The sequence below is a fragment of the Arenibacter sp. F26102 genome, assembly GCF_023015865.1.
Taxonomy (GTDB): Bacteria; Bacteroidota; Bacteroidia; order Flavobacteriales; family Flavobacteriaceae; genus Arenibacter.
This window is the reverse complement of the sequence record NZ_JALKBC010000008.1, coordinates 115,343-173,013: the sequence shown is the minus strand read 5'-3', so window position 1 is coordinate 173,013 and position 57,671 is coordinate 115,343. Positions and strand designations below refer to the sequence as shown.

Sequence of the window (57,671 nt, the reverse complement as noted above, 5' to 3'; positions counted from 1 at the left end):
GAGATTGGGGATATTGGGCTTAAATGCATTTGAATTTAACAACTGATTTATAAAAACAATTTCATCATCCATTAATTGAAAATGTAATTTCCACTGTTGAACTTTCCAATGTAATTGGGCTACTTGATTCTCTTTGTCCATAATTTTGGTTACTTAATTTACATATAACTGGATGTTGAATAAAGTTAGTAACTTCTTAATTCCCTCACAATGAGATTTGTCATCTCTGTTTTAGATTAAAATTCCCCGTACTTCGTTCAGTTTGGGGATGTGTACCTTCCAACCATAAACATCCTTTATTTTAACACTAAACGCATCCAGGGAAGTAGGTTCGCCATGGATAAGGAATACAGTTTCCGGAATGTTATCCACATCCTTCATCCAATCCAGTAACTCGCTCTGGTCGGCATGGGCCGAAAGGCTTTCCAAATGATGTATTTTAGCCTTAACCGGATGGTATTTTCCGAATAATTTAAGCTCATGGGCACCTTCCAATAGTTGTCGCCCACGGGTACCTTCAGCCTGGAAGCCAACCAACAAAACCGATGTTGATGCCACATCGATCAGCTGTTTTAGATAGGTGAGTACCCTGCCACCGGTAACCATGCCGCTACTGGCAATTACAATTTTAGGTCTGGGGTCGTCAATTGTCTTCCAGGTGTCGGCATAGGATGTTATAATATTAAAATGATTGCACATGGCATGGTACTCGTTCATGGGTAGCTTATGCCAATGTGGAAATTGTTCAAAAATAGATAGCACATTATTGCCCATAGGACTATCTATAAAAACGGGAATATTGGGTATTTTGTTTTTTTTGTACATCTGCCAAAGGAGATACATTAAAGATTGCAAACGCTCCACAGCGAAGGATGGGATTATTAGATTACCCCTTTCATGAATGGTTGTTTTAATAAGACCACTAAGTATGCTTTCCACATCTTCCTTGGGATGTAATTTATTGCCATAGGTGCTTTCTACAAATAGATAATCGGCGTACTTTGGACGCATTGGAGCGTCTAGTAGATCATCATGCAGTCTGCCAATGTCGCCTGAAAAAACAAATAACTTCCCATAAATTTCCAATTCAATAAAGGTAGCGCCAATGATGTGGCCATTATATCTGTATTTGAAGCGAATGTGTTCCGATAGGGTTATCCATTCATCCTTCTCCTTGGATTGAAACAAATCCAAAGTGCGCTCGGCTTCTTTTATCGTATAAAAAGGCAATGCTGGGTTATGCTTGCTATATCCTTCCTTATTGGCTTGCTCGGCTTCTTCTTCATGTATCTTGGCACTGTCCAAAAGTATAATCCTGGTTACGGCCAATGTAGGTGCAGTTCCTATAATTTTTCCTTTAAACCCTTCCTTTAATAATCTTGGTAAGTATCCTGTATGGTCCAGATGTCCGTGGGTCAATAGGACCATATCTATTTTAGAGGCATCTATGGGCAGGGTAGACCAATTAAGTTGTCTAAGTTCTTTTAGACCCTGGAACATTCCGCAGTCGATCATAAGATTCAATTCAGGGGTTTCCAGATAAAATTTGGAGCCAGTTACGGTTCCGGAAGCACCGAGGAAATGTATTTTGATACTGTTCAAGTTCTAATTATTACAGAGTTGTTTTATTTCTTCCAAGATTTTCACTTTTCTAGTATTGGAAATTCCCAAGTGATCCAAAAAGAATTTATCCGTCAAAAGTTGCCTGCAAAGCACAATATCCCTACTCAGTAAAAACTGTTTTTCTCTATTGCTTAGGAGGGTGGACACAGTTATCGGGTAAAGCCCCAAACGATCTATGCGGTCCTTTAATCCATCATTAAAAGGAAAGTCCCAACTTAAAAGATACAACCCCGCGCATTTGCCATAGGCAATTGCATCTTTGGTAAAACGTGTATTGGTTACTACCCAACCTTTATCCAGTTGCCTATTGTCTTTTTTCTTGGTGGCCCAATACGCTTTTACATCGTTATATCTGGAGTGTATATATAAGGGGATTTTAACGTTGCAGTTACGCCCCTCTTCGGAATGGAATTTACATTCAATAACGGTGACGGTTCCATTTTTTTCGGCTACTACATCAATTTCATGCGTAACACAGATGCCGTTCATAATTTCATCCACTCGGGTAAGGTAACCTGAATATTCCAGGATGGCAGCCACAAAACGTTCGAATGGAAATCCAGTGGGACCCAATTCGTATAGGGCTTTTTTTAATTTGTATTTTGAGGCAAATACCGATTTATTTTTTTTCAAAAGGGCAAAGGCTCTATTATAAATTTCGTTGGTAGAGATACCCTCATAAAGTTCATTCTTGACTTGGCCAACAATGTGTTCTACCAAATTGTGGTCGGCACCACTTTTTTTAAGGGAATTGCGAAGTTTATCCAAAGAAAATTTTGCTCGTTCTCCAGAGGTCTTTAGGATTTCAATGTCCAATTCTTTTTCCATATCATTGCTTTAGATGTATATCCAATTCCGGTATTTTAAGAAGTTGCAAGGTGGTGGAGGCTAGATTCACCTTCCCATCTGTGGCCATAAGGGCTAGCACTATTTGCTCGAACAACTCATGTTTTGTAATCCGCCGTAATTTGTAATCGGTTATATATCTTAAATTTATAGCTATCCAGTTGTCTGTAGGACTAATGGCCAAGGTAGGGGCTATTTTGGCATTTTCTATATAATAGTGTTCCACCATTTCCTCCCATTTTGCCAAGGATTTCTCGGTATAGTCAGAAAGGAATTCCGTGGCCTTTTCCAGTACTATTTTTTTTGCCAGAGCAACATCTGAATCATAGGTTACGAGTATATTGAGTTCATCCCAAACAAAGGGGAAGTCCATGGAGTAGTTCTTAATAGGACCTTTGAATACAAAGGCATTACTGATCTTGACTATCCTACCCGAGTAATTGTCACTGCTGACCCATTCACCAATTTCCATTAAAGTAGTATATATACTATCAATGTCAATTACATCTCCTTTTATACCATTGATCTCTATACGGTCTCCTGGTTTATAGACCCTTACAAAAAAGATATAAAAAGATCCGGCTATACTCAATATCAACTCCTGCAAGGTAAATGTTATTCCTGCTGTGAATAGGCCAATGATAATGGTGTAATCCTTAATGTTTTCTACAGTAAAGGCCATTAGGATCAATAGCGCTATTAGTATATAACCAATGACTTCTACTCCTTTTTGCGCCTTATATCTAACGGAGACGTTCTCTATTCTTTTCTTTAGGATCTTCCGTAAAAAACCAATTGACAGCACAATGGCCAGTATCCACAATAAAAGTTTTGCAATCCGTAATACTACGGGGTCGTTAATAAAGTCCAAGGGACTGTTCATGGGCAATTGATTTTAATAGGACCGGTAAACCAAATATTGTTTTACCGGTCTTCCAATTAAAAATTATCGAACTATTTTTTCTGTCCGAAAAAGTCCCTAACCAAGGCTTTGGTCTGGTTCTCGGTCATGCTGTCGGCTTTGGTGACCGCTTTTAATTTATTTGCTAAGCCTTTATGGTTTTCCAACAGTTCTTTTCTAAACTTTTCATTGGTATCCGCCGGTCCAAATAGTGCAATGGCATCTGCATCACCTACAGCATCTACGAGTTTTTTGAAATACGTTTTTAGTTGAGCTTTTTCCCTTTCCAAATAGGTGCGTTCATGCTTAACATCCTGGGTCGCACCAGTTTTGACCCTAGGTCCCGATGTTCCTTTACGATTAAAAAATTCTACTTCCGAAAAAATGGTTTCCATGTTTTCGTCTTTGTTATCCAAACGGATGATATGGGCTTTTTCCTTATCCATCCATATTCCAATATTTTTCATCTGTTTATATTTATTTGTTATTAAGAGGTCAGATGCAATTATTCACAACCTTCTCTTTTGGTTTTATACTTTGTTCATGAATCTTGGAATTCGCCATTATACTTCTGGGTTAATATTGAGAACTAATGTGGCTCATTTCATAATTCAATGCTCTAGGATTCGTTTAAAGCCAAAATAGGAACTTTGGCATCATAGCCAATCTCCTTGACCAATGGCCTTGAAAATATGCTATTAAAGAGGAAATGCTTTTTGTTGATAAACGCAATCATGTCACTCTTTCTACTTTCTACAAAAGAAGTTATTCCTCGGGCTACGTTTTTATCAGTAAGGGTGTGGAAGCTATGGTCTACATTTTCCAGAATGTCGTCCAAGAGCTGTTTGTTGGCCTCTTGGCTCTCGTCCAAGGAAGTTTCCTTTTTAAAATGCAAAACGCTTATAGATGTTTGGTGCATCAAAGCAATCTCTATCAAATAATTTAATTCCTTACGCCTAAAGGTGGATTTATAATTGGTGGGGAAGACAATTTCCTTGGGAACCGAAAACCGTAGATCCTCAGGAATGGCCATTACTGGGCATTCCCTTATTTTCTCCATGGCATTCACAGTATTACTTCCAAAAATAATCCCTTTGGCACCAGTAGCTCCTTGGGTGCCCATGACCACAAGTTCTATATCTTTACTTGCTATGGTCTGTTTAATGGCCTCCGAAAGAAAATTGAAAGAAGAAATGGTGTGATAGCTATGTTTGGGATTATCGTGGTGAAGCTCCAGCATGTCCAATAGTTTGGCAAAACCTTCTTCCGATTTAGCTTTTGCTGCTTCAAATTCCGGGCTGCCAGGCTCTGGCATTATCAAGGTATTGGTAGTGTAATGATCCAACCGGAAAACGTTTAAAAAGTAGAATTCGCAGTTGAGCTTTGCATATAGATCCAAGGCATAGCGCGCGGCATTCAGTGCGTTCTTGGAGAAATCGGTAGGAATTAATATTCTTTTGTCCATAACAATTCTTCTTTAGATTGATGTACTAAATATAATGGGCTATAGTCACAGTTACTATGACAATCGTCATGCCAACGGTGGAAGGATTAAAAATGGAATATCGGAATACATACTTAGATCTTTCACTATAGGCTCTCGGGTAAGTTTTTCAAAAAGGCTCCTTTTTTCGTGCACCATGGCGTACATATCCACTTTCAGTTTTTCCAAAAAAACGTCTATAACCTTAGCCTTGTCGTCAAAGTTCCTTATCCATTGAAAAGAATGTCCTAGGGAGCTTAGAGCTTCTTCCAATTGCTTTCTGTTCGCTTCTTGGGTCGTGTTCAAAATATGTTGTTCATGTACGTGCACAACCCTAATGGAGGCCTTGGATAAAGAGGAAATGTACAAAAGAGGGGCAAGTGTTTTTTGATCACAATTCTTTCTCAGGTCGGTAACAAAGGCTATTTCCTTTGGTGGGTGAAAATCCATTTCACCCGGTATGGCCAACAATGGGCATTCTTTTATGTTATTGGCTACCTTTATGGAATTGCTCCCAAAGAATATGTCGGCAGTCTCTGTCAGCCCTTTATTCCCCATGGTTATTAAATCAATACTAAGTTCTTTGACCTTTTGCTCTATAATATCGACCAAATCACCTTTTAGGGAAATAGTATTGAAGGTGTGAAGCGGATTCTCGTTATCCAAGACTATTTTGTGCTTAATATGGGTGATTTTTTCCTGGGATTCAGTTTCCAATTGTTTCAAATATTTTTTAATCCCCAAGACCGGAAGTGTTTTGCCTGAAGAAATGGTGAGCTCGGAATAGGTGTTCAGAATGTGAAATGTACAGGACTGGGAGGCCAAAAGTTTTGTTGCATAGAAAAGGGCGCAATACGCATTATTGGAAAAATCTGTCGCTACAAGTATATTTTTCATTCTCCGTTATTTTAATTGTGGAATAACCATAAAAGGGATATTGACATGAAAACCTATTTTTTTAATTACAGGCTCAATAAATAGACGCTCAAAAAAGGTATGTTTGTTCTGAATCATGACCAAGAGGTTAATTTTTTCCTTGGCTTGGAAGGCATTGATGGCATTTATAATGTCATTGCTGGGCACATCGTGAAACAGCGCCCTTTTTTCTAAAATCTTTTCCAGTCCCTTTTTTTGTTTTTCTTGATCTTTAGTAAGCTTATATCCTGTGGATACATGCAGTACATTAATTTGGGATCCATGCTCCTCAGCGATATCTAAAAGAGGTGCTAGTAATTCTTTATTGTACCCTATTTCAAAATCTGTTGGAAATAATATTTCCAAGGGATTTTCGTACTCAAAATTTGGGGGTATAACTAGAACAGGGCAATTGGCTTTTTTTATAATGTGTACAGTATTCGTCCCAAAAAGGATTTCCTTAGCTCCTGTGGCACCTTTGGTCCCCATAACCACCAAATCTATACCTTCGGATTCAACTGTTTCCATAACCTCGTTCAAGAGGGTGTTAAATGAGGTTTGTACAGTAAAACTGTGCTTGGAATTATTGTGTTCCTTTTGAAGTCGATTTTTTAGTTTTTCCAGTTGTGTCATGGATGTTTCCTGCATTACATCGCCCAGACCTATAAGTCCCGGACTACCAACTAAATATTCCGCATTATACACTGGAGGCATATAGGTATGAATCAGGAAAAACCTGCAATTTATATTTTTGAAAAGGCTCAAAGCGTAACCTATGGCCTGAAAGGAATAGTCTGAAAAATCGGTAGGAAGCAAAATTCGTTTCATGATATTTTATAACTTTAGTGCCGTAAAACTAGATCAGAATAATTTTGAAAACCATGATATCGGTCAGTTCAGTATCTTCATTGTTTTGGTAATTTTACTTGGCAAAAAAAATAATTATGAAGAGTAGTTTTAGTAATATCATTAATTCAGATACCCCAGTTTTAGTTGATTTTCATGCCGATTGGTGCGGACCTTGTAAAATGCTGGCACCTATTTTGAAGGAGGTTAAGGACGAAATGGGCAACGCACTGAAAATTGTTAAGATAGATGTAGATAAGAATCAATCCTTGGCAAGTACTTATCAAGTTAAGGGAGTGCCTACCATGTTGCTGTTTAAAAATGGAAAACAGGTTTGGAGGCAGTCTGGAGTGCTACAAAAGAACGATATAATAAGTGTTGTTCGCCAGCATATTTAATTTTAAGTATCCCTGTATTATTTTTATTCGTGTACTATTAGAAATGGAATCTTGGTATGGTAACTTATCTTTTCTACCATTGGTTTAAAGAGGATGCGCTCTAGAAAGTTTAAGTTCTTGGCCACCATCACCAACATGTCCAGGTCCCTACTTTCTACAAAGGCTTGAACAGCATCATCCAGTTTTTTTTCTGTTAGAACATAAAAGGAGTGTTCGTTTTCCCTGAAATAGTTTTTTAAAAATTCCTTGTTATTCAGCTGCATTTCGTTAAGGTTTTCTCCTTTTTTGGCTACATAAAGGAACCGTAATGCGGAATTGTGCATTAAGGCAAGTTCCTTAATTTGGTCAAGAACCTTTATTTCATAGCTTAATTGGTAATCTGTAGGAAATCCTATTTCCCTTGGGGAAGTGTACTCGGCATCCTCGGGAACAGCCAGAACGGCACATCTTACTTTGGTGAGCACGTTACCTGTGTTGCTTCCCAAGGAAACAGCTTTTAGGCCGGTAGCTCCTTTAGTCCCCATAATGATCAGGTCGATATTTTTATCCTTGACCTCCTGCTTTATGTGATCGGTAAAAAATCCGTAGAGAGCTGTTGTTTTAAAGGTATGTTTGGTGTTAAGCGGCAAGCGTTCAACATCTTTAAGTAAATGTTCCAATTTTTCATTGCTTTCCTTTAAAATGGTTTCCTCAAGTAATTCTGGTGAAACATACATGGCAGCTTCTCCGCCGGAATTGTAGGAAATGGGATTGATATGAATTATATGAAAAGTGCATCTGGTTTTATGGTACAATGCAGTTCCATATTTAATGGCGTTCCAAGCATTGTCAGAAAAGTCCGTGGGTATCAATATATTCTTCATGACAGTTTATTGTTGGTTCAGTTCAATTAGTTAAAAGTAATCTCTCTGGGACTGTTCCCAAATGACAAATATCATATCGTCCTCAATTAGGGTATAATGCTATTCCGGGTCTAGGGTTCAATCAGGGGAAATATCAAAAAAGGTACTTCTGTGCTAAAGGCGACCCTCTTGATCACGTTTTCTTTTGTGAGTTTTTCAAAAAAACTATGCCAATAATTAACCATGGCGATCATACCTATGTTTTTATTGTCACGAGCATAGCTATTAATGGCACCGGAAATATTTGCATGTCCATTAACCTCTTCAAAACTGTATTTAATTCCATGAAACATTTCCGTTAAAAGATCTCTGGCTGTTTTTTGATGGGCCAGTAATTTTTTGCCCGTATCTATATGGACAATGACAATCTTGGAGTGCCATAATTTGGCCAAATTTATAAGTGGTACCAGTTCTACCTCACTGTAAATATGTTCAAAATTTGTGGCAAAGGCTATTTCATCCGGAATGTCAAAGTCATAATTTTCAGGTACGGCAATAATAGGGCAGAAGTCGATTTTTTGTATAACCTTTACTGTGTTACTACCCATAAAAACTTCTTTCAGTGCTGATGACCCTTTGGTTCCCATAAAAATGTAGTCAATTCCCTTATCTATTGAGGTTCTTCCAATGGCATTTACCAAAGAATCGGCTACACTTAATTCCTCGAAAGTGTGTAATTTATTTTTGTTGACCGACTCCAATTCGCTAACCAATGTTTTTACGTCTCTTTCCGATTCGTCCTTTATTGCCCTGAACAGGCGTGTATCTTTAGCTTTTCCCATGTTGCTGCTCAAGTTGGATGGGCCTACCTCGAACGCATGCAGAATATGGAAAACACATTCCACTTTTTCAAAGAGGTAAATGGCATAATCTATGGCGTTACGGGCATTGGCCAAAAAGTCTGTGGGTAACAGTATATGTTTTGCTTTCATCTTTAAATCTTTTAAAATAACATATGGTCTATTTTCGTAGGGATTGCTCGGGAAGAAACAATACCGGTACCTTGGAATGGAATGCTAATTTTTTAATAACAGGCTCTCCGATAATTCTTTCCCAAAAGCTGTGCTGGTACCTTAACACGGTTAGCAAGTCCGCACGGATTTCCGATATATACTGTTCCACACTTTGCTCTACGTTGGCTTCAAAAGCTATCTCGTGTAAGGAATAATCCGAACCCTCTAGCCGCTCTTCCAAAATTCCCATATTAGTTTTTTGGACATTGCTTAGTTTAAATTCAACTCCTACGTGTATTACCTTTATAGTAGCTTTCCAAAGTTTGGCCATTTCTGTCATAGGCAATAGCTCCAACTTTTTATACATTCTGGTATAATCCGTTGGAAAAACCACTGTCTTTAATTTTTGGAAGTTATAGTCTTTGGGAACCACCAAAACAGAATTATTTTTTAGTTGCTTTAGGACTTTTACCGTATTACTTCCCAAAAAGATTTCCTTGGCTCCAGTAGCGCCTTGGGTACCCATGACGATAAGGTCTACCTCCTCGGCGGTTGTCAATTCCTTAATGGATTTTTCCAAAGTGTCCGACTTGGAAATGGTTTCAAAGCTATGGTTGGCGTTGTTGTGGTTTTTATTGAGGTACTCCAATATCTTGTCCAGTTCCTGGGTCGAATACTTTTCCAAAGAATCATAAATGACTCCTAATCGTTGTTGACTTTTTTTTCCTAATATATTCATGGCTTTTGGTTCGTAGGCATGTAAAATGAGAAATTTACACTTTACGGAGGCATAGAGTTTTACAGCTGTAAATATGGCATTCCATGCATTATCGGAAAAATCGGTGGGCAACAGGATCTTTTTCATGTTTTGGACTTTTTAGGGAGGTCTTTCCAGGTCTCTGGTATTACCAAAAAGGGAATCCTGGAATGGTATCCTATGGAGTCCACCGTAGATTTGGTGATCAATCTTTCCAAAAATGAATGCTTCCGATTCATTATAGCCAAAAGTCCTATTCTATGTTTCTCCACATATTCATGTATGGCATTTGGCATTAATTCACCCTTGACCTGCTCAAAGGAATGGTCCGCGGTTTTAAGGAACACATCCAATGTTTTTTTATGAGCAATTTGTTCTTCACTCAATACATACTCTTCCTTGACATTTAGGACGATCAATTTGGCTTTTAACATCTTGGACATATTTGTGAGAAAGCCTAATGCTTCTTTGTCATAAGGCCTGATATAATCCGTGGGGAAAACAATGGTTTTGATTTCCTTATAGGTATAACCGCTTGGGATGGCCAATACTGGTATTTTTGCTTTTTTGATGACATGGACGGTACGGGTTCCTATAAATATTTCTTTGGCACCTGTAGCTCCTTGGGTTCCCATGGCAATCATGTCTATATGCTCTCGTTCGGTAACTTCTTGAATCTCATCGGTCAGAATATTAAAGGAGGACAGGGTCTTATACCGGTGATTTTTATTGGCATAATTATTTTTGATATCCGCTAGTGTTTTTTCCAAACCCGCTTGTGCCAGCTCAACGTCCTTATCGGGAATGGCACTATTTACGGGACCACCCATCATATAATCTACCCTATAAAAAGTTGGGGTATAGGTATGCAATATATAGAACAGACACTTTTCATTTTTGAAATAGTTGAGGGTATAGTCTATAGCGTTCCATGCATTTTCGGAAAAATCGGTGGGCAATAATATTTTTTTCATCCTTTCATCTTTTAAGTTTATCGGGGTAAATTTTGCATTACCAAAAAAGGAAGTTTCAGCCGTAGCCCAATTTCGTCTACTGTAGATCTGTAAAGCATGTCTTCTAGGAATGAATGACGTGAGTTTACCATGACCAATAGGTTGATGTTATTTTTTTTGATGTATTCCATAATCACCTCCGCTTTTTTCTTAGTGGGTCGTATTTCGAAAAACAGGAATGCGCTGGACAGAGCCTCCTTAAGAAAGCGCTGGTTATCTACCTGTCTATGGCTTAAATCCTCAAAGTCTGAAATGTAAAGGCAATGTATCTCTGATTTATATTCGGACGCCAAGGTGTCCAAAAGCTTCAATTCCCGACGCTTGTAGGGCAGCATGTAGTCTGTGGGAAACAGTATTTTCTTTGGTTGTTGGTACTTGTAATCAAGGGGAATAGCCAGTACAGGACATTGCACATATTTGAAAACCTGTACCGTATGGCTGCCGAAAGTAATTTTTTTGTCGGCCGTTTGTCCCTTTGTTCCCATAATCACAATGTCCACATTTAGTTCGTTAACACAATCGTTAACTGCATCTACCAGGGTTTCGAATGCCGAAAGTGTTTTGTAGGTGTGTTTCGGATTATGCTCTCTAAGGATGAGTTTTTGGGTTAGATCTTCTAAGGATTTATCCGTATTATTTTTAATGGCTTCCTTTTGCTGTTCAAAAGAGGTTTCGCCATTGGTCTTAAACGGGCCATAGACATCGTCGGCATAGGCATGTAGGAAGTAAAAATTGGTTCGTTCGCATTTATACAGATTCAAGGCATAATCAATAGCATGCATTGCACTGCTGGAAAAATCGGTAGGAATCAAAACGGTTTTCATAGGTTTTCTTTTGTATACCTACCAAATTTATTGGTTGCGGCATATAAAACCTATGATATTTATCAGTAGCTATTGGTCAAGATGTATACGTAGCTTGCTCGTGCAATACCAGCAACGGTACTCTGGTTTGGAAACTAATTTTTTTAATGGTATTGTCAAGAAACAGTTGTTGTAGAAAATTGAGGTTCTTGGCTACCATGATTACCATATCTATTTTTTTATGGATTACGAATCTCTCGATGGCATTTTTTGCCCTATTGTCCTCTAAGTTGTGAATACTATACGATTTGTCATGAAGTTCCAGTAAATAGTCCTGTAAATAAACCATGTTCTCATTTTGGGCCAGATTAAATTTCACATTGGGTTTGGTGACATTTACCACCTTTAAGTTGGCCTTGGAGGTACGGAGCATTTTTGAAATGGCTTCCAATATGGAGTGCGAATAGAAAATATTATAATCTGTAGGAAAGGCAATTTTCTTTGGTAAGGATGGTTCTGCCTTTTCAGGTATAACCAATAGATTGCAGTGTACTTTGGTCATGACATTTCCGGTATTGCTACCTAAAATGGTTTCTTTTAAACCTGAAGACCCTTTGGTTCCCATGACAATAAGATCTACCTTTTTATCCAATACGGTCTTGCGAATAATATCTACAAGGTTTCCATAATCTTGAAGTGCAATAAAATGATGATTTTTGCTGTCGGTAATGTTTTGGATACGGGCAAAGATGTCAGTTAGATTATCCTTGAGGGATTCATTGTCAGTTTTGGAAGGCATTATGAACGAATTGCTCTGCACACCGGATTGGCTTAAACGGCCTACATGGAGTACATAAAAATTACAGGGAACGCTCTTGAACAGCTCAATGGCATATTCAATTGCGGTCCAAGAATTATTGGAAAAGTCCGTGGGGAACAGTATATTTTTCATTCATTCGATTATCAACGATGCCACAAAATTACGGTTATGGCCAAAGTTGTAATATGATATTGGTCATCTTGAGTAAAAAAGATACTTCAAGGATTCAAAAATTATTCTAATTGATAAACTGCAAGGCCTTTAATTCCTTGATTCGTATATTTCTGCCCTCAATGTCGATCAAACCTTCCTTTTTAAACCCGGAGAGTGTACGTATTAGGCTTTCCGTAGCAATACCGGCTACACTGGCAAGATCATTTCGGGAAATTTTGATGGGATCCTCAGTTTTATTGTTCATGATTTCCGCAAATTGCAATAAGGTTTGAGCCGTTTTCTTACGAACCGAACTATAGGCCATTTGTAGCAATTGCTGTTTAATATCCTTTATATTTCCAGTAAGAAGTTCCATTAGTTCCATGGATATGTTGTGATTCTTTTCCAACACCTGCTTTAAATTTTCTTTGGAAATACCAGCCAGTTCCACATTTTCAATGGCCGTTGCCGATTCCTGATACGGAACATTATCTAGAAAAGAAGTAAATCCCAAAAAGTCGTCCGCCCTGTAAAGCGAGGTGATCAATTCCTTCCCATCCTCGTCCATGGTATGGCATTTTACCACTCCTTTTAAAATAAGGTATATTTTATGGCTATATGAACCTTCTTGATATATGGTGCCACCCTGCGCAATATTTACAGGTTCACCGTTATCGTCAAAAAAGTTCTTCAACTCGTTTAAAGTGCGTATTTGGTTGTCAGAGGCCAGTGGATTTAATGCGCCCTCTTGCGACATCCTCCCCAGAAGCTCCACTTTCGCCAAACGGCTTTCAATGGCGCTTATTAAATCCTCTTCTTCAAAAGGTTTGGTAAGGTAGTCGTCCGCACCCAGATCCATTCCTTTTCGTATTTCTTTGTGTTCCGTTTTGGCAGACAGAAATATAAAGGGAATTAGCCTAGTCTTTTCATCGGAGGACAGATCTTTTAAGACCCCATAACCATCCAACTCTGGCATCATAATATCACAGACAATGATATCCGGTATTATTTCCTTGGCCATTTTAATGCCAACTTTTCCGTTAGGTGCCGTTGTCACGGAATAACCTGAAAGTTCCAATAGCTCTTCGGTGTTCTCGCGTAAGGCCCTATCGTCCTCGATCAATAAAATAGTCTTCATTGTTCTCTTAATTTATGTTTTCCAGGGGGATAACTATTGTAAAAATAGATCCTTTGTTTTCTTCACTGCTAAATTCAATAGTGGAGCCAAGATTCTCCAAATGTTGTTTGGCAATGTTAAGGCCAATGCCAGTACCTTGGTTCAACAAGGCATTTTCTGCCCTAAAATAACGATTGAAAATATATTTTTGTTCTTTGATAGGAATCCCAATACCACGATCAACGACCTGTATTAGTATATTACCGGCTCCATTGCTCACCACCAGATCAATGGTCGTGTCCTCTGGGGAATATTTAATGGCGTTGTGAATTAGGTTGGACAAGGCGAGTTCCAAGGTTCTTTCATCAAATCTGATGAAAATATCATCTATATTCTCGGGGTATGTGATTTGCTGTCCCGATTTAAGCAGCATATTGGCCCCGTAAACCACTTCGTTTATAACTTTGCTTAGAGGGAAGTCCTCGATGTTATAATTTACCTTACCGGAATCCAAACGCTCTACCGAAAGAAAATCGGTTAGAATGGTATCCAAGTACCGCACTTTGTTCTTTATAGTATCTACATGTTTGTCCCGTTTTTCCTGTTGGTGGCCCTCAGTGTATTTGGCCAATAAAGTTATAGAGGTCAGAATACTGCTCAAAGGGGTCTTAAATTCATGGGAAACCAAGGACAGAAAACGTGTTTTTAATTCGTTCAGTTCTTTCTCCTTGGCGAGGGCTTCCGTGAGTTGTTTGGTACGTTCCTGAACCTTTTTCTCTAGTTTTTCCGTGTAATTTTTTCGTTCTGTTATATCGAGTATTATGGCAACAAAAACCTGCTCTTCTCCAAGAATTGATAGTTGAATATGCACCTCTACGGGATAAATAGATCCGTCCTTTCTTTTGTGGTCGGTTTCAAACTTAACCTTATCCCTTTCTCCCCTCAACAAGGGGTCTATAAGTAGCTTAAATTGCGGTGCATCCATATGGGGTTTAATGTCCAATGGAGTCAGGGCCTTAAATTCCTCTAGGTCATAGCCCATATTCCGCTGAGCTTCCTTGTTGACATTTAAAAAATGTAATGAGATAGCATGGAACACGTAGATTTCATTCAGTGATTCATCAAATATCCTGGCCCAATGGCTAAGTTCCTTTTCCTTGATCTTACGTTCCGTAATATCAATAACAAGGGCCATAACATAGGTCTCGTCATATAGTTTAAATGGATTAAGCCCTGCTTCGACCGGAAATTCATCTCCATTTTTACGAACTCCATGTAGGTCCCTTCCCTGGCCCATTTGCCGTCGTTCGCTTTTTTCAATAAAGTGTTCCACGTTTTGACCGTGGTTATGATGGTACCTTCGCGGTATCAGGGTCTCCAAGGGTTTTCCCAGAAGTTCACCCTTTTTGTAACCAAACATTCGGCCCGCCGAGGAATTGGTAGCGACTATTAGCTGTTCAGTATTAACAACTATAATCCCTTCGGATACACCTTCAGAAAGAAGATTGAATATTTCACTGTTTTTTTGAAAGGACTGCATTATCCAAAGATAAAATTTTAAAACTGATTATTGTCATAGAAAATAACTACGTCATTCTCTATTTTTAAATTATTCACTTCAATCATTTAAAAATGGAAAATATAAAGAAAGTTGGTAAGAAGTTCTATGAGAATTTAGGAAAGTTGTTCTACGCTGTAGCAATGGCAGACACACGTATACATAGGCAGGAAATTGACAAGTTAAGGGCCTTTATTCGAAAATATTGGTTGGAGGTTGATGAATTGGAGGATGAATACGGTACCGATGCCGCCTTTCAGATAGAATCGGTGTTCGATTGGTTAGTGGACAATGAAAGGGATGGGGATGAATGCTTCGAGGAATTTAGGGAGTTTTATAAGGACAATGCCAGCATATTTAGCCCATTCATTAAGGTGTTGATTATGGATACGGCTAACGCCATTTCCAATAGTTTTGCTGGAAAAAATAAAGCGGAATTGGTACTGTTGGGAAAATTGGAAATATTACTAAAGTAACAATACTGGGTTACTGGAAGGCAATTCCCATATATAATCAGATCTTAAGCGTCATCACAGGTAACTTGGCATGGTTGGCAATATCCTCGCCGATACTTCCGAGTAGGAAATGTGCAAGACCTTTTCTGCCATGTGTAGGTAGGGCCAATAAATCAAATTTTTCCGTCTTGGTGAAATTTAGCAAACCGTTTTCCACAGTATAATCGTTGTAAATTTCCACTTTATAGTTGGTCTCCTGGGCCTTCGACATAAAATCTGCTATACGTTTCTCGGCTTCCGGGGTACTTAAGAAATCCTCAAAAGGGGTGTTGATGTATACCAATTTAAGTTTGGCGGAAAATTTTTGAGCCATGGACTTAACCTTTCTATAGGGCAAAACCATATCCTCCGTAAAACTGCATCCAAAAAGGATGTTCTTAATTCTAAAATCTGAATTTTGCTGCTTAATAATCAAAACGGGGACTTCGGAAGTACGCACTACCTTTTCTGCATTGGAACCTATAAAAATCTCGTTGAAACCTGTGCTACCGTGGGAGCCCATTACAATTAAATCTATATTTTGTTCCTTGGCTACATGATTAAGTTCACTAAATACCTTATAGTTCTGCACTATTTTATGTATCACAATACCCTTTAAATAAGGCTTGTCCAAGAAACTTTTAAATCTTTGCTTGGCTAGTCCCATAAAGTATTTGGCCTCCTCATACTCTAAAAATTCCTCCTCGGCAATAACCGCCTCCGAAATTCCAATCATATGAATAACTGTAATATCGGCCTTCTGCTGCCTTGCAATGCCTGCAGCAACCTCCAACGCATAGGCGGAATGTTTGGAAAAATCTACAGGGACCAATATGTGCTTCATCTTAGTGTACTTTAAAGATTGCTGTAGTTTAAGGCGGCTTACCAAGGCTATTGCTGTCTACTACTACTACTACTACTACTACTACTACTACTACGACTACTACTACGACTACTACTACTACTACTACTACTACTACTACTACCACTACTACTACTACTACTACTTTATAGGCCTTGGGTTCCTGACACTTCCTTGCTCTTGCACTACGGAGTAGTAGTATCAAAATTAAAGAGTTTCAGTATCAACTGACATGATATTGGTCATTAGCTATGTTTTTAATACAGGGCGATCTAAATAACTTATAATTGTTGGGAAGCCTTCTCTCGTCTAACTAATACTTTACAACCTTCTTCAAACTGGAACACCGTAAAAACATAAGGATTAGGATTATTTATTTGTGGGCTACTGACATTGGTCATTTTGTACTGGTATTCTGTAAACTACTTTAGTGGAAACTAAAATTCGAAGTCATGAAAATATATTTTATTACGGCATGTGCAATGCTAATGCTTTTCAATATTATGTCTTCCCAATCAGTCAAAAATATTGATGAAATTGCTCCCTTTAGTGAAGGCTTGGCGGCTGTTCGACAAGGAGATCAATGGGGATTTATTAATGAAGAGGGGACTATGGTCATCAATTTTCGGAACGATATCTATTGGAACAAGGATGCCGATACTTCAAAAGATGATATTTCTGGGGTCCGATGGCCAATGTTCAAAGAGGGCAGGTGTTTGATTACCAAAAATGTAGAGGAGGATGTTCCCGTTTTTGGATTTATCGATACAAAAGGAAATGTAGTCATTGAACCTGAACTATTAAATGTGTATCCCTTTAAGGATGGCTATACCACAGCTGTTCTATTTGAGAAGGCCATGAAAGGCAAAAACGAATTCAATCTGAATATTTACGAATTTAAATTTCACGATGTTATGCTGGACACTTCTGGGGAAATCATTGAATTTTTCAATAGAAGGTACAATATCCAAATGACCAAAAAAAGATATCAGAGGCCTACAATAGGGGTAAAGAGATTGTCCGACGGTCTTGTTGCGGTACATACTCAGGATCAAGGTTGGGAAATAAGAAATATAACTTTAAACAAGTGATAATGTCAGGATTAAAAGATAAAGTAGCCGTAATTACTGGAGGTGCAGGTGGAATAGGACTGGCCACAGCCAAGCTCTTTTTGCAAGAGGGTGCCAAGGTGGTCATCGTGGACATAAGTAAGGAGGTTCTGGAAAAGGCAAGCTACGGGTTAGATCATAAGAACCTGTCATATTGTGTGGCCGATGTTTCAAAAGTTAAGGACACGGAGAAGTTTGTGGAAAATTGCCTAGAGGTTCATGGAAAGATCGACATATTCTTTGCAAATGCTGGGATCGAAGGTACTTCAAAGCCAATAACGGATTATCCGGACGAGATTTTCGATAAGGTTATAGGTGTAAACCTAAAAGGGGTTTGGTTGGGATGTAAATATGTGATCCCAAAAATGAAGGATGGAGGTAGTGTAATAATCACCTCGTCGGTTGCGGGTTTAAAGGGTTTTGCCGGACTAGGAGCCTATGTGGCCAGCAAACATGCCGTGGTTGGTTTAATGAGGGTAGCAGCCCAAGAAAATGCAAAGCGTAAAATTCGCGTAAATACTATTCATCCTGGCCCGGTTAACAATAATATGATGCGGCGTATAGAAGTGGATATGTCGCCCAGCAGTCCCGATGAGGTTATGAAAGGATTTGAGGCGGCCGTACCTTTGGGGCGTTATGCGGAATCCAGCGAAATTGCTGAGATGGCTCTTTTTCTGGCCTCGGACCAGAGCAAATATATTACCGGAACTATCCATGTGGTAGATGGTGGAATGTTATGTTCATAAGTTTGGAAAATTGGAAACTACAGCTAACATAAAGAAATATTTGGAAGGTGGAGATCTTAGATCAATAGGAAGGGTAAAGTTTCTGATACCTTTAATTCGGAATCAGCAAGACTTCGATCTTCTATTTCGTTTTCTTCATTCCAAGGATCGGATAATACTTATGAGGGCGGCAGATGCCGTGGAAAAAATTACCATTGGGAGGCCCCAATATCTTCAAAGTCATAAAAGTGAGATATTGGATTTTTTCCAAAGCGCTGAGGACAAGGAATTTAAATGGCATTTGTCCCAAATGGTGCCAAGGCTTTCACTTACAGAGCAAGAGTTGGAAATTGTGTTGTCCAAACTAAATCAATGGGCGGGCAACCCTACCGAAAGTAGAATTGTAAGAGTGAACGCATTACAGGCCATTTCTGAAATTGTAGAGGAAAACCCTGAATTGGAAAAGGATTTTAAAGACCTTATTGGGAAATTACAAAAGGAGGAAATAGCCTCGATCAATGCCCGAATACGAAAATTAAGTATTAAGTGATATGGAAAAGGCAGAGAATCTCCTACTTCTCTTCATGATAGACCATCTCGTTGGATTACAGTTATAAAATTGTAAGGCTATTCATGTAGATCTCTCTAATGACCAATTAATCAACAGCCCTAACCTTGCCGGACATATAATGATTTAAACTTGTGCCACTTTATATTTAAAAGGGCAATATAACCACTTATGACAATTGTCATTGTCAAAGTCGCACTGTGCGAATATCTTCGACAAAATATTGCTTATGAAGGGTTTTTTAAGGTTGGGAAAAATTGCAGGAATCCAATTGGAGGTACATTGGACCTTTGCTTTATTGTTGATTTGGGCCGGGTTCGTTGAATTTCAGAATAGCGCTGATTTTACAAGGGTAGCGGTAAATCAGGGTTTTATTTTGGTGTTGATGGCTTGTGTGGTGCTACATGAACTGGGCCATGCCCTTACAGCCAGAAAATTTAATATTAAGACACAAAGGATTATTCTTTTACCTATAGGGGGCGTAGCAACCTTGGACAAAATGCCTGAAAAACCTGGGCAGGAACTTCTTGTGGCCCTTGCCGGACCTGCCGTAAATGTTGTAATTGCCCTACTATTGTCTTTAGTGATACCGCTAAAGAGCTATTTTAATTTTGATAATGTGGTGGTAGAGGAGATGCTTTATGCACCCAACTTGCAGAATTTCCTTTTCTATTTGTTTATAGCGAATGTTATGCTCGTGCTTTTCAACCTTATTCCAGCGTTTCCTATGGATGGAGGTCGTGTTCTTAGGGCTTTATTGGCTTTTAGGCTAAGTAGGGTAGAAGCCACCAATATAGCCGCTGCTATTGGCCAATCCTTAGCTGTAGTATTTTTTATTTTGGGCTTTTTTGTAAATCCTTTTTTGATATTGATTGCCTTTTTTATCTTTTTTGGCGCGTATGGCGAAAACAGAATGGTAAAACAGAATTCGTTGCTAAAGGGGCATGTGGTAAAGGAGGCTACCTTAACCAATATTACAGTGTTGCGTCCGGATAATAATGTACAAGAGGTTATAGAAATCCTATTGTCAAGTACGGAAAAGGATTTTGTAGTGGCGCTGGACAAGGAAATAAAGGGAATAGTTACCCAAAAGGATGTCATTAAACACGCCAAGACCCCTTCCATTTTAGTTAAGGATATTATGGATAAGAACTTCACCGTAATTGATGAATCTGCAGAAATAACCAAGGTATTGGAACTTGTTGGCAAGGAAAAGAAGAGTTTTTTTCCGGTGACAAGTAATGAAAAATTGATCGGCGCAATTGACATGGTGAATATTAGTGAATTTATTTTGTTGAAAACCGAATCTTCAAATTAGGGATTCTTCTTTTCAAGAAATATTTATGATTTAAAGGGTGTTTTACCACCGAAGCAACTTTATTATAATCCGAAGGAAGAAGTAACTACCTAAAGAAGAATATGTTCCAAATGCCAACTTAAAAACTATGTTCCAAAGGAATACAGGCTTCTACTATTTACTGGTTTCGAAAAACTAACACATGGCTGGCAAAGAAAAAATTAGTACTCGACAACCTCTAATAAACAATCAGGTATATGGCTTTATACCTACGGATATTGATGGGGTGGACGATTTAGCGGAACTCGCTCTTGATCTGCGTTGGTCATGGAACCATGCGGTAGATGAATTGTGGTACCAATTAGATCCGGATCTTTGGATGGAAACCCATAATCCATGGGTGGTTTTGCAGAACGTGTCCCGGGACCAACTCATATTTCAAATGGGAAATGCGGCTTTCCTGAGCAAGCTGGACGAAATGATGAAGCTTAAGGAGAAATCCCGCAATGACCCAGCTTGGTTCCAAAGAAAATATCCCATCTCAGACCTAAAATGTGTAGCTTATTTTAGTATGGAATTCATGCTAAGCGAAGCATTGCCCATTTATGTAGGAGGTCTTGGCAATGTTGCGGGGGACCAATTAAAATCGGCCAGTGATCTAGGGGTGCCCGTTATTGCGGTAGGGCTACTTTATCAACAGGGATATTTTAGACAGTTGATCGATCAATTTGGTACCCAACAGGCACTTTTTCCCTATAATGATCCAGGGCAATTACCCATTTCACCCCTGCGGTTACCAAATGGGGAATGGTTGCGGATCAATATATCCTTGTCCGGTTATACGGTTTGGTTGCGCACATGGCAGGTACAAGTTGGCCGTGTAAAACTTTACCTGTTGGATAGTAATGATCCGGTTAATATGCCACTGCACAGGGGAATTACCAGTGCGGTTTACGGTGGCGGTACGGATCTTCGAATTCAGCAGGAAATTATTCTGGGCATAGGGGGATGGAAATTGCTCCGCGCAATGAATATTGCACCCGATGTGTGCCACATGAACGAAGGTCACTCCGCATTTCTTGTACTGGAGCGGGCGGCCGATTTTATGAGGGAGAATGGCGTTTCCTTTGAGGAAGCCCTGGCGGTTACCCGTGCAGGAAATTTGTTCACCACCCATACAGCGGTGGCGGCAGGATTTGATAATTTCAGTCCGTCATTAATGTGGCAGTTTTTTGGAAACTATGCCAAAGAGGAATTGCAAATAGATTTTAGCGATCTGTTGGCATTGGGAAGGGATGATCCCCATAATTCAGACCAGTATTTCAATATGGCCTATTTGGCCATTCATGGCAGTAGTGCGGTAAATGGGGTAAGCAGACTTCATGGGGATGTAAGCCGAAATCTATTTGGAAATTTGTTTCAAAGATGGCCTTCAGATGAAGTGCCGGTAGGCCATGTTACCAATGGAGTTCATATGCCAAGTTGGGATTCGGTATACGCCGATAAAATCTGGACACAAGCCTGTGGAAAGGAGCGGTGGAGAGGTCATTTGGAATCGGTTGAGCAAGATATTTTTACAGTATCCGACCATGATTTATGGCAATTTAGGAACGATTCCAGATATCATATGATAAATTTTATCCGCGAAAGATTCCAAGGGCAGACCGAGGATGCCGGTCAGTCCCCAGAAATAGTGGAAATGGCCAAGCATATTTTTAACAAGGAAACCTTGACGCTGGGTTTTGCAAGGAGATTTGTTCCCTATAAAAGACCAAACCTGCTATTATACGATGAGGAAAGATTTATTCGTATCCTTACAAATCCTCAGCGACCGGTACAATTGGTGATTGCCGGCAAATCTCCTCCATATGATGAGTCCGGAAAGGCATTGATAAGACAATGGGTACAATTTATTAAACAGCATAACTTACATAAGCATGTAGTTTTCTTAAGCGATTATGATATGTTGTTAACGGAACATCTTGTTCAAGGGGTAGATGTTTGGATAAATACACCTAGGCGTCCTTGGGAGGCCTGTGGTACCAGTGGTATGAAAGTTTTGGTAAATGGTGGAATCAATTTATCGGAGTTGGACGGTTGGTGGGCGGAGGCCTTTACTCCGGAAGTTGGTTGGGCATTGGGTGATGGTCGCGAACATGGCGGGGATCCTTTCTGGGATGCTGACCAGGCCATTGAACTTTACGAATTGTTGGAACAAAAAGTTGTACCGGAATTTTATAATCGCAATAAAGATGGGATACCAGAACAATGGGTAGCAAAAATGCGAAATAGTATGTCTATCTTAACTCCAAAGTTTTCAGCTAATCGTGCCGTAAGGGAATATACTGAAAAGTACTACCTCCCTGCTGCGGACAATTACCAAAAAAGAGCAAGTCAAAAAGGAATTGCCGGCAGGCAGATGATAAATACATTTCACGATCTTAGGAAAAAATGGTGGCAAATGCGCTTTGGGCAAATTCAAATTGAAAATATAGAAGGAGGGTATCAATTTAAAATAATGGTCTGGTTAAACCACATAAGCCATGACACCATTTCTGTTGAGCTTTTCGCCGAGGGCCTTAATGGCAGCCCAAATGAAATTATAAAAATGGAGATTGGTGGCCTTGCAGAGAATGGGCAAGATCATGAATGCTCTGCATGTATAAGTACCACTAGACCTGCCATTCATTACACAGCCCGAATAGTTCCCTGTTATGCCAATATATCCGTACCCTTGGAAAACAACTTAATTCTATGGCAGCGATAATGTATTGAAGAACAAAAAGACAATATAGGGCAGCGGGTACTGAAAATTTAATGGAGTTTGTAAAGCAAATTCTGTATCTTGAAACTAAATGACCAATAGATGATCATACACAGCTTAGGTGAAGGAAATTCACTACTCAATAAATTTGTCGCGGAAATCAGGGATGCTAAAATTCAGAAAGATAGCATGCGTTTTAGGCGGAATATAGAACGTATTGGGGAAATTCTGGGATACGAGTTAAGTAAGGCCCTAAACTATAGGAGTCAAAAAGTGCATACCCCTTTGGGAACCAAAGAAATGTCATTGCCCAGTGATGATTTGGTGTTGTGTTCGGTTTTACGAGCCGGACTCCCCTTGCATCAGGGCCTTTTAAATTATTTCGACAATGCTGAAAATGCATTTATTTCTGCCTTTAGACATCATCGTGGAGATGAGGATGCTTTTGAAGTTATAGTGAAATACTTTGCTGCCCCATCTCTGGAAAATAAAACCTTGGTGCTAACAGATCCAATGCTGGCCACTGGAAAAACTTTGGAAAATGTTTTAAAGGCCTTAAAGGACCACGGTAAACCCAAACAAATCCATATTGTTTCTGTTATTGGATCCCAATCCGGCATAGATCACATACGGGAAGTCTTTCCCGAAAATACGCAATTGTGGATTGCTGCGATCGATTTAGAATTAAACAATAAAGGCTATATAATACCCGGTATTGGCGATGCAGGGGATTTGGCATTTGGGGAGAAACTGTAGCCATTTTTGTTGCTATGATTTTCCCGATTTTCCCTATTTTTTTCCAGCACGTTTTATTCCTTTCACAAATTCATACCAGAGTACGGACAACATTCCGGCCAGCACGGAAATTCCAAGTTGATTCCCATTTAAAGTTTCAAATTGAAAAAATTGGGTAAAAGGCGGTACAAAGAGCAATAGTGCAGCCAAAACCAAAGTAATACCTATAATTATTGGTACCAGGTTATTCTTGTATTTTAAGGTGGTCCAAATGGAATAATAAAAGGAGCGGTTAACCAAGGTCAGAAAAATATTGGCGGATATCAAAACCATAAATACCATAGTCCTGGTGATAGCTTCGTTATGATCTAGAAAAACAGCGTATTGATATACCGATAACGATCCCACGGTAATGGCCAATCCTTGTAAGATGCTGGTAAACAATTCTCTAAATTTAAAAAATGTAGTGGTGAATGGCCTAGGCTTTTTGATCATCGTATTTTTCTCCATGGGCTCGTTTTCATAAATTATGGAGCAGGTGGGCCCCATGATCAATTCCAGTAGAATAACATGCGAAGGTGAAAAAATAGAAGGATAGGCCCAGCCCAACGCCAAGGGAATAAATACGGTTAATATAATAGGGATATGAATGGATATGATATATTGGATGGCCTTCTTTAAATTGCCATAAATCTTTCTGCCCATGGCAATGGCATCGACCATTTTGGACAGGTCGTCGTCTACCAGGATCAAGGAGGCGGCTTGCTTGGCAATTTCAGTCCCTTTCTTGCCCATGGCTATACCAATATGCGAGGCCTTAAGTGCCGGACCGTCATTTACCCCGTCGCCCGTCATGGCTACTACTTCGTTGTTCGCCTTAATGGCGTTAACTATTCTTAATTTGGCTTCAGGGTACATACGCGTAAAGACTTGCGTTGCCATCACTTTTTGTTGCAATTCTTCATCGTTCAATTGCATTAGTTCGTCCCCCGTCATGTTCTTTTCATATCCAGGAAAATTTATTTGTTTGCAAATAGCCATGGAAGTTGTGGGATTATCCCCTGTAACCAATTTCACCTTGATTCCTGCCAGATCAAAATCTTTTAGGACCTGGGATATGTTTTCCTTAGGAGGATCATAAAAGGCTACTATACCCAGGAACGAAAATTCAAAATCCTGTTGTCTTTTGGGATAATCGTATCCTTTAAAATTGGCTTGTCCCACACCTAGCATACGGTAACCTTCCCGACCTAAATTGGTCAGGATTTCCTTGATCTTATTTTTTTGGGTATCCGTTAATTGGGAAACCGCCATAATGGCCTCTGGGGCTCCTTTGGAGGCAATAATGCGCTCGCCAACACTGTTTTCGAAAAGATGTGTCATCATTGGGGGTTTTCCTCCTAGGGGATACTCGTGAACCATTTTGTGCTGGGGTCTCAGGTCCACTGAAACCATGTTGCCATAAGCCTCGTGTAGTGACTTTTCCATGGGGTCGAAAGGTATAGGTTCACTCGCCCACATTGCCATTGTTAGTAGATGTTCAAGGGAGGTATTAAGTGGGCCTTCGGCCGCAACAGTCTCTCCTGTTTCAAGGCTATAAAGTTTAGCCAGTTCCATTCTGTTTTGGGTAATGGTACCGGTTTTATCGGCACAAATTACGGTAGCACTTCCCAGAGATTCTACCGTTTTCATATGTTTTACCACAATGCCCATTTTCATCAATCTGTAGGCACCTAGGGCCATAAAAGTGGTAAAGGCCACTGGAATCTCTTCAGGTAATATGCTCATGGCCAAGGTAAGGGCTTTAAGCAGACTGTCTAAAACTTCCTTGGACTGAAAATAATTTATACCCCAAACCAATAGAAAAATAATGCCACCCCAAATGGACATGTTTTTTACGAAACTGGAAATCTGTCTTTCCAGGGGTGTCTTTTCGTCCTGTATGCCTTCAAGGCTTTTTCCAATTTTACCCAGTCGGGTTTCGTTGCCGATCTCGGTGACGGTTGCAATGGCCAATCCGCTTGCTACCGTGGTGCCACCAAGTATGTTATTGTCCAATTTTGTAGCATCCTTAAAAACGGAAAGCGATTCTCCGGTGAGAATGGATTCATTTACCGAAAAATCGTTTGAATGTACAATGGTACCATCTGCCGGAATAGTATTGCCTTCCTCGACCATTAGACTGTCGCCGACAACCAATTCCTCACTGGGGATTTCCATGACTACACCATTCCGTATGACCTGACTATTGGGTTGGGTAAGATTTTTTAATTTTTCCAGGGCCATTCTACTTTTGGAATCCTGATAAAGGGAGATAGAGGCTACCAATATAATCGCGGAGGCCATAAATATTCCGTCCCCGTTATTACCTGTAATAAAGTATATAGAGGAGGCTACAATTAATAAGATAACCATAGGCTCCTGGGCAATACTTTTTAAAGCATCCAAAAAGCTATTGTCCTTTTTGTAGCTCAGGCTATTTTTGCCGTGCTTTTTTCTGGATTGTTTTACGGCTTCATCGGAAAGACCGTGAATGCCAAAATCGGTTGGATTGATCATAGGATCTTGAATAAAAAATGTACCGAGCCCTGTCTTAAAATTGAACCGCACTTGCTATCCCGAAAATAGACAGGGAAAAAATTATTTTAATGCGATTATTGGATATAGTAAAATTAAATGTAAAGAAATTTAATGGGACTGACCTAAATCATTTTGTACTAGGCTAGTTGGATGTACTTTAGAAGCATAATAAATATAACCCTTAAAAATAAAATATTATGACACTAGTAAAATTTAAGAGAAGGCCATTTGGCAATTTAATGACCCAGGATTTTTTTGACATGGACGATTTTTTTGATAATCGCAGATGGGTCAGAGATATGTTGCCAGATCGTTTCTGGAATGGTAAGAGAATAGAGCCAGCATTGAACATTAAAGAAACCGATGACCATTTTGAGATAGAGCTTGCCGCTCCCGGATTTCAAAAGAAGGATTTTGAGGTTACCATTGATGATGGATGTTTAAATATTGCTGCAGAGAAGTCCGAGTCCAAAGAAGATAAGGACGAGAACTATACCCGTAGGGAATTTAGTTATAATTCCTTTGAACGTTCCCTACAGTTGCCGGATACTGTTAAGCAGGAAGCCATTAAGGCGGCATACAAGGATGGTATTTTGAGCTTTAATTTAACCAAAAAAGAAGAGGCTAAAAAAACACCTCCCAAGAAAATACTTATAGGATAGCAATTTGTTGGTTATTTGTTAGCAATGCCTTCCCGTTAAAACCCAAAATATGTCCATGTGGGTGGTTGCGACGGGAAGGCATATTTTTTGTTATTTAATTATTATCCTTATGCTGCAAAATGCATTTTTTACTCCTGTGCAGGATATTAGTGCCCATTTGGGCAGTGATTTGGAACGGGGTTTGGATAAGGAGTGTATTCCAGAACGTTTGCAGAAATATGGCCCTAATCAAATTCCAGAGCAAGGCACAAAGAAAAGATGGACCATTTTCTTGCAACAGCTCATGGATCCCATAATCTACATTCTTTTTGTAGCAGCAATTCTTGCCTTTATTTTCAGCGATAAACTGGAGAGTGCCGCTATTTTATTCGTAATACTTATTTCCGTTGCCATTGGATATTTTATGGAACTGCAGGCCGTTAAATCTTTGGAGGCCCTGGTAAAAATGGGGCAGGCAAGTACCCATGTAATAAGATCTGGACAAAGAACACATATCAAGGCGGCCGATATTGTACCTGGTGACCTTATTGTTTTAAGCCCTGGAGATGTTGTGCCGGCCGATGCACGCCTGACCCATGTTGATAACCTTCTGGTGAAAGAATCCGTATTAACGGGGGAGAGTCTAGCGGTAGCAAAGGTAACGGAACCACTACCAATGAATACACCGATTACCGATCAGATCAATATGGTCTTTAGGGGTACGGTGATTAGTTCTGGATTTGGGAAGGCCATAGTTACAGCATCCGGAAAGCATACCCAATTGGGGACCATTCAGCAAATGGGTGTGGATGCCGAAAAGGAGCGCACCCCTTTGGAGAAGAAATTAAACCAATTAAGCAATTGGCTTATTGGGTTAACGCTCGGTATTGCGGGATTAATTATAGTCATAGGCTATTTCAGGGGCAACGATCTTTTTTTTATGATCGAAACGGGAGTGGCTTTGGCAGTTGCCGCTATTCCCGAGGGTCTTCCAATAGTAGCTACCATTGCCTTGGCAAGGGGCATGATAAGGTTGACCAAAAAACAGGTCATCATAAAAAAAATGGAAGCCGTACAAACATTGGGTGCAACAGATATCATTTTTACGGATAAAACGGGTACCCTGACCGAAGATCGGATGATGGTATCTGCAGTGATATTTGGTGAAACATATTTGGATAATCCCTATCAAAAGGAAAAATCCCATTATACCTCCTTAAAGAATAAGCCTGTTTTTGATAAAATGATGATGGCTGGGATACTTTGCAACAATGTGGATCCCACAGCCATTAATGAACAGGCCGATTCCATTGAATTGGCATTGATACACTTTGCTATACATTTGGGCTATGATCCAAAAGCTTTAAAACAAGATAATCCGGAAAATCTGGAGTTGCCATTTGATTCTGAAATAAAGTTAATGGCAACGGCCCATAAAAAGCAAGGAGGCTATACGGTATATGCAAAGGGGGCATTTGAAAGTTTGGTAGACCTATGTAATTTTGATTTGTATGGGGAAGGAATAGGACTTGATGAGCATAAACTATTGTGGAAACAAAAGGTAGATACTCTTGCTGCCCAGGGTTTACGCACCCTAGCTTTTGCATATAAGGAAGAAGAAAAAGCACCATCAAAAGACAATATTTTAAACGGACTTACTTTTCTGGGAACTATAGGATTTCTTGATCCTGCCAGGAAGGATGTGAAAGCAGTGATCGATATTTACAAGAAGGCGGGTATAAAGGTGATTATGGTTACCGGTGATCATCCCGGTACCTCAAAGAAAATAGCTCAGGATGTTGGGATTTTGGAGGTTAATGATATTCCTGATAAAATATGGCATGGCAAGGACCTCAATAAAAGTTTGGATGGGGCGGATGGAAATGATTTGTCCTTGTTAAAAGCCTCGGTCTTTGCCAGGGTTGGTCCGGAGCAGAAGTTGAATTTAATAGGCTATTATCAGAGACATGGCCATATAGTTGGAATGATCGGCGACGGCATCAACGATGTCCCTGCATTAAAAAAAGCGGACATCGGCGTGGCCATGGGCATTAGGGGCGCGGAGGCTGCCCGTGAAGTGGCCGACGTTATTTTAAAAAATGATAAGTTTACGGCCATGGAATTGGGAATCAGGCAGGGCAGGGTAATATTTCAGAATATTCGCCAATTTGTAGTTTACTTGTTGAGCTGTAATTTAGCAGAAATACTTACGGTAGGTTTTGCCGCCTTGTTAAATTTGCCGGCTCCCTTATTGCCCCTACAGATTTTGTTCCTGAATTTGATAACCGATATTTTTCCTGCTTTGGCCTTGGGATTTGGAAAGGGAGAGAAGGATATTATGGAACAGCCTCCCAAAAGACCAAAGGGCCCTATATTGGACCGTAATGATTGGAATTTTGTAGTAGTGTACGGACTAAGCATAAGCATAGCTGTTGTGGGTATTGTAGCCTATGCCGACAGGATTCTAAAATTGTCCCCTGAAACCATTAATAATATGGCTTTCTATACCTTGGTATTTGCCCAATTGCTAAACGTATTTAATATACCCAAGCAAAAGGAATCCTTTTTTGTAAATGAGATAACAACAAATTTATGGGTTTGGGGGGCAATTGCATTGTCTTTGGCCTTAACTTTGGGTGCCAACCTTAGCACTCATTTGGCAGCGGCATTTTCGTTACGCATGCTTTCATTGGAACAACTGGGATATTCCATTCTATTTGCTTTTGGGGCGCTGTTACTGGCACAATTCTTTAAGCGGGCAAGGATTTTATATTTTCGTTCTTGACCCAATATTGGAATTCCGAAAATTTTTGGTTTATAGTTGGATCGGGAAAAGGGTTCGCCATGTCCCGGCAGGGGGAATTGAAAATTCAGAAAGGATATAAGGGTATGTCATTATTTCCATAAGCTTATAAGGCGGATTATAGGGGGGCTTTTCAGTCTGCGTATATAATTAATAGTAATCTTTTCTGTTTTACATAATAGGACATAAAAAATAAAAGGTAAGCTTTGCGTTCCAATACTATAGGTTCAAAGTTTACATTGAAAAACCATTCATAGCTTCCAATTCTGCAGCAGATAACAATTCTGAGGCCAAGGGACTTTTGCTCAGTACTTTTAGGGTTGCGGTATAGCCCAATTCAAAAATGATGTCCAAATTTTTTAGGGTAAACATACTATATCGATCCATATTCATTGGGCGTATCAGTAAATCACAATCGTTAAATTTACGGGTCGTTTCATTGGCCACCATCACATGATAAGCTCTTTCCAAGACCTTGTCCACACGATTAAGTTCTTGGATGCTTACCTTGTTGAACGGATTTACATAAACTCCTACAAGGCTATCACAGTAAGGTCTTATAAGGTCCACAGGAAAATTGTTTAATGTACCACCATCTACATAATAGCCATTTTTAATCTGTACTGGGGCAAAAAGACCGGGAACCGCTGCGGATGCCAATACTGGTCTTATAAGCTCACCGCGACTAAATACCTTTAAAGTACCATCAAGAAGGTTGGTAGCGGTAATATAAAGTGGTTTTTCCAATGATTCAAAGGTGTCATATGGCAAGTAGGCTTTAAATTGATCGTAGAATTTTTCTGTATCCAAAAATCCTGGTTTACCCTTGGCATAATTGTTTATACTGAAAATCTGTGTTGTCTTAAAGAAATCCAACATTTCCTCCCAGGTGCAGCCAGCGGCATACAAGGCTCCTACTATGGCCCCTGCACTTGTCCCAGCAATATGGGACGGGAAAATACCATATTCCTCCATAGCCTTTATGGCCCCAATATGGGCAACACCGCGAATACCGCCTCCAGATAGGACCAAGCCCGTTGTCATAAGTCTTTAATTTTAAATTTTATTCAAAATTATTCCATATAAACAAATACGCACATGACCATTATCAGGTTTAAAGAATCTATTGAATTCATATGTTGTATTATGACGGATGTCATTTCTTACAGCTTAGGATACCAATACATTTGTGGAACTTGGTAGGAACAGACTAAAAAAGTTTACAATAGTGTTGGTTTACTAGAACCAATAACGCTCAACTGGTCTTTCCTTTTCTGTTTGGTGAAGACATTTTTTAGTAAAATTCCACAAATCGACAATGAACGAAAAAATAACAAATACCGATCTTTTTCAAGTCATTTTTGATGCTTCGTTAGCAGGATTGTTCGTGGTTAATGAGCTCGGTTTTATTTTAATAGCAAACCAAACCGCTGAAAATCTTTTCGATTATAGTGCTGGGGAATTGGCGAACATGAATATTCATATGATCGTTCCCGATTGGAAGAAAAATGCAGAGGCTGCCCAATCAAAGAAAAATAGAGCAGAACCAATTCAGTTTTTTGGCCTCAAAAAAAATGGAATTAGCTTTCCATTGGATATTAGGTGTGCCCCAACAGTCTTAAAAGGTCAAAATTTATTTGCACTCTATTGTAAACCAGCGGACACCCCTGTTTTTGAAAGTGATAGAAGGTTTCGGAATTTGGTGTCCAATGTAGCGGGAATAGTGTATAGTTGTAAGGCTCACAGCCCCTATTATATGGAGTTTATCAGCGAGACATGTAAGGCTATAAGTGGTTATTCACCCCAACAATTTTATGAAGACCCTGCACTTAGTTGGGAAAATTTAATTCACAATGAAGATCTGCCAAAAGTTCTGGAGGAGCTTGGCAGGGCAGTTAAGGAAAAAAGAGCATATCAGCTTTCCTATAGGATAATTACCTCCCTAAAGGCAATAAAATGGATATGGGAGCAGGGTTCCTTTGTAACTGATGACCAAAATGTTCCTTTTAGAAGGGAAGGATTTATGCATGATGTAACGGACTTAAAGACAGTGGAAAATGCCCTGGTAAAGGAAAAAAAATTGCTTCGCCAATATATGGATACTTCTCCTTCTATGTTTCTGGTCATCAATAAGGACCATACCGTTGAACTTGTTAATAAAAGGACCTGTGAAATATTGGGAATTGAACAAGATGCTATTTTGCACAAAGACTGGTTTACGGAATTTATACCTAAAAGGAACAAAAAGCAATTGATCGAACTGTTTGAGTCTATTTTTGAGGATAAATTAAATCTGCCCAATTTTTACGAAAACCATGTTGTTGCCAAAGGTGGGCAAGAGCGCTTAATTCAATGGAACAATGCTGCCTTGAGGAATGGTAATAATGAAATTGTTGGGGTCGTAAGTTCTGGATTGGATATAACCGATACCAAGTTGATACAGAATACCTTGAATATTAGAAATAGGGCCTTGGAAGCTGCAGGCAACGGAATCGTTATTGTGGATGCCCAAGACCCAGAACTACCTATTATTTATTGTAATCAGTCCTTTACCCATATAACTGGTTACGAAGGGAGTGAGGTTATAGGGAAAAACTGTAGGTTTTTACAGAATAATGATCGCGATCAACCTGAAATTAGGGACTTGGCAAAAGCCATTCAACAGGGAAGGCCCTGTAGGGTGGTGCTGCGAAATTATCGTAAAGATGGCACCCTTTTTTGGAATGACCTGTCCATTACCCCGCTATATGATGAAGATCGAAAACTGACACATATTATTGGGGTCCTGAACGACGTGACCGAAATACAGCAGAACAAGAGGAAATTGGAGGAATATGCCCTACAATTAGAACATAAAGTGGAAGAACAGACCAAGGAAGTACAATCAGCCGTTCAGCAGCTGGTAACTACTAGTTTGAACCTGGAAGATCAGGTAGTGGAAACTAATAGGGCGGAAAGAAAGGCCAAACTTAGTCAGGCATTGTTTACGGCTATAGCTCATAATTTCCCCAATGGAGTAATAATGATCTTTAATACAGATTATGAACTAGTATATGTGGAAGGAGAGGAAATGGACCGTATTGATATTATGAAGTCCCATTTTGAAGGGATTCCAATATATGACATCCCTATTTTTTCAAAACAGCAGCTAAAAAAGATAAAGTCGGATATAGAAAAGACATTGGAGGGGGCAAATATTTCCTTCGAAATAGAATTTAAAGATCAATACTATGCAGTTAATTCCACACCCCTCTATTCCGATGAAAAAGAAATTAAGTGGGCCTTGTTTGTCTATAACAATGTTACCGAACAAAAAGAAGTTCAGTATAAATTGGAAAAGACGCTGTTAGTGGAAAAGGAGCTAAATGAGTTGAAATCACGTTTTATCTCAATTGCCTCCCATGAGTTTCGAACTCCGCTGAGCGCCATACTTTCATCTGCCATCCTAATTGGAAAACAGAATGAACCGGGAAAGGAGGATAGGAGGATGAAACATGTAACCAGGATAACGACAAATGTAAGGGACCTTGTTGTTATTCTAAACGATTTTCTATCCCTTAGTAAGCTGGAGGAGGGTATGGTACAGGTAAAACCACAGATTTTTGATTTAATACAATTTGTAAAAATATTGATTGATGAGATGGAACCAAACAAAAAAGAGGGTCAGAACATCTTTTTAGAGCATTCCAAGCCTGCAATAACCGTTTTTCTGGATCCTAAATTATTGAGCCATATCTTAATCAACCTGCTCACTAATGCAATAAAGTATTCTGAACAGCAACAAATGATCAACATTAAAATTTCAATAAAGGACAAAAGCTTATTCATTGATATTAAGGATAAAGGCATGGGCATACCCAAGGAGGAGCACAAAAATCTATTTAACCGTTTCTTTAGGGCTGAAAATGCCACCAACATACAAGGAACAGGGCTTGGGCTTCATATTGTAAAACAGTATACGGAACTATTGGGTGGCAGCATTAGTTTTAAAAGTAAAATGGGAGAAGGAAGCACGTTTAGCATAAAACTCCCTGTAAATATAAACGAGTATGAAAAAAATTCTGTTAATTGAGGACAACAAGGATGTAAGGGAAAATACGGCCGATATATTGGAATTGTCCAACTATGAGGTGGTTACGGCCGAGAATGGGAAAATAGGGGTCGAACTTGCCGAAAAGTTTAGGCCAGACATAATTATATGTGATATTATGATGCCGGAACTGGACGGTTATGGGGTATTGGAACTAGTGGGTAAAAACAGTGCAACTTCTAGTATACCCTTTATATTTTTGACTGCAAAAACCGATAGGGCAGAGGTGAGATTGGGAATGAATTTGGGGGCAGACGATTATTTGACAAAACCCTTTGAGGAAAAAGAACTGTTGGAAGCCATTGCCTCACGTCTACGAAAGAGCGACTTTCTTAAAAAGGAGATAGTCAAAAATATGGAAGGGCTCAATAAATTTATGGACGAGGCGTCACAATACAGCGATCTTAAAAGTCTTTCCAAGAACTATTCCCTTAAAAAGTATAATAAAAGGGATATCATCTTTTGGGAAGGTGACAATGCCCATTCCTTATTTTTTATAGAACAGGGCAGTGTCAAGACCTATAAAGGCACTGAAACTGGAAAGGAATTTGTGACGGGAATTTTTGGACCGGGAGATTTTATCGGGCAACTTTCCCTGTTAAATTCCAAAATAGCATATGTTGAAAGTGCTATGGTTTTGGAGGACTCCGAATTGTGCACCATACCTAGGGATGATTTTACGAAATTGCTTTATGGCAACTCGGTGGTTTCTCAAAAATTCATTGGAATGATTTCCAATAATCTCATGCACATGCAGGAACAATTAGTGGATATGGCTTTTGCTTCGGTAAGGCAGAGGGCTGCGAAGGCCCTTTTGGAGCTTTATGATAAGAATGTTATATTGGATAAACCAAATGGTGGATTAGGAATCCCCAGAGAGGATTTTGCCGGAATGATCGGTACGGCCACGGAAACGGCCATCCGCACTTTGTCAGATTTTAAGGATGAAGGTTTAATTACCACGGATCATGGAAGAAGGATTATTATTTTAGACGTAGAGGGACTGAGAACTGTGGCAGATTTTTAATATTGGTTTTAATGTAGATCAAGATAAGATTAAGGCTATTGTCTCCTGTTAAAAATTCCCTTGAGCTTCTTTATGGCAAAAGCCAATAAGATTTGTTGTATGCTACCCTTAAGGCTTCCCGCCAATTGCAGAGGTCGGAGATTTGCCTTGGCCTGATTGAGGTTCAATTTTAGGCTTTCTATTTCAATTTTACGTTGTAATTTTAAGGCCATTAGTCTTTCATCAATCTCCTTAAAAGAGTTGTAGTGCTTGCCCATAGTTTCAATCAAAATAATGTTTGGAAAATTTGCGAAGTAAAGGAGCATTGATCTTATCCCTGAGAAAATAACAGATGATAGCAATAAGGATATAACCTATACCTGTAAACAAAAATCCAAGGTATGCGCTTTCCAAAACTACGTTCAGGGCATTGGATGCCGCCCACGATAATAAAAACAAGGCCAATAGGGCCAAGGCGCCTACTAATAGAGTTATTGCAAAAGTGGTTACAAGCTCCATAAGAACTTTAAAAATCTTTAGCTTGGCATACTCCTCGCTATTTTCTAGATAAGACCTTACATCGGCTTCTGCCTCTGTAAGGTCTTTCTTAAGTTCAGTCAAGGCCATGCTACCTTATTTTTGAAATTGTGCGTTTTTCTTTTTAAGGTCCTCCAATTTGCGCTCCAAGGTAGCAATAATGTCATCTGCCTTATAGCTCATTGTGGATATGGCTTCATCCAATTTACGGTCAAAAGCATCCTTTTTCTCGTTTGCGGTTTTGGTAAGTTCCTCTTTGGCATGGGAGATTCTATCGGTTAAGTCTTGGGTAGTTTCCCCAACCTTACGCTTTATTTTGTGCCTAGTTTCTATGCCTTTGTCTGGAGCATATAAAATCCCAATTCCTGCCCCTATAGCAGCCCCTGTCAATAAAGCCAAAAGAATATTTCCGTCGTTGTTTGTCATGATTTTTATTTTTAGTTTTAGATTTCTGTGAATGTATTTTTATACATCCCAAAGTTAACGCTATCAAATTCCTTTTGAAATGATTTAAATCATATCCTAAATTCTATTAGATTCTTAACTTGGAATTGGACTAATACCAACCCGACCATTTCATAATTATTGAATAAATGAAATCTAAGGTTAACATATCGGTGAGGAGGTTTTTTGCAATAATGGAATTTCAGAATTTACGAATGTTGAAAAAGGCTATCGAGGTAATTCAGGCCAACGTGGATAAACCCCAGATGTCTATATTGGGTAAACTTGATAACAACAATATTTCCCTGGATGAAATAAAGACCAATTTGGAACAAGAGTTAAAAGAATTTTGGAATGGGGTTTTGAAATCCAAGGTACCTTTTGGGATATTCCCCAATGCACAATTAGGAACTCTCTTTATTGCGGGCAACTTGGCCTCACAATTCTTATTGGATATATCGGGTATACCGCTGGGTTCTATGTCCGCTGGCCCATATGGAATTTTAAGGGGATTGGGATTATCGGAGTATAAGGTGAACTTTCATCTAAAATTGCTAAAAGAAGGGCATTTTCTTCTTTTGGTGCGCGACAGTTCCATGAAGTTGGAGCTAATAGAAGAAGAATTGGAGAAATTAAGCTAAGTAATCAGCTGAACTCCGAGGATTTTTATCTAGTTTTTTAGTCCAGATCCGCTAGGGAGAAATGATATTAATCATTTGTTTTGAAGTAGGAGGTTGGCATTTTTGAAGTACAGTAATATTGGATAATTTATAAGCTATGGAAGATTCTGTAAATATTTATCAAAGTCAAAGGGAGTTTCATCTGTTTGTGGCCAATTCCTTTTTTGATTTAAAACGGCTAAAGAAAGAAGGAAACCTCAAGGCATTCAATCAGGTTTTATTAAAAACGATGCCAGAGGTCAGGCGATATGTCCAAAAAAATTTGAACCGAGCCTTGGTAATGCGTAAGATCGATAGGAACAAGTATAAGGCGGACGATTTAATTGACCAACTTTTTATAGAGGTATATGACCATTTGGACGAGATTAAGAATGAAAATGAGTTGCATCCCTGGATGTTCAAAAGAATAGACAAATTGTTGGATGATATACTGGTAGAAGAAGAATTCGATTCAATTTTCTTTGATAATATAGAGACCTACTCCAAACCCGAATGGGATGCGATGCAGGAAGAATATTCTACAGATGGCGATGGTGATCTTGTTATGACCGAAGAACTGGACGATATTTCCTATGCGAAGAACGACTATGTTCTAAACCAAATTTTTATTGGGGATGACGATGAAAAAGTGATACTCCAATTGGATAAAGAATTGGGAGCGGAGAACATTAGAAAACATGCTGAAATGGTGCTATGTCATATGCCCATGCACATGCGACGGGTATATGAACTATTTACAGAACATCAGTTTGAGGTGGCGGAAATTGCCAAAATACAAAATAGTACCATTAAAGAGGTGGAAACTCTATTGGAGGCTGCCAGAAAGGGTTTGCGTACTAGTTTTTTAAAAAGATATATAGGTTAAATAGGGTATAATTTAAAATGTAAGCTAATGAAGGCCGAATCATCAGGTTCAAAAAAGTCAAAAATGTTGGGTGAAGCATTGGGTGCACTACACCACGAAAGTAGGGAATGGATGAATATCGTTGCATTTTGGAAGGATGAGTCCAAATTTTTCACTGATTTGCTGGATAGGGAACAAATAAATGCTTCTGAATACGGACAGATGCTCCAATATCTGGACAAGATCCATGAAACCCTATTTGATTATTTGGCCGAAGATATTGTAGCGCATGAAAAGCAGTTGGCCCATTTACTTAGTGCAGAGAAAGGGGTATCCGATCAGGACTACCGAGAAAAACATGCTATCCTAAGGGAACAAATGGGTTTGTTTGCCAACGACTTTAGGGAATTTAAAAAAATGGTATTTGGGTACGCCAAGAAATTGTGATTATATCTTTTGCAGGTGTAGCTCAGTTAAGTACTGGACAAAAAACAATGTCTCAACTGCGTTGGACCAACTTTAAAAGGTATAACAGTTTTTATCAACTGCTGTGGTGACACGGATCAAATACGAATTTAATTATGGAAATTTCTATTTTTACTTCAGAAGACAAGACTATGGATAGTATTGCCAATTTTTTGGATTTCTATTATAGTCTTCGTTTAAAGCACTTGGCAAGCGATCTACTGGAACAAGGTTTATCTCCAGAACAAATCACGGAAGCGGTAGTCAAGGCCATGACCGTTGGGAGATCTTCGGGTTTGGAAATTGATCAACACTTTAGGCCTGTTTTCACAGGGATAAAAAAGCAGGTGGTTAGTGACTGTAAGTTGTCACATCTGGCATATGGTTTGGTACTAATGAACGCGGATGCCGGTCTCCAGGTTGTAGGGAATTTTCAGTTGAGTGTACTGCAACAATATTTAGGAGAACATGGCGCCTTTTAAAATTCTATTTCCAAGGCTATAGGGCAGTGGTCCGATCCAAAATATTCCGATAGAATTTCAACAGATTTTATACGTTCTACCAGGGACTTGCTCACCAAAAAATAATCTATACGCCAACCGGTGTTTCTTTCCCTCGATTTAAATCGATAACTCCAATAGGTATAGGCAACTACATCCGGATGAAAAAGTCTAAATGAATCTACAAAACCGGCTTTGACAAAATTATCCATTCCATCTATTTCAATTTGGGTGTATCCTGCCGTTTTGTTATAGTTGCTCTTATCGTTCTTAAGGTCAATTGGTCTATGAGCCACATTAAAATCTCCACAGGCAATTACGGGTTTTGTCTTTTCAAGATTTTTGAGGTATTTTAGAAAATCGGCATCCCACTGCTTACGGTAGTCCAGACGTTCCAATTGTTGGCCTGAATTGGGCACATATACATTCACCAAAAAGAAATTTTCGTACTCTGCACATTGTATTCGGCCTTCTTCATCATGCTCGGAAACATTCATGTCCATGGTAATGCCAAGTGGTGCTATTTTGCTCAAAAGTGCGGTGCCGGAATAACCCTTTTTATCGGCCGAATTATAGTTTTTGTTATAATGCTCCAATGTTGAAAGTGTCTTCTCAACCTCGTTGTCCTGAGCCTTGGTTTCTTGAAGGCAAAGAATATCAGGGGCCATTTTTTCCAGAGTTTCAAAAAAGTCTTTTTTTGCAATGGCCCTAATGCCGTTGACGTTCCATGAAATTATTTTCATCGCTTCAATTTTAATTTGAAAATAGGCTGTTAAACCGTGATAGGAATAAAGATAACAATTAGGTCCTGTTTAAAAAAAATGACGAGTGAAAGTTTGGTGCAATCCGTTATCAACCCTACAATGGAATACAAAATGTTCATTGCTGCAGGGGGGCAGGTGTAAAATAAAATTGGAAGACTTAGTATTCTTTATTCCTGTAAATGGATATCAATATAACTAATCCAATAACTGCGGAAAGTAAAAAACCTATGGCACCCAATAACGGTATTCCGCTAATCTTCGGAGGCATATCTGCCATTACCAAAAGAGCAGAACCAATAGATAGGGCAGCAATAATAACAGCATAGACCAAACGGTTAAAAGCAGTCTTTAATGTTTTTCTAAAGTCGTTGAGACCTTTGTGCTCATGCACTATGACCAATTTTCCGTCCTTGATCTTATCCACAATTTCATTAATGTCTGCCGGTAATTTGTCCAACAAAGCATTGTAATCCTGAAATCGATTTACATTCTTTTGAAAAAGTCGTTTTAGGCCAAAGCGTTTGCGGGTAATTTTGGCCATATATGGTTTTAGATTATCCGTAATGTTGAATTCAGGATCTAATTTTAGTCCTACACCTTCAATAATGACCAAAGCCCTAATAAGAATATACAAGTAGTGGGGTATGGTAATCTTGTTCTCGTAAAGAACATTTTTAAATTGTTCCAATGTGATTCCCAACTTAATGTTTCGAATAGATGTATTACTAATGCCTTCCACTAATTCATATAAATCATATTCCAGTTTTTTTTCATCCGGGATATCGGTCTTTAAGGCAATTTTCTTAAGAATTGGAATTATTTTCTTTACATCTTTTTTTAAAAAACAAAGGAGAAGTTCCATTAAGGATTCCTTGTCATTGGGCATTATGGTTCCCATCATCCCAAAATCTATGAAACAGATTTTTTGGACCTCCGGGAGAACAAATATATTTCCCGGATGCGGATCGGCATGAAAAAAGCCATGTTCCAAAACCTGTTCCAAATACAGGTCCACCCCAACTTTTGCCACTGCCCTGGAATCAATATTTTGTTCTCTTAACTTTTCAAGTTCTGAAACCTTAATTGCGTCAACCCAGTCCATACATAAAATCTGGTCGGTGCTCAGTTCGCGATATCCCTTGGGAACATATATGGCATCGTTACCCTCAAAATTTTTGGCAAAATGTTCCAAATTATCCATTTCCCTTAAAAAGCTAAGCTCTTCGGTGATGCTTTTTTCAAAGGATTCCACCAACTTCAGGGGCTGAATGGCCTTTATATGGGCACTATATTTTTCCAAGGCCATGGCCACTTCTTTCATAATGGAAATATCGGAGGCAATTACTTCCGATATGTTTGGTCGCTGTATTTTTAACACAACCCAATTGCCATTAAGCAGCTGCGCCTTATGAACCTGAGCCAAAGAGGCGGCTGCAAGTGCGGTGGGTTCAATGGATAGGAAATATTGGGAACAATCAATATCCAGTTCTGCAGATATAATTTTTTCCACTTCAAAGTTCGGCATGGATGGCGCTTGATCTTGCAACTTTTCAAGCTCCTTAATTAAACCTGGTGGTAACATATCGTCACGGTTGCTCAAAATCTGCCCCAATTTTACATAGGAGGGACCTAGTTCTTCCAGCACCATTCGGATTCGCTCAAACGTAGATATTGATAATAGCTTTTCTGTCTCCGGATGTTTGGCGAGGTAATTTTTAGGGATGAACTTTTTGGCTTTGCTACTGGCCATAACGTCCTCAAAACCATATTTCGTAAGTACCCCAAATAGCGTGTTGTATCTTTTGAGGTTTTGTTTCTTGGGAAGTTTTATTCCGAACATATAAATTATAGATATTTGGTCAAAAATCGGAAGAAGTCTTTTTTTAGATCGGCATAGATCTGTTCTTGTATCTCCATTTTTTTCCTAAACTCCATGTGTTTTTTTACCATTGTGGTGTCTATGGCATCCTGTCCCGTTAGATTTTGTCCGGCTATCCGGGTTTCATGTATTTCAATAGCTTCCAACATATCCTCTATTACTCCTCCGTGTAGGATAAATTCATTTTGAAAGTGTTCCAGTTGCTTCAGCACCTCTTTTTTGGTCCATCTAGTGACCAATTCACTAAGCCTAATATTGAAAAATATCAATTCATCCTTCCAAAAAAAGAGCTCGCGTCTCCAAGTTTCGTGTTCAAAATGTAAGTTGGAATTATAAATGATTTCTTTTTCCATGATAATTTATATGTTAAATAATGAGGTCGGTTCCAAATTTATTTAAACCTAATGACCCCTGAAATGATATATGTCATTTGAGGACGTATACATATCCCTTTACTTTGAAGTGTTAAATTGAATATTTGTAAAATCAACCATAAAAAGAGCTTCCGAATCCATACAAACTTGGCTGTTGGCTCCTTATTTAATGTCTAACTTAAATTTATAATTATGAAGAAAAATATGGGTAATGTAGACCGAATCTTCCGGTTTGTTGTCGCTGCGGCTTTGATTGCGCTTTATTATAACGGTACTATCTCAGGAGCCCTCGGCATTGTCCTAGTGATATTGGCGATTGTCTTTTTTCTTACCAGTTTTATGGGCTTTTGTCCTTTGTACCTTCCGTTTGGAATTAAGACATGTAAAGCAAAAAAGGAATAAAGGTTAGCCTTTTCACTGGCGTATTTCACGTATTTTATACTAATGATCAATAATGGTGGAAAATTGGATTTATCCAATAATCAACGAAAAACCTATGGTATCCATTTTATTGATTTTGAGATAGATTGTAGGCCTGTTTGGCTATCTCCAGCTCTTCGTTGGTAGGTATGACCAATATTTTTACCTCTGCCTTGGCGTTACTAATTTCCCGGATGTCGGATGACTTTATATCATTTTTACTGGCATCCAGGACTATGCCATAATAGTCCATTTCTGAACATACAAGTTTCCTAAGTGTACTGGAATTCTCCCCGATACCCGCGGTAAAGACCAGGGCATCCAAACCGTTCATAGCGGCAGCATAGGCGCCGATATATTTCTTTATGCGGTAAGCGTTCATTTCCAAAGCTAGAATACATTCCTGATTTCCTGATGCTGCTTTGGCTTCAATATCCCTTAAATCGCTATGACCTGTAAGTCCGAGCATGCCACTTTTTTTGGTGAGTAGTGTTTTTACCTTTTCCAAACTATATCCCAAACTATTTACCAAATAGAAAATCAGTGCATGGTCTATATCTCCACTTCTAGAGCCCATGATAAGTCCGTTGGAAGGGGTGAAACCCATTGAATGATCAACACTTTTTCCATCCCTCACCGCGGTCATACTGCAACCATGGCCCAAGTGTATGGTAATTATTTTGGATGTATTCAATTGTAGATAGGAAATGGCCCTTTCGGACACATATTTATGACTGGTGCCATGAAAACCATAGGCCTGGATACGGCGATCGGTATAAAGTTCATTGGGCACGGCATATTTTTTTGCCATAACAGGCATTGTATGGTGAAAAGCGGTATCAAAAACAGCAATTTGTTTGGCAGAGGGAAAAACCTCTTCGGCCAATACTATTCCTTCCAGGTTATGTGGATTGTGCAATGGGGCAAGGACGGACAGTTCTTGGATTTTATCTTTTACTTCCTGTGTAATCAAGGTTGTTTTTGAAAAGGTATTTCCACCATGTACCACCCGGTGGCCTACAATTCCAATATCGTTGACATTTTTAATAACCCCATTCCTGGGGTCCATCAATAGCTTGGCCATTTTTAGGAACCCTACATTGTGATTGGATATTTCCTCTATTTCCTCAGAATCCACAGTATCGGTTTTATAGTTCACTGTGGAGTTTTTTGAGCCAATACGTTCTATCACCCCCTTACAGATCAATAGCTCCGAAGGCATTTGAATCAATTGATATTTTATGGAAGAACTGCCAGCGTTGATGATCAGTATGTTCATAGTATTAAATTTATCTATTTAAGTTAAAGGCCTTGTGCCTGTATGGCAGTAATTACTACAGTATTAAATATGTCGTCTACGGTACAGCCACGGCTTAGATCGTTTACCGGCTTGTTCAGGCCTTGCAACATTGGACCAATGGCCAAGGCACCAGTTTCCCTTTGCACGGCCTTATAGGTGTTGTTTCCTGTATTGAGGTCCGGAAAAATAAAAACACTGGCCTGACCGGCCACCTCAGAATCCGGAAGTTTACTTCTGCCCACATTTATATCCACTGCAGCATCGTACTGAATGGGCCCTTCCACTTTTAGATCGGGCCGTTTCATTTTTATAATTTCCGTAGCCTTGCGCACTCTATCCACGTCTTCACCTACCCCGGAGGCTCCAGAGGAATAGGATAGCATGGCAATCTTGGGTTCAATGCCAAAAGCGGTACTGGTAGCTGCCGAGGAAATGGCAATTTCAGCCAATTGTTCTGCTGTGGGATTTGGATTTATGGCACAATCCCCAAATATGGTAACTCGATTGGGGAGACACATAAAGAACACCGATGAAACTATGGAGACCTCTGGTCTAGTTTTTATAAATTGCAATGCCGGCCTTATGGTATGCTGGGTAGTATGAATGGCTCCGGAGACCATACCATCGGCATGGCCTTTGTAGACCATCATGGTTCCAAAATAGGAGACATCCTCCATAAGGTCTTTCGCCATTGCGAGATTAACATTTTTATTCTTGCGCAGCTCGTACAGGGTGTTGGCGTAATCCAAAAAATTAGGGGACGATTTAGGGTCTATAATATTGATGCTGCTGGATTTCAAATTAATATCCAGCTCCGTAATTTTTGTCTTTATTTGCTCAGGGTCACCCAACAAGGTAATTATAACTGCATTGGTATCTATTAGCTTTTTAGTGGCCAATAGGATACGTTCGTCCGCACCCTCTGGGAGAACAATATGTTTTTTGGCTGATTTTGCCCGTTTTAAAAGATTGTACTGGAACATCCGAGGAGTAATCCCCTCGGCCTTAAAGGTAATAAGGCGTTCCGCCAATTCATTGATTGGGACATATTTTTCGAATTCTTGTATAGAGGTTGTTATTTTCTCCTTGTTTTCTGCATATATTCTGGGTTTTATGGTACCTATATGGTTGGTTACCGAAAAAGTACCGTCTGCAACCGAAATTATGGGTATGATATCGGACAGACCCTCAATAAGTTTAATGATAGAATCCTCTGGCAACAGACCACCCGTTAGTATTATCCCTGAAAGATTGGGATAATTTGTAGAGATGTTGGCCTGTAATGCACCTAAAATAATATCTGCACGATCCCCCGGTGTAATTACCAAGCTATCTTCTTTTAAATGGGTGAGATAATTACGGAGTTGCATGGCTCCCACACTAAATTTGCCGGCTTGGTTGTTTATGAAATCCGCACCAAACAATATTTTGCCCGAAAGCTTTTGTGAAATTTCCTTTACAGTAGGATTTCCCAAAATGGGGTTCAGGGGAATAGCCCCTACCAACACTTTTTCGGGTAGTTTTTTCTTGAGTCCGGAAACCACAAGATCAACGTTCTCCGGCTGCACTTTATTGGCTACCGCTAACAGTACTTCCACACCTTTTTCCTTAAAGGAATCATAGGCCATGTATATATTTCCGACTAATTCTTGTAGGGGCTTGCCCTTTCCGTTAGCTATGATGACCGCGGGAATACCCAAGTTCTTAGCTATAAGTACGTTAATGTCCCATTCTATGATGGCGCCTTCCCCAGAAAAATCGGTTCCTTCCACCAAAACAATATCGAACCGATCTTCAATAGCCTTATATTTATTGATGATTTTACCTATTATTTCATCATCCCTGTCCATATTTTTAAGTTGTACCACCTGACTACGGGTGTAGGCAAAGGAATCCTCAAATTTTTGGTCCACCTCAAAATGCTTAAGTATGGTATCGATATGGTCGTCGATATTGTTCTTTTCAAAGTCATCTATAATTGGCCTGAAATAACCCACTTTGGCAGTTTTTCCCAATAAAAGTTGCATAAGGCCCAAGGATACGATCGATTTTCCACTATTGGGTTCCGTGGTGGCTATATATATGGCTTTACTCATAAATCAATTGGATTTCTTAAACTTTATTTTAAACAAGCATTATTACAAATGCGAAGATCGGCCTAAGAAAGATTACCTTATATGATAGATGTCATTTATTGATTCAACTTAAGGCTCTAATTTTATTGCTCAAACATTATCCCTCTTTCAAATTTGCTGTTGGATTAAACCATATAATTAGGGATAGGTTTAATAGCAATAATAATTGACCAGCAAGTTTAGTCCATAATATTTCAATACAACTCAAAAATGAAAACACTGCTTTATGCCACGGATTATTCAGAAAACTCAGTCTCTGCTTTGAAATTTGCACATGCCTTGAGTCAAAAACTCGGCGCACGTTTGGTTATTACCCATATATTTGAATTTCCCAGTATTTTAGGGGCCGAAGCACTTGATAATCCCCTTCCTCATATACAGGAAGTAGCTTTTAAAACCAACCGTTCCAAATTGGAGAAATTATGTAAGGAACATCTTGGCGACAATTGGGAAAAGCCTAATATAAGATTGGAGGCAGCAGAAAACAGTTCTGTCATAAAAGGGATAATTTCCAAGGCAGAAGAATGGCATGCCCAAATGATTGTGGTTGGTACTAAGGGAGGAAGCGGTTTGGAGGAATTAATTTTGGGCAGTACCACCAAGAAGCTGATTGAAAAGGCACCATGTCCTGTTTTGGCTATACCTAAGGATGTAGATCGTATTAATATCCGTACCATAGTCTATGCCACAGATTTTGAGGAGGAAGATATACATGCCATCCAAAAACTAACTGAAATTGCCAAACCATTAAAGGCTAAGATAAAGGTGGTGCATATTTCCACAAATGACGAATATGGGGGCGACTTGTCGATGGAGTGGTTTAAAGAATTACTCCAAAATAAGGTAGATTATCCAGAGATTGAATTTGAGCTATTGTTTTCAGCGGATGTTTTTGATACACTGAGAGTATATTTAGGAGTAGTAAATGCGGATATTGTGGTAATGTTGGAAAGGGAAAAGAAGGGGTTTCTTAAAAAATGGTTCCATAAGGACCTAGTTAAGAAAATGGAGGACTACGGTAGGGTAAGCTTAATGAGTTTTAATGAGAAAAACCATCAGACCCTACATTTTTAAACTATTCCCAATTCTGCGTCTTAAATCCCAAATCAATATTTGGCAGATTCAAAAGTGTAATAAATCCTAATCCCAGCGAAGTGCCATAGCACCGTAATAAGCTGCACCAAGGAGTGGTGTTTTTTCGTTGAGGATTACTTTTACCGGCACCATTTCCAAGAGAAAATTTAAACGCCCGGATTGGATAAAATTGCTGTAAAAAACTTCCCGTTTAACCCCTTTAATAATCTTTGGTAAGATGCCCCCGCCTATATATATTCCACCGGTAGCCTTAAATTTTAGAGCGAGTTGTGCTGCTTCTATAGCCAAGAATCGTATGAAAAGGTCCAAAGTTTCTACACAAACAGAATCTTTTGCTTCCAAGGCTATCTTGGTAATGGTGGCGGAAGGATTTTCCTCCGACATTTGATCACTAAGCCATTGAGGCTCCTTTATGCCACTAATTGCCCGTAAGAACATATATAGATCTAATATTCCCGGACCGGATAATAATCTCTCCCAACTCACATGCCCATATTTTTGTTGGAAGTATTGCAAAATCTTTATGTCCAATTCATTCCGTGGGCTAAAATCGCAATGACCACCCTCACAAGCGAACGGATGGTAGTGGAATCCATCCCAGAACATTCCCGCCTCCCCAAGTCCAGTGCCTGGCGATATTAGAGCTGCATTACCTGGTATTTTGGGACCAGATTTTAGTGTTTCAAAATCCTTTTCTTCGAGTGCCGCAAGTCCATAGGCATTAGCCTCCATATCATTGATCAAGGAAACGGAACTAATATGCAGCTCTCTACTAATTTCTTCGCTTTCTATGTCCCAGGAAAAATTAGTTCCAGATACCTTGCCTTGGGTTACAGGACCGGCAAGCCCTAAACAAACCCCATTTATCCTTGGCAATTCTTTGGTATGAAAGGCAGCCACTATCTCCATAAAGGATTTATATTTTTTCGTGGGATACGACTTTTCCTTTAATGGAAGCAGATTGCCGGCCTGCACTTTAAAAAGTGCCAAATTTGTTTTTGTACCGCCAACATCAGCTGCCAAAATTATCCCTTTGTTATGGGGTGCATTGGTGTTCATGAATGCCAACGGAATCTCCCCTTCATGGAGGGCAGGTAGGGCGAATTTTTGAATATTTTCCATGGTAGGAATCTTTTATGCAATAGCTTTGTTCTTGTCCATATTTATCGACTTTTTGCTGGTTTACTTTTGTGTCTTTAGGACCCATTGGTACAAATTATCCGCATCGTTCTTATTGCATAGTTGAGTACCTTCATGCATGGTAGCTGCAGTACCACAGGCTACACCATATTTTACCATCTCACTATAGGTTTTGCCCTGAAGCAGACTCACGATCATACCTGCCACCATACTATCACCCGCTCCAATGGTACTTTTTTGTAGAACAGTGGGTGCGGGAATATGCTCCATTAGGTTTTTAGTAGCCAATAGGGCTCCTTTTGCACCCAAAGAGACTACTAGTATCTCACAATCATGCTCATTCAAAAACTTTTTGGCCAATGGTTCCAGTTCCATAGCGGATATGGATTCTACCCCGCATAAGGAACTTAGCTCGCCCAAATTGGGTTTAAGCATAAAAACTTTGGATTTAGTGGCCTTTACCAAAGCCTCACCGGAAGTGTCCAATACAAACCTTGACTTTTTATTTTTGGCCACTTCGGCTACCTGAACGTAAAAATCATCGGGAATTCCAGGCGGCAATTTACCGCTGGCCACCAAATAGTCACCTTCTTCCAAATTTTTTTCCAATTGATCAAGTAGGGTTTCCCATTCTTCTTTTTCTACATTTGGTCCAGGAACCCCAAAGCGGTATTGTAAATTGGTAATGGTATCGGTAACAGCAAGATTATCGCGTGTCCATCCCCTAATGGGAATCGCTAATTGGTCAATACCTGCCTTGTCCAAAAGTTGTTTTAAATGTTCTCCGGTAGGACCGCCTGCGAGATATATACAGAGTGAATCCATTCCCAATTTTTTAACGGCACGGGATACATCAATGCCACCTCCTCCCGCATCGTAAGTTGGCGCAGTACAACGAAGTTTCGTGTTAGGGCTAATGCCAGCTACTGTAACGCTTTTGTCCAATACGGGATTTAATGTAAGAGTTACTATTTTTTTACGCATGTTAGTCGGAGTTAATAATTGTTCATGATTCAATTAATTTGGATTTTGCAATAAATGACCTTCACTAATTTTGGGGGGTATCCTTGGTTCCAAATCAGTGGGTACATGAAATACCATTCTAAATGATATGTTTTCCTTTTTTTCATTGGACTCAAATGGACGTTTTTATTATTGGAAAGTCCTTTTTCAATATAATCCGGATTCTTAATCGTTGTTTGAACAAGATTGGATTACGGCACACGATAAGGTGTTGCAATTGTAATAACAAAGGAAGTAATTATGAAGGTGATCTAATATGATATTGGTCATTACCTTATAGTAATATCCATTCTATTGCTGCATGGATTGTAAGGTTCAAGGCATGTGTTTGTTTAATAATAAATAGTCATTGAATGAGGTATGTTTCAATTTATCGCACTGTCTTGGGAGACAGATCAATCAATTTTCAAGGGAGGTCCTACAACCTGCATTTCATTGTCTGCAAATAGTTGCGAGATCTCTTTGGTATTTGGTTCATGATCCAATGCTGCCATGGTAACAAAAATATTCTCCATTTTGCCTGCGGGCTGAAAAATTACTAGCATTTTACCTTTTTCAGATACTTGGGTCCACGCGTGCGGAACTTTCCTAGGTAGATATATGCTATCGCCAATTGTGAGATTATAGGTTTCGCCTCCGACCTTAAAATAATATGCACCTTCAAGGACATAAAATATTTCGTCCTGCCGTAGGTGTATATGCAAAGGAGTGCCTTTCCCTTGGGAAAGTGAAGTTTGTTCAAATATAGCTAGGTCATTATCGTTGTCACTACCGGATATTTTTACATCCATTATATTGGAATTTACGCCCTTTAGTTTTATGTGGCCATGTATTCTACCTTCTCCTGCATTAATTTTAAAGCCCTTGGTCTTTCTTTTTATTACTTTCTCCATTGATGAAAATGATATTAAAGGAAGCGTAGCGAGTGCAGATAGGGCTGCAATGAAACTGTTTCTTTGCATGTGTTATAGATTAAAGATTGGAAGGGGAAGTGGAACATTCCTTATTGTTCCTATATCTAAATTACGGAATAAGCGGATCCAGTCAGTGAAATTGTCGGAATAAAAATGAAAAATATTTTTGTGCAGTAATTGAAGCCAATTTATAAGTTTATACAATTTAAAAATTGCCGATAATTATGTTTTAATATCGAATTTTGACTTTAAATTTAATTACTACTTTCCGCCATTCCAAAGCTAATCTTACTTTCCTCAGCCACATTTATATTTTTAATTCCAGCGATAAGGGCATCGGGGTTAAAGGATATGGAGTTGATTCCTTGTTCTACAAGAAATTGGGCAAACTCGGGGTAATCACTAGGTGCCTGTCCGCATAGTCCAATTTTTGTATTGGTTTTACGAGCCGAAGCAATGACCATGGCGATCATTTTTTTTACTCCAGGGTCATTGGCATCAAAAATGTCGCTTAAGAGCTGTGAATCGCGGTCCACCCCCAAAGTCAATTGGGTAAGGTCGTTGGAGCCTATAGAGAAGCCATCAAAAAATTGTGAAAACTCCTCCGCGAGTACAACATTGTTGGGAATTTCGGTCATCATATATAGTTGTAGGCCGTTTTCTCCTCTTTTTAATCCGTAATCTGCCATAAGGTCAACCACTTTTTCAGCTTCCTTAATAGTACGACAGAAGGGAATCATAATTTTTACATTGTTAAAACCCATGTCTTCCCTAACCATTTTCATTGCTTTACACTCCATTTCAAAAGCCTCTTGGTATTTGGGATGATAGTAACGTGATGCTCCCCTAAAACCGATCATAGGGTTGGACTCAATTGGTTCAAATTCCTTACCGCCTATTAAATTGGCGTATTCGTTGGATTTGAAATCACTGGTTCGAACAATAACATCCTTGGGATAAAAAGCTGCCGCTATGGTAGCTATGCCCTCTGCAAGTTTATGTACAAAATAATTGGCCTTGTCAGGGTAGTGATGTGTTAGTTTATCAATAAGTTTTTTGGCTGGGACATCCTTTAAGGAATCAAAACGTTTTAGCGCCATGGGATGGATTTGGATGGAATTGTTGATAACGAATTCCAATCGCATCAGACCAACGCCGGCAGTAGGGTAAAACGACAGCTTGAAGGCCTGCTCTGGATCTGCCAGAATAAGCATGGGTTGGGTTAATGGTTTTTTCAATGTTGTTGTATCCACCACTTTTTCATCCCATTTTAGTATTCCTTCGTAGACTACACCCGTATCCCCATCTGCACAGGAGATGGTGATATCTTGGCCATCCTTGATCGTTTGAGTGGCATTTAGGGTACCCACAATGGCTGCCGCTCCAACCTCACGGGCAACAATTGCAGCGTGACTTGTTCGTCCACCTTGGTCGGTAATAATACCGGCCGCCTTTTTTAGGATGGGATCCCAATCCGGGTCGGTCTTTTCGGTAACAAGAATTTCTCCTGGTTGTAGTTTGTCGGATTCCATGGGGCTATGAATTATACGGGCTTTTCCAGCGGATATTTTGTTGCCAAGACCCATTCCGCTTGTAATTTCCCTACCTTTTTCCAATAAGGTATAGGTTGTAATCCTTAACTTATCCTTTTTTGCACTTTGCACAGTCTCTGGTCTTGCTTGTACAATGAACAGCTCATTCGTCAATCCGTCCTTGGCCCATTCTATATCCATAGGACGGCCATAATGCTCTTCAATGATTATGGCCCAGTCAGCCAGTTTAATGACTTCCGGGTCCGTTAGTACAAATTGTTCTTGCTTTTCTAATTTGGTATTGAGGTTAAGCGTGCCACTGCCTGAGGGGTCATATATCATTGTTTTTTCCTTGCTCCCCAATTTTCTTGAAATTATAGGTTGGTGTATCCCCTTTTTTACACTGGGTTTAAAAACGAAGTATTCGTCTGGATTTACACTTCCCTGGACAATATTCTCCCCTAAACCCCATATGCTGGATATCAGGATTACCTGATCAAAACCGCTGTCTGGATCTATGGTGAAATTAACACCGGAACTGGCCAGATCTGAGCGTACCATTAATTGGACACCTATGGATAGGGCTACCGTGGTCTGGTCAAAATTATTGTCTTCTCGGTATTTAATGGCTCTGTCTGTAAACAGCGAAGCATAACATTTATGACAGGCAGCAATCAATTCATCCAAACCCTTCACGTTAAGATAGGTTTCTTGTTGCCCTGCAAAGCTGGCATTGGGAAGATCTTCTGCCGTTGCACTACTGCGGACGGCCAAGGAGATTTCCGGGCCATATTTCTTCACCATAGTAATGTATCCCTTTTCCACTGAAGTTTTAATGGCCTCAGGAAATTGTGCTTTGGCAATTTTGTTACGTATAGCAGTTCCAACTTCCCTCAAATTGGAAAAATCCTTTTTGTCCAATTTTTCCATTTCCATGAAAATGAAGTCCTTTAACCCTGCCTCCTTTATAAAGAGCCAATAAGCTTCAGAAGTAGTGGCAAACCCGTCAGGAACTTGAACTCCCTTCGAAGTCAGGTTTTGATACATTTCACCCAATGAAGCATTTTTGCCTCCCACTTCGGGGACATTGTTTATGTCTATTTCGTTAAAGTGTCTTATGTAGTTTTTCATCACCAATACAATAAATGGTTTCTTGAAATTACTTATACAGGGATGTACAGCTAGTTACAAATAGCTGGAAAAAAAAGGGGGAACTTACCTTTGGCTTATGAATCCTAGGTCTCTTTTCTTTTTCCAGTAATATCCAATATTTTAATACGGTATACGGTTGGAATTCCCCGAGAGTACAATTTGCTGGAAAATTCACTTATAAATTCCGTTTCTCTATGCTCCTTGGCAAGGATAAGGCTTTTGACGCCCTCCGTAAATTGATGTAATTTAAACTTGGCATCGATACCCTTAAGTTCTTCATAGGTTCCATGGGCCATAACGGATTGCCAATTGTTTGTTGATTTTATTTCCTCCACTAATAGGGAAACCGCATTGTTTTTTCGCATGGATTCTATCTTATGGCCATCCGCGGAATAACTTATTAATGAGTGATTTTCCTTGTCATAATAATAGGTAATAGGAAGAACATATGGTTGATTTTGGCATATGTATCCCAAGTGACCGGTATAATTATCCTTAAGTAAACGAATACTTTCGCTAGTGGTTAAATTTGTCATAATCCTTTATAAGTAATCAATAAACTGCCTTACTATTTGTTGAAAGGGAATTTTCCAAAAAATATTCCGATCCAAGCTTGATAAGTTCAAATCTAGTTCCTTCTATTTGGGTAAAATATGATATTGGTCAGTTATCGTCCCTTTATGTAGGTGTTTTCTTATGTAATGGACGCAGAATGACTTAAGTCATTGTAGTAGCTATTAAAGTGGGGTAATTTCCGCCCCATGAACAGCAGTTGTACGTTCATGTGAACACTAATTATTAATTTAAATTTATTGATCATGAAAAAAATTCTATTTGGTTTATTAGCTTTTGGATTAACCACCCAAGCCTATTCTCAAATTATTCCTACGGTAGAGCTATCGGAGGTAACCGTTTATGCTACGAACTACAAGTATCTGAACAATGTAAACACCGAAGAGGTGGCCTCGATACCTGTGAAGCTATTACAGCAAAAGGTGGCAACCTATGATATTAAGAGTTCTGAATACTATCAAGATGATTATGATCTTTATAATATTACTTTCTTTATTCCAGAAGGTAAAATACTTGCCGCTTACGACAAGGATGGGAAGTTACTGCGGACTGCTGAAAAGTTCAAGGATATAAATCTGCCATCCTCTGTAAGGAATTCCATAGCAGATCGTTTTCCTGAATGGACCATTACGAAAGATATATATTTGGTCTCCTACACCGATGCCAAAGGTGCTAAGAAAACCTACAAGGTTAAATTGGAGAACGGGGATAAAATGTTAAGGGTAAAATTGGATGAAAAAGGGGAATTTCTATAAGAGGTAAGAACATTGCCCAGACCTTATATTTAATGGGAATCAAGGTAAATGATTTTATTTCCAATTTAAGTTAATGGACATTTTCAAGACGGTGGGTCTGAGATTCCCGTTTTTGTGATGTCCTTTTTCTTTGGGTTAAGTTGTACCTTCTGTTTAAATCTAGCCAATGGTATGCGGCAACAATAAATTGCTAGTAATCGTGGTTGCGGAATAGGGATTAGGGTAAAGAAGTCTAGAAACTGTAATACATCCAATACTATTATCAAGTACTTTCTTGATAGAATTTACAAGAATTAATTGGGAATACCCCTAGAATTAACACATATATGACTTTTCTCATATTCTCCAAGGTTAAATTCCCTTTATTTTGGACCATCCTAACTATATAGCAATGAGGCAATTTTTCTGGATAAATTTTCTTTTTCTTTTCATATCCTGTGGAAGCCAACAAGAAACGATATTCCCTACTAAAAAACATCTAACGGAATCGGTCTATGCCTCGGTAACCGTACAACCAGATAGTCTTTATCAGGCCTATGCCCCCGTAGGTGGTATTTTAGACCTTAATTTGTTGGAGGAAGGCGATAAGGTAATGAAGGGAACTCCAATTGTTCAGATTGTTAATAACACTCCGAAACTCAATTCGGATAATGCTCGTTTGGCATTGGAATTGGCGAAGGCAAATTATAATGGAAGCTCGGCAGTATTGAGTTCCTTGGAAGATGAGATCCAATCGGCAACCTTGTCCTTTAAAAACGATTCCATGAATTATTTTAGGCAAAAGAGGTTATGGGATCAGAATATTGGGTCTAAAGTGCAGTTCGAAAACCGTAAACTTGCGTATGAAATTTCTGGAAATAATTTAAAGCAGCTTAAAAATAAGTACGTGCAAACCAGGAATGAACTCTCTACACAGCTTAAACAAGCTTTGAACAATTACTCTACCTCCAAGATTTCTACCCAAGATTTTACCTTAAAAAGCAAGATAAACGGAAAAGTTTATGCCCTTTATAAAAATCCAGGTGAAATCGTCAGTACCATGGAACCTTTGGCAGCTGTAGGTAGTGGTTCTGATTTTGTTATTGAATTGTTGATAGATGAGGTCGATATTGTAAAATTAAATTTGGGACAAAAAGCCCTTATTACTTTAGACGCCTATGGAGATGAGGTTTTTGATGCTAAAATAAGCAAGATTTATCCTAAAAAGGACGAGCGTTCCCAGACGTTTATGGCAGAAGCCACTTTTGACGACCCTCCAAAAGCACTTTACCCTGGCTTGGCAGGGGAGGGGAATATTATTATTAGACAAAAAGAGAGTGCACTGACCATTCCCAAGGAATTTTTAATAGACGGGAATAAAGTGATGACCCATGATGGTTTGGTAGAAGTTGTCATTGGACTGAGAAATATGGATAGTGTCGAAATCCTGGATGGCATTGGTGAGAGCACAGAAATCCTAAAACCCGAGGAATGATCAATTGGAAAGTAATATTGAACATTGCCAAAACCCATTTGCTGACCAAGATGAAATCTACGGTCACGGCCTCTTTGGGAGTTACCTTTGGTATTGGGGCCTATATTACCTTGGTGAGTTTTATGACCGGACTTAATGAAATGCTGGACAGTCTTATTTTAAATCAAACCCCGCACATCCATATCTACAATGAAATTGAGCCTTCGGAAAAGCAACCTATTGCCCTGTACCAAGAATTTGAGGATGCCTTTAATGTAGTGAGTTCCGTAAAGCCCAAACAAAGTCAAAAGAAGATTCACAATGGACTACCCATACTGAACTATTTGAAGAAGGACAAAAATGTATATGGTGCCACACCCCAACTAAGGGCGCAGATTTTCTATCTCTCCGGATCCATAGAACTGGGGGGCAATCTACTTGGTGTGGACATAATGGAGGAAGCGCGAATTTCCAATATTGGCGACTATATTATACAGGGTACGCCCGAAGATTTAAAAAATAGCGAAAATGGAATTCTTTTAGGAGCTGGTCTTGCCAAAAAAATGTCGCTCAAAGAAGGGGATCGGGTACAGATTAGTACAATAAGGGGTGATGTGTTTCCGCTAAAGATCGTGGGGATATATCAAAGTGGCATTGCGGAAATAGATAATATTCAGAGTTATGCCAATCTAAAAACGGTGCAGCGTATTTTGGGAGAGCCCAAGAATTACGTAACGGATATTAATGTAAAATTGAACGATATTGGCGCTGCCACGGCCATGGCAAAAAGCCTGGAAAAGCAGTTTCAAGTTAAGGCGACCAGCGTAAACGAGGCCAACGCCCAATTTGAAACGGGATCTAATATCCGGAACTTAATTACCTATGCCGTTTCCATAACCTTATTGATTGTAGCGGGCTTTGGAATCTATAATATCCTTAATATGCTCATATACGAGAAAATGAAGGACATCGCCATTCTAAAGGCTACCGGATTTTCGGGTACCGATGTACAGCTGATTTTTATGAGTCAGGCCATGATCATAGGAACCGTAGGCGGTATTCTTGGATTGGTAGTTGGATTTGTACTTTCCAAACTAATAGATAATGTGGCCTTTGAAACCGAGGCGTTACCAACCATTACCACATATCCCATAAATTACAATATATGGTATTATGTCATCGGTATTTCTTTTGCCCTAATATCTACCTTTATCGCTGGTTGGTTGCCTTCCAACAAGGCAAAACGCATAGACCCGGTGCGAATTATCAGGGGAACATAAGTAATCATAATGGAGCTCGTTTTAAAAACCAATAAAATCAATAAATTCTTTGAAAAGCCTGTGAAATTTCATGTGCTTAAGGATATTTCCTTTGAAATAAAGAAAGGGGAGTTTGCTTCGATCATGGGGAAATCCGGTTCAGGGAAATCTACCCTCTTGTATATTCTTTCTACAATGGATACAGACTATACCGGTGAACTATATCTAAACAATAAATTAATTACAGGACAGAAGCATCAAGAACTTTCCAGAATTCGCAATAAGCATATTGGCTTCGTATTCCAGTTCCATTATTTGTTGTCCGAATTCAGTGTCCTTGAAAATGTAATGCTACCTGCCAAAAAATTGGCAGAGAAGTCTCTGGCCGAAATAGAACATGATGCCATGGAAAAATTAAAAATGCTGGATATAGAAAAATTGGCAAAGCAACGCGCTTCCCGAATCTCTGGCGGGGAAAAACAACGGGTAGCCATTGCCCGGGCATTGATAAACAATCCTTCCATACTTATGGGAGATGAACCCACTGGAAATTTGGACAGCCATAACTCAGAAAACGTCTTCAGTATATTTAAACGGCTAAAAGAAGAGGAAGGTCTCTCCCTTTTGGTAGTGACACATGACGAGGATTTTGCAAAACGTACCGATCGCATCATCCAGATGGAGGATGGGCGGATTTTGGATTAATTATTCTTTTTCTAAACCTAATAAGGACAGCTAAAGGTTTATTTAAAATCGTTGGGATGTGGATGTTTCCATGGGGCACGATAGTCTCTTTGCAATAGTGCCGTGGCTTCCGCATCATTAACCACTACAATATTTTTAGGGTCATAGATCAATGGCCTTCCTGTAGCCATGGCCATATTGGCCAAAATACAACTGGCAGTGGATACATGACCCTCCCGAATATCGGCTATAGGTAAAGTTCCTTTATCAATGGCAGCTAGGAAATCCAACATATGTAATCTGGTGGCCGGTGCCGCGTTCAATTCTATATCTTTTTCGGTAAGGTCCTCTGGAAATTTTTCTTTTTCATAAATAACGTCCATATGAATCTTTTCACCTTCCCCATGCGGAACAAAATCATATCTCATAGTGCTGCCGGACAATGTTCCTTTCTCTCCATAAAGTTTAAAGGACCAAGGGTAATCTGGGTCTGCAGGGGTTCCCCAGCTTCTATGCTGCCATACGCAGTTGAGTTCCTCATATTCAAAAATTGCGGTTTGGGTATCGGCTATATTGGATTTACTGTCTTTTTGGACATAGATTCCTCCGGTAGAACTAATCCTTTTGGGCCAATCCAGCTCTAGCATCCACCTAACGGTATCCAGCATGTGTACGCACATATCGCCCATAATTCCATTGCCGTATTCCATAAAGGCTCGCCACCAACGCCTGTGGGGAATTCCATCATAAGGACGTAATGGTGCAGGTCCGGTCCACATTTCATAATCCAAAAAATCAGGAACCTTTTCTAAGGGAGGATTGCCATTGGCCCTCATATGGTAGTAACAGCACATTTCCACATGGGAAATTTTTCCCAACAGGCCTGCGTCAATTATATTTTTTTTGGCATCAATAAGGTGGGGAGTACTTTTGCGCTGGGTTCCCACCTGAACAACCCTATTGTATTTTCTGGCGGCAGCGACCATA

At 39.4% G+C, this 57,671-nt stretch carries 57 protein-coding genes (2 of these 57 running past the window's edge); 23 read left to right on the top strand and 34 right to left on the bottom strand.

The features are described 5' to 3' along the window. From MWU78_RS13490 to MWU78_RS13455, 8 genes are all read right to left on the bottom strand, one after another. Positions 1 to 141, bottom strand: partial view of a hypothetical protein gene (locus tag MWU78_RS13490; RefSeq protein WP_246998561.1) — the start only. It extends 267 nt beyond the left edge of the window; only the first 141 of its 408 coding nucleotides appear in the window; its start codon is at positions 139 to 141; its stop codon lies off the left edge, out of view. A gap of 90 nt (positions 142 to 231) precedes the next feature. Then, entirely contained in the window at positions 232 to 1,602 is a 1,371-nt protein-coding gene (locus MWU78_RS13485) for an MBL fold metallo-hydrolase (protein WP_246998560.1), read from the bottom strand. 3 nt (positions 1,603 to 1,605) lie between these two features. After that, complete coding sequence (locus tag MWU78_RS13480; protein ID WP_187584784.1) at positions 1,606 to 2,451, bottom strand: ATP cone domain-containing protein; 846 nt, start codon at positions 2,449 to 2,451, stop codon at positions 1,606 to 1,608. A gap of 1 nt (position 2,452) precedes the next feature. Then, positions 2,453 to 3,352, bottom strand: a complete 900-nt coding sequence (locus MWU78_RS13475) for a mechanosensitive ion channel family protein (RefSeq protein WP_187584782.1) — start codon at positions 3,350 to 3,352, stop codon at positions 2,453 to 2,455. A gap of 71 nt (positions 3,353 to 3,423) precedes the next feature. Further along, complete coding sequence (locus tag MWU78_RS13470) at positions 3,424 to 3,837, bottom strand: hypothetical protein (protein ID WP_187584780.1); 414 nt, start codon at positions 3,835 to 3,837, stop codon at positions 3,424 to 3,426. A gap of 152 nt (positions 3,838 to 3,989) precedes the next feature. Beyond that, complete coding sequence (locus MWU78_RS13465; RefSeq protein WP_246998558.1) at positions 3,990 to 4,835, bottom strand: universal stress protein; 846 nt, start codon at positions 4,833 to 4,835, stop codon at positions 3,990 to 3,992. Between the two features lie 66 nt (positions 4,836 to 4,901). Beyond that, a complete protein-coding gene (locus MWU78_RS13460; protein WP_246998556.1) occupies positions 4,902 to 5,750 on the bottom strand; it encodes a universal stress protein in 849 nt (282 codons plus the stop codon). 6 nt (positions 5,751 to 5,756) lie between these two features. Further along, on the bottom strand, positions 5,757 to 6,596 hold the full coding sequence (locus MWU78_RS13455) for a universal stress protein (protein WP_246998554.1): 840 nt from the start codon (positions 6,594 to 6,596) through the stop codon (positions 5,757 to 5,759). On the opposite strand from MWU78_RS13455, the gene MWU78_RS22430 reads away from it, so the two are divergent. Together MWU78_RS22430 and trxA are read left to right on the top strand one after the other, a co-directional pair. Next, entirely contained in the window at positions 6,595 to 6,723 is a 129-nt protein-coding gene (locus tag MWU78_RS22430; protein WP_281503844.1) for a hypothetical protein, read from the top strand. The genes MWU78_RS13455 and MWU78_RS22430 overlap by 2 nt on opposite strands. Further along, positions 6,713 to 7,012, top strand: coding sequence for a thioredoxin (gene trxA / locus MWU78_RS13450; RefSeq protein ID WP_246998551.1), 300 nt, complete (start codon positions 6,713 to 6,715; stop codon positions 7,010 to 7,012). Before MWU78_RS22430 ends, trxA begins: the two co-directional genes overlap by 11 nt. 23 nt (positions 7,013 to 7,035) lie before the next feature. Here trxA and MWU78_RS13445 read toward each other — a convergent pair whose 3' ends face one another. From MWU78_RS13445 to MWU78_RS13410, 8 genes are all read right to left on the bottom strand, one after another. Continuing rightward, positions 7,036 to 7,875, bottom strand: a complete 840-nt coding sequence (locus MWU78_RS13445; protein ID WP_187584770.1) for a universal stress protein — start codon at positions 7,873 to 7,875, stop codon at positions 7,036 to 7,038. A gap of 110 nt (positions 7,876 to 7,985) precedes the next feature. Beyond that, a complete protein-coding gene (locus tag MWU78_RS13440) occupies positions 7,986 to 8,846 on the bottom strand; it encodes a universal stress protein (RefSeq protein ID WP_246998549.1) in 861 nt (286 codons plus the stop codon). A 28-nt stretch (positions 8,847 to 8,874) separates the two neighbouring features. After that, positions 8,875 to 9,732, bottom strand: coding sequence for a universal stress protein (locus MWU78_RS13435; protein ID WP_246998547.1), 858 nt, complete (start codon positions 9,730 to 9,732; stop codon positions 8,875 to 8,877). Continuing rightward, positions 9,729 to 10,598 (bottom strand): universal stress protein, encoded by an 870-nt coding sequence (locus MWU78_RS13430; RefSeq protein ID WP_246998545.1) that lies wholly within the window; start codon positions 10,596 to 10,598, stop codon positions 9,729 to 9,731. The genes MWU78_RS13435 and MWU78_RS13430 overlap by 4 nt, the downstream gene beginning before the upstream one ends. A 17-nt stretch (positions 10,599 to 10,615) precedes the next feature. Further along, positions 10,616 to 11,461, bottom strand: coding sequence for a universal stress protein (locus MWU78_RS13425; protein WP_246998543.1), 846 nt, complete (start codon positions 11,459 to 11,461; stop codon positions 10,616 to 10,618). Positions 11,462 to 11,537: 76 nt separating this feature from the next. Beyond that, complete coding sequence (locus tag MWU78_RS13420) at positions 11,538 to 12,392, bottom strand: universal stress protein (RefSeq protein ID WP_246998541.1); 855 nt, start codon at positions 12,390 to 12,392, stop codon at positions 11,538 to 11,540. 106 nt (positions 12,393 to 12,498) lie between these two features. Then, on the bottom strand, positions 12,499 to 13,551 hold the full coding sequence (locus MWU78_RS13415; RefSeq protein WP_246998539.1) for a response regulator: 1,053 nt from the start codon (positions 13,549 to 13,551) through the stop codon (positions 12,499 to 12,501). 7 nt (positions 13,552 to 13,558) lie between these two features. After that, positions 13,559 to 15,070, bottom strand: a complete 1,512-nt coding sequence (locus MWU78_RS13410) for a PAS domain-containing sensor histidine kinase (protein WP_246998537.1) — start codon at positions 15,068 to 15,070, stop codon at positions 13,559 to 13,561. A 92-nt stretch (positions 15,071 to 15,162) separates the two neighbouring features. Here MWU78_RS13410 and MWU78_RS13405 point away from each other — a divergent pair, with 92 nt between their 5' ends. Then, on the top strand, positions 15,163 to 15,564 hold the full coding sequence (locus MWU78_RS13405) for a hypothetical protein (RefSeq protein ID WP_187584754.1): 402 nt from the start codon (positions 15,163 to 15,165) through the stop codon (positions 15,562 to 15,564). A 37-nt stretch (positions 15,565 to 15,601) separates the two neighbouring features. Here the strand turns inward: MWU78_RS13405 and MWU78_RS13400 are convergent, their stop codons facing one another. Beyond that, positions 15,602 to 16,426, bottom strand: coding sequence for a universal stress protein (locus MWU78_RS13400; RefSeq protein ID WP_246998535.1), 825 nt, complete (start codon positions 16,424 to 16,426; stop codon positions 15,602 to 15,604). A 28-nt stretch (positions 16,427 to 16,454) separates the two neighbouring features. After that, complete coding sequence (locus tag MWU78_RS13395; RefSeq protein WP_246998533.1) at positions 16,455 to 16,649, bottom strand: hypothetical protein; 195 nt, start codon at positions 16,647 to 16,649, stop codon at positions 16,455 to 16,457. Between the two features lie 247 nt (positions 16,650 to 16,896). Here MWU78_RS13395 and MWU78_RS13390 point away from each other — a divergent pair, with 247 nt between their 5' ends. From MWU78_RS13390 to upp, 6 genes are all read left to right on the top strand, one after another. Beyond that, positions 16,897 to 17,535: a WG repeat-containing protein gene (locus MWU78_RS13390; protein WP_246998532.1), complete on the top strand. Its 639-nt coding sequence runs from the start codon at positions 16,897 to 16,899 to the stop codon at positions 17,533 to 17,535. Between the two features lie 2 nt (positions 17,536 to 17,537). After that, positions 17,538 to 18,299, top strand: coding sequence for an SDR family NAD(P)-dependent oxidoreductase (locus tag MWU78_RS13385; protein ID WP_187584746.1), 762 nt, complete (start codon positions 17,538 to 17,540; stop codon positions 18,297 to 18,299). A 10-nt stretch (positions 18,300 to 18,309) separates the two neighbouring features. Continuing rightward, the gene (locus MWU78_RS13380; RefSeq protein WP_246998530.1) at positions 18,310 to 18,828 is read left to right on the top strand and encodes a hypothetical protein; all 519 of its coding nucleotides are present in this window, start codon (positions 18,310 to 18,312) and stop codon (positions 18,826 to 18,828) included. Positions 18,829 to 19,075: 247 nt separating this feature from the next. Further along, entirely contained in the window at positions 19,076 to 20,164 is a 1,089-nt protein-coding gene (locus MWU78_RS13375) for a site-2 protease family protein (protein ID WP_187584742.1), read from the top strand. A 181-nt stretch (positions 20,165 to 20,345) separates the two neighbouring features. Then, the gene (gene glgP, locus MWU78_RS13370; protein ID WP_246998527.1) at positions 20,346 to 22,910 is read left to right on the top strand and encodes an alpha-glucan family phosphorylase; all 2,565 of its coding nucleotides are present in this window, start codon (positions 20,346 to 20,348) and stop codon (positions 22,908 to 22,910) included. A gap of 99 nt (positions 22,911 to 23,009) precedes the next feature. Further along, positions 23,010 to 23,663: a uracil phosphoribosyltransferase gene (upp, locus tag MWU78_RS13365; RefSeq protein ID WP_246998525.1), complete on the top strand. Its 654-nt coding sequence runs from the start codon at positions 23,010 to 23,012 to the stop codon at positions 23,661 to 23,663. Between the two features lie 33 nt (positions 23,664 to 23,696). On the opposite strand, the gene MWU78_RS13360 is transcribed toward upp, so the two are convergent. Continuing rightward, positions 23,697 to 26,201, bottom strand: a complete 2,505-nt coding sequence (locus MWU78_RS13360; RefSeq protein ID WP_246998523.1) for a cation-translocating P-type ATPase — start codon at positions 26,199 to 26,201, stop codon at positions 23,697 to 23,699. 218 nt (positions 26,202 to 26,419) lie between these two features. On the opposite strand from MWU78_RS13360, the gene MWU78_RS13355 reads away from it, so the two are divergent. Then, positions 26,420 to 26,884 carry an Hsp20/alpha crystallin family protein gene (locus tag MWU78_RS13355; protein WP_187584735.1) on the top strand — a complete coding sequence of 155 codons (465 nt, stop codon included), beginning with the start codon at positions 26,420 to 26,422 and terminating at the stop codon, positions 26,882 to 26,884. A 109-nt stretch (positions 26,885 to 26,993) separates the two neighbouring features. Next, the gene (locus tag MWU78_RS13350) at positions 26,994 to 29,648 is read left to right on the top strand and encodes a cation-transporting P-type ATPase (protein ID WP_246998521.1); all 2,655 of its coding nucleotides are present in this window, start codon (positions 26,994 to 26,996) and stop codon (positions 29,646 to 29,648) included. Positions 29,649 to 29,900: 252 nt separating this feature from the next. On the opposite strand, the gene MWU78_RS13345 is transcribed toward MWU78_RS13350, so the two are convergent. After that, complete coding sequence (locus MWU78_RS13345; protein WP_246998518.1) at positions 29,901 to 30,710, bottom strand: patatin-like phospholipase family protein; 810 nt, start codon at positions 30,708 to 30,710, stop codon at positions 29,901 to 29,903. 274 nt (positions 30,711 to 30,984) lie between these two features. Between MWU78_RS13345 and MWU78_RS13340 the strand changes: the two genes are divergently transcribed. Then, the gene (locus MWU78_RS13340; RefSeq protein WP_246998516.1) at positions 30,985 to 33,738 is read left to right on the top strand and encodes a PAS domain S-box protein; all 2,754 of its coding nucleotides are present in this window, start codon (positions 30,985 to 30,987) and stop codon (positions 33,736 to 33,738) included. Continuing rightward, complete coding sequence (locus MWU78_RS13335) at positions 33,716 to 34,783, top strand: response regulator (protein WP_246998514.1); 1,068 nt, start codon at positions 33,716 to 33,718, stop codon at positions 34,781 to 34,783. Before MWU78_RS13340 ends, MWU78_RS13335 begins: the two co-directional genes overlap by 23 nt. Positions 34,784 to 34,818: 35 nt before the next feature. Here the strand turns inward: MWU78_RS13335 and MWU78_RS13330 are convergent, their stop codons facing one another. The 3 genes from MWU78_RS13330 to MWU78_RS13320 are packed head-to-tail and all read right to left on the bottom strand — an operon-like array spanning position 34,819 to position 35,725. Next, complete coding sequence (locus MWU78_RS13330; RefSeq protein ID WP_246998512.1) at positions 34,819 to 35,040, bottom strand: DUF6327 family protein; 222 nt, start codon at positions 35,038 to 35,040, stop codon at positions 34,819 to 34,821. 4 nt (positions 35,041 to 35,044) lie between these two features. Further along, positions 35,045 to 35,389, bottom strand: coding sequence for a hypothetical protein (locus tag MWU78_RS13325; RefSeq protein WP_246998510.1), 345 nt, complete (start codon positions 35,387 to 35,389; stop codon positions 35,045 to 35,047). 6 nt (positions 35,390 to 35,395) lie between these two features. Then, positions 35,396 to 35,725 carry a YtxH domain-containing protein gene (locus MWU78_RS13320; RefSeq protein ID WP_246998508.1) on the bottom strand — a complete coding sequence of 110 codons (330 nt, stop codon included), beginning with the start codon at positions 35,723 to 35,725 and terminating at the stop codon, positions 35,396 to 35,398. Between the two features lie 167 nt (positions 35,726 to 35,892). On the opposite strand from MWU78_RS13320, the gene MWU78_RS13315 reads away from it, so the two are divergent. The 4 genes from MWU78_RS13315 (at position 35,893) to MWU78_RS13300 (ending at position 38,214) form a co-directional block, all read left to right on the top strand. Beyond that, complete coding sequence (locus MWU78_RS13315; protein ID WP_246998506.1) at positions 35,893 to 36,384, top strand: hypothetical protein; 492 nt, start codon at positions 35,893 to 35,895, stop codon at positions 36,382 to 36,384. A gap of 136 nt (positions 36,385 to 36,520) precedes the next feature. Then, positions 36,521 to 37,288, top strand: a complete 768-nt coding sequence (locus tag MWU78_RS13310) for a sigma-70 family RNA polymerase sigma factor (protein WP_246998503.1) — start codon at positions 36,521 to 36,523, stop codon at positions 37,286 to 37,288. A 27-nt stretch (positions 37,289 to 37,315) separates the two neighbouring features. Continuing rightward, complete coding sequence (locus MWU78_RS13305) at positions 37,316 to 37,714, top strand: hypothetical protein (protein WP_246998501.1); 399 nt, start codon at positions 37,316 to 37,318, stop codon at positions 37,712 to 37,714. A gap of 134 nt (positions 37,715 to 37,848) precedes the next feature. Beyond that, positions 37,849 to 38,214 (top strand): hypothetical protein, encoded by a 366-nt coding sequence (locus MWU78_RS13300; RefSeq protein WP_246998499.1) that lies wholly within the window; start codon positions 37,849 to 37,851, stop codon positions 38,212 to 38,214. On the opposite strand, the gene MWU78_RS13295 is transcribed toward MWU78_RS13300, so the two are convergent. The 3 genes from MWU78_RS13295 to MWU78_RS13285 form a co-directional block, all read right to left on the bottom strand. Further along, positions 38,211 to 38,975 carry an exodeoxyribonuclease III gene (locus MWU78_RS13295; protein ID WP_246998497.1) on the bottom strand — a complete coding sequence of 255 codons (765 nt, stop codon included), beginning with the start codon at positions 38,973 to 38,975 and terminating at the stop codon, positions 38,211 to 38,213. The genes MWU78_RS13300 and MWU78_RS13295 overlap by 4 nt on opposite strands. Before the next feature lie 178 nt (positions 38,976 to 39,153). Continuing rightward, positions 39,154 to 40,836: an AarF/UbiB family protein gene (locus MWU78_RS13290; protein ID WP_246998495.1), complete on the bottom strand. Its 1,683-nt coding sequence runs from the start codon at positions 40,834 to 40,836 to the stop codon at positions 39,154 to 39,156. A 5-nt stretch (positions 40,837 to 40,841) separates the two neighbouring features. Further along, the gene (locus MWU78_RS13285) at positions 40,842 to 41,228 is read right to left on the bottom strand and encodes a hypothetical protein (RefSeq protein WP_246998493.1); all 387 of its coding nucleotides are present in this window, start codon (positions 41,226 to 41,228) and stop codon (positions 40,842 to 40,844) included. A gap of 213 nt (positions 41,229 to 41,441) precedes the next feature. Between MWU78_RS13285 and MWU78_RS13280 the strand changes: the two genes are divergently transcribed. Next, positions 41,442 to 41,651 carry a DUF2892 domain-containing protein gene (locus tag MWU78_RS13280; RefSeq protein ID WP_246998491.1) on the top strand — a complete coding sequence of 70 codons (210 nt, stop codon included), beginning with the start codon at positions 41,442 to 41,444 and terminating at the stop codon, positions 41,649 to 41,651. A 106-nt stretch (positions 41,652 to 41,757) separates the two neighbouring features. Here MWU78_RS13280 and MWU78_RS13275 read toward each other — a convergent pair whose 3' ends face one another. Together MWU78_RS13275 and pta are read right to left on the bottom strand one after the other, a co-directional pair. Then, positions 41,758 to 42,948 carry an acetate kinase gene (locus MWU78_RS13275; protein WP_246998490.1) on the bottom strand — a complete coding sequence of 397 codons (1,191 nt, stop codon included), beginning with the start codon at positions 42,946 to 42,948 and terminating at the stop codon, positions 41,758 to 41,760. 23 nt (positions 42,949 to 42,971) lie between these two features. Then, complete coding sequence (gene pta, locus MWU78_RS13270) at positions 42,972 to 45,065, bottom strand: phosphate acetyltransferase (RefSeq protein WP_246998489.1); 2,094 nt, start codon at positions 45,063 to 45,065, stop codon at positions 42,972 to 42,974. A gap of 249 nt (positions 45,066 to 45,314) precedes the next feature. Here pta and MWU78_RS13265 point away from each other — a divergent pair, with 249 nt between their 5' ends. After that, positions 45,315 to 46,178 (top strand): universal stress protein, encoded by an 864-nt coding sequence (locus tag MWU78_RS13265; RefSeq protein WP_246998488.1) that lies wholly within the window; start codon positions 45,315 to 45,317, stop codon positions 46,176 to 46,178. A gap of 66 nt (positions 46,179 to 46,244) precedes the next feature. Here the strand turns inward: MWU78_RS13265 and glk are convergent, their stop codons facing one another. The 5 genes from glk to MWU78_RS13240 form a co-directional block, all read right to left on the bottom strand. Continuing rightward, positions 46,245 to 47,321 carry a glucokinase gene (gene glk / locus MWU78_RS13260; RefSeq protein ID WP_246998487.1) on the bottom strand — a complete coding sequence of 359 codons (1,077 nt, stop codon included), beginning with the start codon at positions 47,319 to 47,321 and terminating at the stop codon, positions 46,245 to 46,247. A 60-nt stretch (positions 47,322 to 47,381) separates the two neighbouring features. After that, positions 47,382 to 48,323, bottom strand: a complete 942-nt coding sequence (locus MWU78_RS13255) for a 1-phosphofructokinase family hexose kinase (protein ID WP_246998486.1) — start codon at positions 48,321 to 48,323, stop codon at positions 47,382 to 47,384. Positions 48,324 to 48,757: 434 nt separating this feature from the next. Further along, positions 48,758 to 49,324 carry a cupin domain-containing protein gene (locus MWU78_RS13250; protein ID WP_246998485.1) on the bottom strand — a complete coding sequence of 189 codons (567 nt, stop codon included), beginning with the start codon at positions 49,322 to 49,324 and terminating at the stop codon, positions 48,758 to 48,760. Positions 49,325 to 49,530: 206 nt separating this feature from the next. Continuing rightward, positions 49,531 to 51,939: a phosphoenolpyruvate synthase gene (gene ppsA, locus MWU78_RS13245; RefSeq protein ID WP_246998483.1), complete on the bottom strand. Its 2,409-nt coding sequence runs from the start codon at positions 51,937 to 51,939 to the stop codon at positions 49,531 to 49,533. Between the two features lie 104 nt (positions 51,940 to 52,043). Continuing rightward, positions 52,044 to 52,496 carry a pyridoxamine 5'-phosphate oxidase family protein gene (locus MWU78_RS13240; RefSeq protein ID WP_246998481.1) on the bottom strand — a complete coding sequence of 151 codons (453 nt, stop codon included), beginning with the start codon at positions 52,494 to 52,496 and terminating at the stop codon, positions 52,044 to 52,046. A 282-nt stretch (positions 52,497 to 52,778) separates the two neighbouring features. Between MWU78_RS13240 and MWU78_RS13235 the strand changes: the two genes are divergently transcribed. From MWU78_RS13235 to MWU78_RS13220, 4 genes are all read left to right on the top strand, one after another. After that, entirely contained in the window at positions 52,779 to 53,288 is a 510-nt protein-coding gene (locus MWU78_RS13235; RefSeq protein ID WP_246998479.1) for a nicotinate-nucleotide adenylyltransferase, read from the top strand. Between the two features lie 391 nt (positions 53,289 to 53,679). Continuing rightward, a complete protein-coding gene (locus MWU78_RS13230) occupies positions 53,680 to 54,762 on the top strand; it encodes an efflux RND transporter periplasmic adaptor subunit (RefSeq protein ID WP_246998477.1) in 1,083 nt (360 codons plus the stop codon). Next, on the top strand, positions 54,759 to 56,021 hold the full coding sequence (locus tag MWU78_RS13225; protein WP_246998475.1) for an ABC transporter permease: 1,263 nt from the start codon (positions 54,759 to 54,761) through the stop codon (positions 56,019 to 56,021). Before MWU78_RS13230 ends, MWU78_RS13225 begins: the two co-directional genes overlap by 4 nt. 9 nt (positions 56,022 to 56,030) lie before the next feature. After that, complete coding sequence (locus MWU78_RS13220; RefSeq protein WP_246998473.1) at positions 56,031 to 56,705, top strand: ABC transporter ATP-binding protein; 675 nt, start codon at positions 56,031 to 56,033, stop codon at positions 56,703 to 56,705. Between the two features lie 38 nt (positions 56,706 to 56,743). Here MWU78_RS13220 and MWU78_RS13215 read toward each other — a convergent pair whose 3' ends face one another. Continuing rightward, positions 56,744 to 57,671, bottom strand: partial view of a Gfo/Idh/MocA family oxidoreductase gene (locus MWU78_RS13215; protein WP_246998471.1) — the 3' portion only. Its footprint extends 449 nt past the window's final position; the window shows 928 of its 1,377 coding nt (coding positions 450-1,377); its start codon lies off the right edge, out of view — the gene reads right to left on this strand; its stop codon occupies positions 56,744 to 56,746.

Bases quoted from the DNA above. Each gene is read 5' to 3' on its own strand.
- MWU78_RS13360 (WP_246998523.1), bottom strand. From the start codon at position 26,201: ATGATCAATCCAACCGATTTTGGCATTCACGGTCTTTCCGATGAAGCC.
- glgP (WP_246998527.1), top strand. From the start codon at position 20,346: ATGGCTGGCAAAGAAAAAATTAGTACTCGACAACCTCTAATAAACAAT.
- MWU78_RS13430 (WP_246998545.1), bottom strand. From the start codon at position 10,598: ATGAAAAAAATATTATTGCCCACCGATTTTTCCGAAAATGCATGGAAC.
- MWU78_RS13250 (WP_246998485.1), bottom strand. From the start codon at position 49,324: ATGCAAAGAAACAGTTTCATTGCAGCCCTATCTGCACTCGCTACGCTT.
- upp (WP_246998525.1), top strand. From the start codon at position 23,010: ATGATCATACACAGCTTAGGTGAAGGAAATTCACTACTCAATAAATTT.
- pta (WP_246998489.1), bottom strand. From the start codon at position 45,065: ATGAGTAAAGCCATATATATAGCCACCACGGAACCCAATAGTGGAAAA.
- MWU78_RS13425 (WP_246998543.1), bottom strand. From the start codon at position 11,461: ATGAAAACCGTTTTGATTCCTACCGATTTTTCCAGCAGTGCAATGCAT.
- MWU78_RS13355 (WP_187584735.1), top strand. From the start codon at position 26,420: ATGACACTAGTAAAATTTAAGAGAAGGCCATTTGGCAATTTAATGACC.
- MWU78_RS13445 (WP_187584770.1), bottom strand. From the start codon at position 7,875: ATGAAGAATATATTGATACCCACGGACTTTTCTGACAATGCTTGGAAC.
- MWU78_RS13220 (WP_246998473.1), top strand. From the start codon at position 56,031: ATGGAGCTCGTTTTAAAAACCAATAAAATCAATAAATTCTTTGAAAAG.
- ppsA (WP_246998483.1), bottom strand. From the start codon at position 51,939: ATGAAAAACTACATAAGACACTTTAACGAAATAGACATAAACAATGTC.
- MWU78_RS13240 (WP_246998481.1), bottom strand. From the start codon at position 52,496: ATGACAAATTTAACCACTAGCGAAAGTATTCGTTTACTTAAGGATAAT.
- MWU78_RS13415 (WP_246998539.1), bottom strand. From the start codon at position 13,551: ATGAAGACTATTTTATTGATCGAGGACGATAGGGCCTTACGCGAGAAC.
- MWU78_RS13475 (WP_187584782.1), bottom strand. From the start codon at position 3,352: ATGAACAGTCCCTTGGACTTTATTAACGACCCCGTAGTATTACGGATT.
- MWU78_RS13235 (WP_246998479.1), top strand. From the start codon at position 52,779: ATGAAAAAAATTCTATTTGGTTTATTAGCTTTTGGATTAACCACCCAA.
- MWU78_RS13225 (WP_246998475.1), top strand. From the start codon at position 54,759: ATGATCAATTGGAAAGTAATATTGAACATTGCCAAAACCCATTTGCTG.
- MWU78_RS13285 (WP_246998493.1), bottom strand. From the start codon at position 41,228: ATGGAAAAAGAAATCATTTATAATTCCAACTTACATTTTGAACACGAA.
- MWU78_RS13435 (WP_246998547.1), bottom strand. From the start codon at position 9,732: ATGAAAAAGATCCTGTTGCCCACCGATTTTTCCGATAATGCATGGAAT.
- MWU78_RS13470 (WP_187584780.1), bottom strand. From the start codon at position 3,837: ATGAAAAATATTGGAATATGGATGGATAAGGAAAAAGCCCATATCATC.
- MWU78_RS13460 (WP_246998556.1), bottom strand. From the start codon at position 5,750: ATGAAAAATATACTTGTAGCGACAGATTTTTCCAATAATGCGTATTGC.
- MWU78_RS13335 (WP_246998514.1), top strand. From the start codon at position 33,716: ATGAAAAAAATTCTGTTAATTGAGGACAACAAGGATGTAAGGGAAAAT.
- MWU78_RS13420 (WP_246998541.1), bottom strand. From the start codon at position 12,392: ATGAAAAATATACTGTTCCCCACGGACTTTTCCAATAATTCTTGGACC.
- MWU78_RS13325 (WP_246998510.1), bottom strand. From the start codon at position 35,389: ATGGCCTTGACTGAACTTAAGAAAGACCTTACAGAGGCAGAAGCCGAT.
- MWU78_RS13330 (WP_246998512.1), bottom strand. From the start codon at position 35,040: ATGGGCAAGCACTACAACTCTTTTAAGGAGATTGATGAAAGACTAATG.
- MWU78_RS13300 (WP_246998499.1), top strand. From the start codon at position 37,849: ATGGAAATTTCTATTTTTACTTCAGAAGACAAGACTATGGATAGTATT.
- MWU78_RS13465 (WP_246998558.1), bottom strand. From the start codon at position 4,835: ATGGACAAAAGAATATTAATTCCTACCGATTTCTCCAAGAACGCACTG.
- MWU78_RS13295 (WP_246998497.1), bottom strand. From the start codon at position 38,975: ATGAAAATAATTTCATGGAACGTCAACGGCATTAGGGCCATTGCAAAA.
- MWU78_RS13345 (WP_246998518.1), bottom strand. From the start codon at position 30,710: ATGACAACGGGCTTGGTCCTATCTGGAGGCGGTATTCGCGGTGTTGCC.
- MWU78_RS13255 (WP_246998486.1), bottom strand. From the start codon at position 48,323: ATGCGTAAAAAAATAGTAACTCTTACATTAAATCCCGTATTGGACAAA.
- trxA (WP_246998551.1), top strand. From the start codon at position 6,713: ATGAAGAGTAGTTTTAGTAATATCATTAATTCAGATACCCCAGTTTTA.
- MWU78_RS13290 (WP_246998495.1), bottom strand. From the start codon at position 40,836: ATGTTCGGAATAAAACTTCCCAAGAAACAAAACCTCAAAAGATACAAC.
- MWU78_RS22430 (WP_281503844.1), top strand. From the start codon at position 6,595: ATGATATTTTATAACTTTAGTGCCGTAAAACTAGATCAGAATAATTTT.
- glk (WP_246998487.1), bottom strand. From the start codon at position 47,321: ATGGAAAATATTCAAAAATTCGCCCTACCTGCCCTCCATGAAGGGGAG.
- MWU78_RS13440 (WP_246998549.1), bottom strand. From the start codon at position 8,846: ATGAAAGCAAAACATATACTGTTACCCACAGACTTTTTGGCCAATGCC.
- MWU78_RS13405 (WP_187584754.1), top strand. From the start codon at position 15,163: ATGGAAAATATAAAGAAAGTTGGTAAGAAGTTCTATGAGAATTTAGGA.
- MWU78_RS13350 (WP_246998521.1), top strand. From the start codon at position 26,994: ATGCTGCAAAATGCATTTTTTACTCCTGTGCAGGATATTAGTGCCCAT.
- MWU78_RS13265 (WP_246998488.1), top strand. From the start codon at position 45,315: ATGAAAACACTGCTTTATGCCACGGATTATTCAGAAAACTCAGTCTCT.
- MWU78_RS13410 (WP_246998537.1), bottom strand. From the start codon at position 15,070: ATGCAGTCCTTTCAAAAAAACAGTGAAATATTCAATCTTCTTTCTGAA.
- MWU78_RS13310 (WP_246998503.1), top strand. From the start codon at position 36,521: ATGGAAGATTCTGTAAATATTTATCAAAGTCAAAGGGAGTTTCATCTG.
- MWU78_RS13230 (WP_246998477.1), top strand. From the start codon at position 53,680: ATGAGGCAATTTTTCTGGATAAATTTTCTTTTTCTTTTCATATCCTGT.
- MWU78_RS13375 (WP_187584742.1), top strand. From the start codon at position 19,076: ATGAAGGGTTTTTTAAGGTTGGGAAAAATTGCAGGAATCCAATTGGAG.
- MWU78_RS13340 (WP_246998516.1), top strand. From the start codon at position 30,985: ATGAACGAAAAAATAACAAATACCGATCTTTTTCAAGTCATTTTTGAT.
- MWU78_RS13400 (WP_246998535.1), bottom strand. From the start codon at position 16,426: ATGAAGCACATATTGGTCCCTGTAGATTTTTCCAAACATTCCGCCTAT.
- MWU78_RS13480 (WP_187584784.1), bottom strand. From the start codon at position 2,451: ATGGAAAAAGAATTGGACATTGAAATCCTAAAGACCTCTGGAGAACGA.
- MWU78_RS13275 (WP_246998490.1), bottom strand. From the start codon at position 42,948: ATGAACATACTGATCATCAACGCTGGCAGTTCTTCCATAAAATATCAA.
- MWU78_RS13305 (WP_246998501.1), top strand. From the start codon at position 37,316: ATGAAGGCCGAATCATCAGGTTCAAAAAAGTCAAAAATGTTGGGTGAA.
- MWU78_RS13455 (WP_246998554.1), bottom strand. From the start codon at position 6,596: ATGAAACGAATTTTGCTTCCTACCGATTTTTCAGACTATTCCTTTCAG.
- MWU78_RS13320 (WP_246998508.1), bottom strand. From the start codon at position 35,725: ATGACAAACAACGACGGAAATATTCTTTTGGCTTTATTGACAGGGGCT.
- MWU78_RS13280 (WP_246998491.1), top strand. From the start codon at position 41,442: ATGAAGAAAAATATGGGTAATGTAGACCGAATCTTCCGGTTTGTTGTC.
- MWU78_RS13390 (WP_246998532.1), top strand. From the start codon at position 16,897: ATGAAAATATATTTTATTACGGCATGTGCAATGCTAATGCTTTTCAAT.
- MWU78_RS13315 (WP_246998506.1), top strand. From the start codon at position 35,893: ATGAAATCTAAGGTTAACATATCGGTGAGGAGGTTTTTTGCAATAATG.
- MWU78_RS13385 (WP_187584746.1), top strand. From the start codon at position 17,538: ATGTCAGGATTAAAAGATAAAGTAGCCGTAATTACTGGAGGTGCAGGT.